Here is a 57,671-nt window from a genome sequence, read left to right on the forward strand (position 1 = left end):
AAGATAAAGATCAACTGGTATATACCGATGCAGGAGGACTACTTGCCGATCGTAAAAAAGAAATAGCCTACCAGTACGACAAAAACGGAAACCTAACCTACAAACACGACAGTAAAGGAGCTAAATACTTCTTTTGGGATGCCCACGGACGATTAAAAAAAGCCAGCTTTGGAAACAGAACATACACCCACTACGAGTATGACGCACTTGGCAGAAGAATCTCCAAAAAAAACTTGGAGAACAAGCCAAGATTCATTATATTTACGATGGAAATACTTCAGTATTCACGAACACCAAAAAAACAAAAAAAAGTTGGTGAGTAAATGTTCTTTTACAAGATATTACGTGAGTAATTCTTTAACGGTGAACCAAGTGAAACCCTAGGTTTCGAAGAAACCAAAAACCTCACCACATGGCTTTTTGAAGAAGGAACTTTCGTTCCGATGGCGAAGCTAACGGAGGATAATGCGTATAGTATTGTCTGCGACCATTTAGGAACGCCTATTTTATCTTTTGATGAAGATGGAAAGCAAGTTTGGGAACGGGATTTGGATATTTACGGACGTGTCCGTAAAGGAGATAATTCTTTTATTCCTTTTCTTTATCAAGGGCAGTACTACGACCAAGAAACTGGACTGCCTATAATCGTTTTAGGTATTATGATGCGAGTACGGGACTTTATGTAAGTCAAGATCCTATCGGTTTGGCAGGTGGGATGCCTAATTTGTATTCTTATGTATCAGACCTGAATTATTGGGTTGATCCGTTTGGGCTTTTTGAAATTTTCAGAGGAATGAAAAATGATAATGGTTTACCAAAAGTAGAGCCTTCAGCGAGAGGCTTAGGAGTTAGACCTAATGTTGATATACCTGTTGATTCAAACGGTATTGTTTCTCCTGGAACAGGAGGGATGTCAATGTCACCGTCATCAGATGATTTACCACTGCATAGAAAACCCCCGGCTTTTGGAGGAACAGGAAAAGATTCTATATGGAAAATAGATACAGAAGATCTCGGAGATGACTTGAAATATGTACCAGATAAGCCTGGTCATGGGACAATTCAACCTAAAAGAAAGATGACACTCGATAGTTACCAAAAAGCGTTAGCTAAACTAAAAGAAAAGTTTTCGTCAATATCGTTCAAATGTGATTAAGCATGGAAAAAAGATTTTTAAATATTGTACTTTATTCGGCAGAGCCGTTGAAAGATGCTAAGTGCTATTTGGAATATTTACATAAAAATAGTGTTGCAAGGGACGACGTATATTATGTTTTAGAAAATTTGCGGAATAACCTTAATGAAAAACAAGAGGATATTGTTTTGGAAATAATGGATATAGTGGTTGGCTGGTGTAGAAATGAAAAAGAGATTTGGTAAAGCAGTTCTTTTACAAGATATTACGTGAGTAATTCTTTATCGGTGAACTAAGCGAAACCCTAGGTTTCGAAGAAACCCAAAACCTCACCACTTGGCTTTTTGAAGAAGGAACTTTTGTTCCGATGGCGAAGCTAACGGAGGGTAATGCGTATAGTATTGTCTGCGACCATTTAGGAACACCTATTTTATTTTTTGAAGAGGATGGAAAGCAAGTTTGGGAACGGGAGTTGGATATTTACGGACGTGTCCGTAAGGGAGATAGCGAGTTTATTCCCTTTCTTTATCAAGGGCAGTACTACGACCAAGAAACTGGACTTGCCTATAACCGTTTTAGGTATTATGATGCGAGTACGGGGCTTTATGTAAGTCAGGATCCTATAGGTTTGGCAGGTGGGATGCCTAATATGTCAGTTATGTATCAGACCTGAATTATTGGGTTGATCCGTTTGGGTTAGAAATTTAGAGACTTATAGTGCCGTAGAACACTAAAACTTACTCATAGCTGTCTGTTTTTAGCCGATAAATGCTATTAATGTTAAACAAGCCATATTATCCAAAATAATTAGAAACACTTAATAATTTATTCTCTTATATTTGTTGATTGTCAAAAAATAATTATGAATAAACGAGCGATACTGCCAATATTGATAAGTTTACTGCTATTAATCTCAGGAACTTCTTTGGCTCAAAATTTAAAAGGATTTGTCTATGATAAAGCATCAGGGGAATCTGTAATGTTTGCAAATATTGTCATAAAAGAAAAAAACAGAGGAACTACCACAGACGAAAATGGGTTTTACTCATTCAGAGATCTCGAAGTAGGGGCATATACCATAGAATGTAGTTTTGTTGGGTATCAAACAGTATCGAAGAAGATTGATATAAAAAAGGGAACAAATACTTTAAATATTTTTTTAGAGGAAGATAACAATGTTCTTAGTCAAGTAGATGTTGTAGAAAAAACTGTTGACAGAAAAACTGAAACAACAGTTTCTACCATTAAAATAACTCCGATAGAAATAAAACGTATGCCTTCAATAGGAGGACAAGCCGATTTGGCTCAGTACCTTCAAGTACTCCCGGGAGTTGTGTTTACAGGAGACCAAGGAGGACAGTTGTATATCCGAGGTGGAACACCCGTTCAAAACTTGGTATTGCTAGATGGAATGACCATTTATGCTCCTTTCCATAGTATAGGATTTACCTCTGTTTTCGATACAGAAATCATTAAGTCTGCCGATGTATTTACAGCAGGTTTTGGAGCCGAATATGGAGGACGTTTATCCTCTGTAATGGATATCAAAACGAAGGACGGAAATAGAAAAAGACTGGCAGGTAAACTCTCCATGAATACCTTTGGTGCTCAATTAACACTTCAGGGACCACTAGGGTCAACAAAGAATGGACTTGCAGGAAGTTCATTTGTTTTGAGTGGTAAAAAATCGTATATCGATCAAACTTCCAAAAATTTATACAAATATGCCGTAAGAGATGGAGAGGACAACATTCCTTTTGCTTATACGGATATTTATGGGAAGTTATCTCTAGTAATGCCTAGTGGAACAAAAGCGAGCTTTTATGGTTTTAATTTTCAAGATGAAGTAAACTATTCTACGCAAACTAATTTTGACTGGGATGCTTTTGGAATTGGATCTAATCTGATAGCTGTAATTCCTAGTTCGTTGGTTGTTTTACAGTTAGATGTAGCTTATTCTTCATTTGATATGAATGAAGTAAATAGAGAATTGGTAAACGGACAATATGAAAACGGACCACCAAAAACCAGCCATATAGATGAGTTTAAGTTCAACTTTAATGTGAAAAAGAATATCTCAGAAGAAAAAACACTAAGAGTAGGAGTGAATGTGGCATTGGCAAACACAGATTTTTTCTTTACTCGTAAAAACCTTGCAAAATTTGAACTTACTGATAACAATACCTATGCAGGTGGATATTTAAAGTACAAATACGCAAGTGGAGTTTGGGTAGTAGAACCATCTGTAAGACTAAGTTATTATACAGAACTTTCAGAGGCTTTAATAGAGCCAAGAATGGCATTAAAGTATAATATCTCTGATGCTTTTAGATTGAAAGCTTCAGGAGGATTGTATTCTCAAAACCTATTGGCGGCAAACAATGGAAGACAGGTTGTAAACCTTTTTAACGGTTTTGCTTCTTCTCCAGTTGATGTTCCAAAACAATTTTTAGGAGAAAATGTAAATTCAAACTTGCAGAAAGCATGGCATGGAGTAGTGGGAGCAGAGTTTGATCTTAATGAGAATCTTACAATCGATTTAGAAGGATTTACAAAAGATTTTTACCAATTAGTAAATATCAATTTTGATAAAATTCCAGCCTCTGTTATAGGGCAAGACTTTCAAGCTTATCAATTTAAAGACTTTATTTATGAAAAAGGAAATGCGATAGGTGCAGACTTGAGTGTTAAATACTCAAAGCCAAGATATAATTTTGGATTAACTTATTCTATTTCAAAAGTTTTGTTTGAAAACGAAGAAATAAAATATCATCCACATTTTGATAGAAGACATAATTTGAATTTAACAGGTTCTTATTTCGTAGATAAAGAAAAGACCTTTTCTATAGATGGTAGATTCAATTATGGATCTGGATTTCCTTTTGCTCAAATTCTTGGAAACAATCCCAACGGAATTAACTTAGATCCTCCATTTACAGATTATGTAAAGGTTAATGGAGAAAAAATAAGTTATTATGACGCTCCAGATAGTGGAAGACTTCCTTCTTATTTACGTTTTGATTTATCGGCAACAAAAAAATTCCAATTAACGAAAAGACAAAAATTGGAAATAAATCTAACCGTTACTAATATCTTAAACAGAAATAATATCTTCTATTATGACAAAGTGAATAACAGAAGAATAGATCAATTACCTATTTTTCCATCTTTGGGTGTAAACTGGAGTTTTTAAAAACTGAATGGCTAGAAATACAAAGAAAACAAACATTAGAATTCAAAACAAAAAGGCAAGATTTGAGTTCGAAATCTTAGATACTTATACTTGTGGAATTATCCTCACAGGAACCGAAATTAAGTCACTAAGGCTGGGGAAAGCAAGTATTGGAGAATCCTATGCCTATGTACATAATTTGGAAGTATGGGTAAAAGAAATGTATATTGCCGAGTATTCGCACGGATCCTACAATAATCATGTTACGAAAAGGAATAGAAAGCTCCTTCTTACAAAAAAGGAAATAAGAAAAATAGAATCCAAATTACAAAATGTAGGATTTACACTAATTCCTTTAGAATTGTTTATTAATGAAAAAGGACTCGCAAAATTAAAATTGGCTGTAGCCAAAGGTAAAAAACTACACGACAAAAGAAATACCCTAAAAGATAGAGATATCAAAAGACAGCTCGACAGAGTATCAAAACGTTATTAGCACAAAAATGAAAAGAGATAAACTCGCCATAGAATACGGAACTTACGCAGGGATATTGATGGTACTTATTGTTTCAGGAATCGGTTTTTTTGGTTTCCAAGTAAGCCCATGGGTAACCACGCTTCTTTATTTATTACCCATTCCATTTATGATTATAGGAGGAAATACTTCTAGTTCAAAGTCAGAAAGATACTTCTACAGAGACGCATTTTCTTTTACCTTTAAAGTAGGAATATTTGCTTCTATTATTTTGTCACTTTATACCTATATAGATATGGAGTTTTTAGATGTAGAAAAATTAGACAAAATCATGAAATTGCAAGAAGACGTTGCAAGAGAAGTAGGAGCCAAAATGGGCGAAGCAAAAGAAGTAACTGAAAAAAATATTCAGACCAACAGAGAAAACATGAGCGTTTTTAGATTCACCATGCTTACGTTGATTACCTATATCATTGTAAACGGGATTTTAGCGCTTATCAGTGCAGCATTTGTAAAAAAGAAAGTATCATGAAATATGATGTGAGCCTTGTGATTCCAGCTTTTAATGAAGACGAATCATTACCAGAACTCCACCAGTGGATAAAAAAAGTTTGTAAAGAAGAAGACCTTGATAGCCAAATTGTCATTATTGACGATGGAAGCTCTGATGATACTTGGGAGGTCATTGAGAAACTCAAAGAACAAGATGAAGACCTTGTAGGAATTAAATTCCGTAGAAATTATGGGAAATCTGCTGCATTGCACACAGGTTTTCAATACGCCGAAGGTGAAGTAATTATTACCATGGATGCCGATCTACAAGATTCTCCAGAAGAAATCCCAGGCTTGATAAAAATGATCAAAAAAGAAGGTTTTGATCTTGTTTCTGGGTGGAAAAAGAAACGATATGATCCGCTCAGTAAAACAATTCCAACAAAACTTTTTAATGCAGCAACTCGAAAAGCATCAGGAATAGAGCTTAACGATTTTAATTGCGGACTAAAGGCTTATCGTTATGATGTTATAAAATCCATTGAAGTTTATGGAGAAATGCATCGTTATATCCCAGTTATTGCAAAATGGGCTGGTTTTAAAAATATAGGCGAAAAAGTTGTTCAACATCAAGAAAGAAAATACGGAGTTACAAAATTTGGTTTAGAACGCTTTGTGAATGGCTTTCTAGATTTAATGTCTATTACCTTTATTTCAAAATTTGGTAAAAGACCTATGCATTTTTTCGGGACTTTAGGAACGCTTATTTTTATGTTATCCTTTGCATTTATCATGTATGCAGGAATTGATAAATTATTCATAAATCCCGATGCAAAACTCTTAGCAACAAGAACAGAATTTATTGTTTCTTTAATACTTTTGGTGATAGGAGTGCAATTATTTTTGGCAGGGTTCTTGGCGGAAATGATAGCCAGAAATAAACCAGACAGAAATAATTACCAACTAGAAAAAGTACTTGATTAATCCATGATGAAACTAAAATTTATTCTATTTGTTCTTACCAGTAGCCTATTTGTTTTCCAGTCTGAAGCACAAAATGAGCTGAACGAAAACGGGAAAAAACAAGGTGCATGGGTTTTATATCATAGAAACGAAGTGATCAAAATGAAAGGAAACTTTGAAAACGGACTCGAAGTTGATACTTTTCAATACTTTGATAATAGAAAAAGAATGCACACTCAGCTCGTTTATACTACACCGGGGAAAGTAGCGTGGATGAAATCCTATAATATTTTTGGTCATCTACAAACTCAAGGTAAGTTAGTTGATAGAAAAAAAGAGGGTGAATGGATTTCTTATACCACAAAAGGAACAGATACACTCAGAATAGACTATTATGAGCAAAATATCTTATCGGATACCAGTTTTGTTTTCTTTAAAAATGGACAAATCGCTTCAAAAATTCCTTATAAAAATGGAATCAAACAAGGGAATTTTGTTGATTACTTTGACAAAGGAGAAATTCATCAAAAGGGAACTTATTTAGATGATGTAATGCATGGAGTATTTGAACTTTACTATCGTTCAGGGAAAATTAAAATGACAGGACAGTATGATAAAGGAACAAAAATAGGAGTTTGGAATTTTTATGATGTAAATGGAACGCTCAAAAAGACTGAAAACTATAGCTAGAAAATAATATGCGTATTCTGAAAATTGTTTTTCTTTTCCAATTGATATTCACTTTACCCTCTTATGGGCAAAATCAAAGGTATTGGATTCAGTTTGAAGATAAAGGTAATTATGGTTTTCAAGATATTCAATTATCTCAAAAATCCTTAGAGAGAAGAACTACTCAAAATATTACCCTAGATAGCACAGATATCCCTATTTTTCAGCCATATTTAGATTCCTTGGATCTTTTTAAAGTAAAAGTTCAATCTAAATCTAGATGGTTTAACGCCATTTCCGCCACACTTTCTCAAGAAAAAAAAGATAGCCTTCAGAATCACTTTTCTTTTATAAAGGGGATTCAAAAAGTGGAAACCCTACATACTTTAAACGAAGAAAAACCCCTAACAATAACACCAAATCCAGGAATGAGCTCAGGACATTATTATGGGCAGGGTTGGGGTCAAATCTGGCAAATTAGAGGAAATATTCTTCATGAGTTAGGTTATAGAGGTCAAGGAATACTTATTGCCGTGCTCGATGCAGGTTTTAGGCAAGTAGATGAACATTTTTTATTTCAAAACAATAGGGAGAAAGGTAAAATAATAGAAGGTTTAGATTTTGTGAGGCAACCTGATTTGGTTAATTATCAATATTCTACACACGGTCTTGCCGTACTTTCTACAATGGCATCTTCTATACCTGGAACTTATGTGGGTACTGCTCCAGATGCCGATTATGTCCTTATCAGGACAGAAAATGCACCTCAAGAAAGCTTAATAGAAGAAGACTTTTGGCTTATGGGAGCAGAGTTTGCAGATTCTATAGGTGCAGATATCATAAACTCTTCTTTGGGTTATACCCAATTTGATGATTCATTACAAAATCATAGTTATCAAGATCTTGATGGAGAAAGCACGCTGGTAACACGTGCGGCAAATAAAGCTTTTGAAAAAGGAATACTGGTTGTATCTAGTAATGGAAATTCGGGTAACGATCCCTGGAAGTATTTGGGGGCTCCTGCCGATGGTAAAAACGTATTGGCGATAGGAGCTGTATATCAAAATGGAAACCCAGCAGCTTTTTCATCATTTGGTCCTACAGTAAATGGTTTAGTAAAACCTAATGTTTCAGCAATGGGCGCATTGATTCCTGTTGCACAGTTAAATGATGAAATAAAACCAAGCTATGGAACTTCTTTCTCCGCACCAGTTATTAGTGGAATGTCAGCTTGTCTGTGGCAATTTTTTAAAGAAAATGAACTTGATATAGACCACCGAAAGCTCAAAAAAGAAATTGAAGAAAGTGCTCACTTATATTTAAGCCCTGATTCTCAATTAGGATACGGAATTCCTAATTTTAAAAAGATTGTGGAAAAATATCACCCGCTTGAAGAATATCAAGATTGGAATCTCTTTTTTACGCTTCACAATGAGGTGATTTATTTAGAGGGTGATTTCTCAGAACATGCCTTTTTTTCTATTGTAGATGCCACAGGGAGAACGCTTTTTATTCAAGGATCAGCCACAAAAGCATATAAACAAGAAATCCCTTTTTCAAAACAATTGCCCAAAGGGATCTATTTTCTTTCGGTTCAAGATAAAAATAGGTTAAAAACCTTTAAAATACTCAGATAATGTCAAACAAAATATGTGATTTATTCGGAATAAAACATCCAATTATTCAAGGAGGAATGATTTGGTGTTCTGGTTGGGAATTAGCCTCGGCAGTTAGTAATCAAGGCGGTTTAGGGATTTTAGGTGCAGGGTCTATGTATCCCGAAATTCTAAAAGAGCAAATCCAAAAGTGTAAAGCGGCAACCGATAAACCATTTGCAGTGAATCTCCCTTTATTATACCCAAATATCGAGGAACATATTCAAACTATTTTAGAAGAAAAAATACCAGTTGTATTTACCTCAGCAGGATCTCCAAAAAAATATACGAGCTATTTACAGTCTCACGGTATTAAGGTGGTTCATGTGGTTTCTAATGTGAAATTTGCGATAAAATGCGAAGAAGCAGGAGTAGACGCCGTAGTTGCTGAAGGATTTGAAGCAGGAGGGCACAATGGACGAGAAGAAACAACTACTTTATGCCTCATTCCACAAGTAAGAAAAGCGATTTCTATCCCTTTAATTGCGGCAGGTGGAATAGGAAGCGGTGAAGCTATTTTTGCTACAATGAGTTTAGGGGCAGATGGTGTTCAAATAGGATCAAGATTTGCAGCTTCTCAAGAATCTTCGGCACATGAGAATTTTAAAAATGCCATTGTAGATGCAAAAGAAGGAGATACGATGTTAATGCTGAAAGAGCTCACACCCGTTAGACTGCTAAAAAACCCATTTTTTGATCAAGTAGTTCAAGCTTATGAAAATGATAGTTCAATTGAAGAACTCAAGGAACTTTTAGGAAGAGGACGAGCAAAAAAAGGAATGTTTTTAGGAGATTTGATCGATGGAGAGTTGGAAATAGGACAGGTTTCGGCTTCAATTGACCGAGTAGAAACTGTTGCCGAAATTTTTGATGATTTAATAAAAAATTATACTTTAGTTAAAGAAAAATCAAAGCAATTCACCATTTAATTTAGTTGTTTATGAGCCAGAAGATTACTAGAATTTTCCAAATTGATCAGAAAATTCGCCAAGAAAATCCCAAATGTTTAGTAGCGGGAAAAGAAAATAATCAATGGAAGAAATATTCTGGGAAAGAATTTTCTGAAATTACGGATCATTTGGCTTATGGGCTAATCACTTTAGGATTAAAATCTAAAGATGTAATTAGTGTTATTTCTTCAAATAGACCAGAATGGATTTTTGCTGATTTTGCTGCGGTAAAAGCAACAATGGTAGATGCCGCAATCTATCCCAATATTACAACAGAAGATTATGAATATATTCTGAATGATTGTCAATCTAAGGTTGTTTTTGTTGAAAATCAAGAGATTTATGACAAAGTGAAACCCGGTTTAGAACATTTGAAACAGATTGTGGAAGTGTACTCATTTGATCATGTAGAGGGTGTAAAACACTGGACGGAGCTTTTGGAATTAGGGAAAGAAAACCCACAAAGTTCTTATATAAAGGCATGGCAAGTAGAAACTAAAGCCGATGATATATTCACCATAATTTATACTTCTGGAACTACAGGAAAACCTAAAGGTGTTTTGTTGGATCATACAAGTTTTTTGTTTCAAATAGAAGGAGTTAAAAAATATTTTCCCATTTATAAAGGAGAAAATAGTTTAAGTTTTTTACCACTAAGCCATATCTTTCAAAGGGTAGTAGATTATTATGTATTATATTCACTCTCTTCGGTTTATTTTGCAGAAGCGATGGATACAATAGGAGAAAACTTAAAAGAAGTAAAACCCGTTATATTCTCAACAGTTCCAAGACTTCTTGAAAAAGTTTATGATAAAATTGTATTAAAAGGTTCAGAGCTAACAGGAATAAAAAAAGCACTATTCTTTTGGGCCTTAAATTTAGGAAAAGCCTATGAGTTTGAAGGAAAATCAGCTTGGTATAAATGGCAGTTAAAGCTTGCTAATAAAATCATTTTTAGCAAGTGGAGAGCGGCTTTGGGGGATGAAGTTCGATATGTAATTGTAGGGGCTTCGGCACTCCAGCCGAGACTCGCTCGTGTTTTTTCTGCGGCTCAAATTCCAGTTTTTGAGGGTTACGGACTTTCTGAAACAGCACCGATTATCTCTTTTAATAGTACTCAAAGAGGGAATCAGTTCGGATACGTAGGGAAAGTAATAGAAGGTGGGGCAGTAAAAATAGCCGAAGATGGAGAGATTCTTTATAAAGGTCCTAATCTAATGAAAGGTTACCTCAATAGACCAGATGCTACAGAAGAAGCCATAAAAGATGGTTGGTTTCATACAGGAGATATCGGACAACTAGAGGATGATGGTTTCTTAAAAATTACTGACAGAAAAAAAGAAATGTTCAAAACTTCAGGAGGGAAATATATCGCTCCACAGGTTCTGGAAAATAAAATGAAGGAATCAAGATTTATAGAGCAACTCATGGTTATTGGCGATGGAGAAAAGTTTCCAGCAGCACTCATTCAGCCCAGTCAAGATTTTATTTATGGCTGGTGCGAAAGGAAAGAAATAGCAGAAAAAGATTGGGCAAAATTAATGGCAATGCCAAGAATCCAAGAAAGAATATGGAAAGAAGTGGATGTACTCAATGAGAACTTTGCCAATTATATGAGAATAAAGAAAGTTCTTTTGGTTTCAGATATTTGGAAAGTAGAAAATAAACTACTGACACCTACTCAAAAACTTAAAAGAAGGAATATTTATCAAAAATATCAAAGAGAAATAAAAGATATTTACGATATTTAGATTAGAAGTCTTATAGATTTGAAAAGGGTTTCAGTATTTTTGAAGAATATTGAAACCTTTTTTTTCGAAATAAACGAAACTGCTTGAATACAGAATTTCACATAGCCAAGGGGATTATAAAAGGAAAACTCACACAAAATTCGAGTTCTAAACCTATCATATCGGCATCTATAACCACTATTTCCGTTGGAATTATTGTATTGATTATTGCAATTGCAACAGGTAAAGGTTTTAAAGAAAAGATTGAAGAAAAGATGTCTTTTTTTACGGCAGATATTAGAGTTTCGTTTAACAATAATAGCGATATTCATCATTATAAACCCTTAGAAAAAGATGATGAACAAACGCAAAAATTTTCACAAATTGAAGGTGTTAGCAGTATCTATAAAGCTTCATATAAAGTAGGGGTTCTCAAAAATGGGAAAGAAGTACACCAAGTGTTTTTTAAGGGAGTTGATTCTGAATTTCCTTGGAAACGTTTTGAAAAATTTATTGTGAGTGGGAGCGTGCCCAAAACAGGTACTAAAGAGGTGTTGGTTTCTCAGAAAGTGATTGATCTTTTAGGTTATAAATTAGGTAATGATCTAATTATAACTTTCTTTGATGATGATAAACAAAGAATAAAATCACGTAAACTAAAGATTGTTGGGATATATAAGTCTGGCTTTTCTGAATTTGATAAGCAATATATTCTCGGTGATTTGGCTATGATTCAAAAATTAAACCGTTGGAAGAAAGGGGAATTTAGTTTTTGGGAAATTTACATAAAAGATAAATCAAGGCTTGAGGAAATGAGAGAGATCGTGAATGCTCAGAGTCAGTTTTATCATAAAATTTCTACTTATAGGGAGATTTATCCCAATATTTTCCACTGGACAGATAGTTTTGATTATAATATTTATATCCTAATTATCATTATTGGAGCTGTGACCTCCATTAATATGGTTTCCACAGTGTTGATTATCCTTTTGGAGCGTTCGCAAATGATCGGTGTACTTAAAACACTTGGGATGGAAAATGGAAAAATAAGAAAGTTATTTAGTTATTATCTTTTGTATTTAGTAGGAAAAGGAATTTTTTGGGGTAATTTGATTGCCATAAGTTTTTGTCTTATTCAATCGTATTTTAAAATAATACCTTTACCTTCAGAAGGATATCATATAGATCATGTACCAATTCAATTGAATTTTTCGGATATTATTTCGGTAAATATATTGGTGCTGAGCATTGTTTTTATAGTGATGTTTTTACCTTTGTTATACATACGTCGTTTACAACCCTCAAGAATATTGCGTTTTAAGTAATGTTTTTTTAAAAAATGAAACCATGAGAAATTTTGATTTTTACAATCCCACAAAAATCCTATTTGGAAAAGGGGAAATAGCAAAAATATCACAAGAAATCCCAAAAGATTCTAAAGTTTTATTGCTTTATGGAGGTGGAAGTATTAAGAAAAACGGTGTTTATAAACAAGTTATCGAGGCATTAGAATCTTACGATTATATTGAGTTTTCTGGAATTTCAGCAAATCCAGAATACTCGATACTTATGGACGCATTGGAAGTTATAAAAAAAGAACAAATTACTTACTTGTTAGCAGTAGGTGGAGGATCAGTAATTGACGGAACGAAATTTTTATCTTCAGCAAGTCTCTATGACGGAGAGGAACCATGGGATATTCTGAGTAAAAAAATTAGAACTGAAATAGGAATGCCGTTTGGATGCGTGCAAACACTTCCTGCAACGGGTAGCGAAATGAATTCTGGAGCGGTAATAAGTAGAAGCGAGACAAAGGAGAAACTTGGGATGGGTGGTCCTGGTTTATTTCCGAAGTTTTCTGTTTTGGATCCAGAGGTAATTCATTCAATTCCAAAAAGACAAATTGCAAACGGTATTGTAGATGCCTTTACTCATGTTTTGGAGCAATATATGACTTTTCCGATAGGAGCAGGGCTTCAAGATCGATTTGCAGAAAGTATTCTTTGTAATTTAATAGAATTAGCTCCTGCAATGTACTCAGGGGATTTTAGCTATCAGCAAGCAGCAGATTATATGTGGAGTTGTACAATGGCTCTCAATGGACTGATTCAAAAAGGTGTGCCAACAGACTGGGCTATTCATGCTATGGGACACGAATTAACTGTTTTATACGGTATCGATCATGCCAGAACCTTGGCAATTATTATGGAGCCTCATTATCGATATAATTTTGATGCTAAAAAAGAAAAATTAGCTCAATATGCTAGAAGAGTTTGGGGTATTTTGGAAGGAGATTCTCATGATCAAGCTCATTTGGCAATTGAAAAGACTAAAGGGTTTTTCAAAAGTTTGGATGTTCAATTGAAACTTTCAGATTATAGCGAAGATTATCACCAAGCACCGGAATCTATTGCAAATACTTTTGAGGAAAGAGGATGGTTAGGGATTGGAGAGCACGGGACGCTTAACCCGAAAGACGTATTTAAAATTGTACAAAATGCCCTTAAGTAATTGTTAAGGAAGACACAAATCATCCAAGACTATGTGTAGGATGGTATTTTATTGATTTAGGGCTACTTGTCATTCATTTGCTGAATTGCAATATTTATATCTGTAAGCCTCGATTTATCTTCCGCTTTTGCTATTAAAGATATAAAATGACAATTACCCATTTCATCTTTGATAATTATCTCATCCTTAACAAAATCTTTATCTTTCATGAAATTGAAAATGCAACTAAAAAGCTTATGTCTAAATTCATTTGGTTTCAAATAACTGTTCTTTTCAGAAATAGATAAATCATTACTGATATCACAGTAATAATACAGCACTGTATTATTTTCTATCATAAAATATCTTATTATCCTAGCAATACCAATTAAATCCTTTAAGCTTAAAACTTTATTGGATGGCTCAACTAAAACAAGGGATAGACTAATAAGAGGGATGGAGAATTCTTGAAGCTTGAATTTTTCAAAGTTTATTAAAAACTTACTACCAACACTACTAGTAAAAGGTACTACAGTATTATCATCAAGCATAAATAAACGCTTTTATTTAGAAAAATAAAGCTCCTTTTTTAAAATAAGCTCCTTTTTTGTTTTCTCTTTATTTTCTTTCAGAGATTTTATAAAGAATAGAAGCTTTTTTGAGGGTTTATTGATATGTAAAGTCTTGTTGTTCATTATACAAACTTATTATATATATCACAATATAAAAAATATTTTTTAAATTTTTGAGAAAACAGCTCTCTAATTTCAATCTTCAATCCTTCGTATATCTCTAACAGATATAAGTAACTAAGATTATTTTTCCTGACTCAAGTTTTCGTATACTGTGCTGATTTTTATTTATTTTTATGCCTAATTCAAGTTGAGTTAACCTACTCTTCTCCTTATAACTTTCATTTTTAATCCAAGTTTTGTTTGACTTATTTATTATAATAAGATTATAATAAGATTAAAGAGGTGGAAGAGGACGAAATAAGAAAAATGGAAACAATAATGAGAGGAAATCTAATCTTCTAACTCAGGATTTACAACAACGGCGATACCTAAAAAAACATTCACCTAGCGCCACTCCCCCGAAGTTACACATTATTCTCATTGAGAACAGGTGGTTTATTCTTTAGGTCTTTTTGTCTCCAAAGATTCGCATAAAATTTCTCGGCATTAGCCCTGTAAACATCAGAACTATTAAAGATAACGATACCTATGGCAATGATATAAAAACCACGATTGAGTATTAATGAGTTCGAAAAAACATCCCCTTTGTAATGAGTAATTGCCATCAAAATAAAATAAGATGGAACGATAAAAGAGTAAGTATTTTTTGAGTAATTCATGGTTTGAGCTACCATTCTTAAATAAATGATAAAGAACAAAACAATTCCAATAACTCCAAAATAGAGGGTTTGTCTCATGTATCCTGCATCAGTAAACTTGTAGAAAAACCCCGATTTATCGTAATACAAACCATCTCCAAAAATCATGGTTTTATCGGCTATGTCAAAGTAGTGATCTTTTACAAGCTGATCTGAAGATGCTGTTGAAAATTCTCCAGTATCTAAGTAGCTGTAAATAAATTCAAATGCCCAAGGAAGTACCTTGTCATTTATGGAGCTAAAAACGGCGGGAGCAAATGCGCTTAATGCAAAATAGGCGGCAAATAATCCCACTATCGAAATTGCCAATCTTTGAATCGTATAGATAAATAACTTTCTTGACATGGTTTTGTATGTGATTAACATTAAACCAAATGCAATTCCGATACTTCCCGTTCTTCCTGATACGAATACGGAAAAAGCGATAATTGCCAATTTTAAAACGTCAGACAGTTTTGTGTTCTTTTCCAATACTTTATAGGCAAATATGAAAATAGACATTGCTTGAAATAGGGCAAAATCGTAGTTTTTTACAAGAGAAAAACCAAGACCTCGATACCAGTCAAAAGTACCTGTCATTTTTGCTTTTGCTCCAATTAAAGGTAATAACGTACTGCGAATATCATAGGAAATAAAATTCATAAACACAAGAACTCCTTGAATGGTCATGGCTGAGTAAATCAAATTCAGAAGATGGTCTAGTGTATATCCTCTTTTTTGTAAAATCCTGGATAATAATGCGCTAATAACAATAATTTCAAATAAATGCGTCATGATCTGTTCCAGAGGTCCAGTTTGTCTGAAAATACCAATGGTATCATGCATCTCAAGAACAATAATGGTGTAAATGATCAGTATGACATATAAGCCCATTTGTCCTATCAGTAATCTTGGAATAGAGAAAACATTTAAATAGAGTGCTTCCAGAACTACAAGTATCAATACAAATTTGGCAACATTATAGGGTAAACCTGTAAATGGCGGAGCATAGATATATAGAAAAATAAGTAAAAGATAATAAACTGTTTGAAGAGTTCTTTTCTTAACTTTTAACTGAATACGCATTGAGTATTGTTTATATTAGTAGCAAAAATAAGTTTTTCTGAGCATCAAAACACTTAATTTCGCTAAATATGACTTTTAAATGCAAAAAATTTTCGGTTCAAGATGAGAATTCAGGCCTCAAAGTAGGAACAGATGGAATGCTTCTAGGTGCTTGGGCAGATGTGCATAATTTTAACAATGTGCTTGATGTAGGAACTGGTTCTGGACTTATTTCATTGATGTTGGCTCAGCGATTTGATAAGCCTATGATTGATGCAATTGACATTTTTGAAGGTGCTGTTATTGATGCCCAATATAATTTTGAACAATCAGAATGGAAATCGAGATTGAATGTTTTACAAAAGAATTTTACCAATTATCATTTAGGAAAATACGATTGTATCGTATCCAATCCTCCTTTCTTTAATAAATCTACAAAGTCTATTACGGAATCTAAAATGATTGCAAAGCATACTGAAATGCTTTCCGCAGAGATTATTATTGAATATGCTTCTTCGTTTGAAAATATAAAATCGATTCAGTTTGTTTTACCATTTAGTACAGAGGAAGAAATTATCAATTTTGCGAAATCATTTGGATGGGATTTAGCAAGAATCTGTCAAATAAAACCTTTCAAGAGCGAAAAAGCGAATCGTTTATTGATTGATTTTCGACGTTTAAAACAACCAAGTGAAAAAAAACAATTCGCCATTCGTGAAGATAAATTATCCAAAGAATACACAGAGGAGTATATCGACTTATTGAAAGACTTTTTGATTATTTTTTAACTTCATCCAAATACTTAGCGGTTAAGGTTTCTGATTGTATAAAGTCTTCGTTTTTCCCCATAAAGACGATCTCTCCACCTTTGTTTCCTCCCATAGGGCCTAAATCGATATTCCAGTCTGCTAACTTAATTATATCTGGATGATGTTCGATGACCAATATACTATGTCCTTTTTCAATTAATGCATCAAATGCTTTGATAAGGTTTTGGATATCTTTAAAATGTAAACCTGTACTCGGTTCATCAAAAATGAAGAGATGATTGTTTCTTTTTTGTGTTAAATTTAAAAAAGAAGCCAACTTTACTCTTTGGGCTTCACCACCAGAAAGGGTAGACGAAGATTGACCCAGTTTGATATAGGAAAGACCTACATCTAACAAAGGTTTGATCTTTTTTGAGATTTTAGTTTCCCCGTGTTTGTCAAAGAAATCGAATGCTTCTTCTACAGTTGCATTCAAAATGTCGAAAATATTTTTACCCTGAAATTTGATATCCAATATTTCTTCCTGGTATCTATTCCCTTTACAAACTTCACATTCCATTTTGGCATCAGCCAAAAATTGCATTTCTATAGTTATTTGCCCTTCTCCTTGGCAAGTCTCACATCTTCCTCCTGCCGTGTTAAAAGAAAAATGTTTAGGTTTGTATCCCCTTGTTTTAGCGAGTTTTTGTTTTGCCAACAAGTTTCTGATATCATCAAAAATTTTGAGATAAGTTAAGGCATTAGACCTAGAAGATTTTCCAATGGGATTTTGATCAATAAATTCGACTCCATGCAGTAAGTCTTTATTTAGGGTTATTTGTGAAAATGTTTTTGGTTTATTTTGATAAATTTCAAATTCATTTTGAATAGCAGGATAAAGAATTTGCTGAATCAAGGTGCTTTTTCCAGACCCACTCATTCCTGAAACAACTGTGAAAGCTCCAAGTGGAATCTTAATATCTACATTTTTTAAATTATTGGCGTAAGCTCCTTTTAATTCAATGAAGTTTTGAAAGGGTGGAGGAGTAGTGTTTCTTTCTATTAAGATACTTTTATTGAGAAACTGTGCTGTATAACTTTCTTGTGTCTTAAGAATTTCTTGATAGGTTCCTGCAAAAACGATATTTCCACCACCAACTCCAGCTTCTTTCCCGATATCGATAATGTAATCTGCTTCTTGCATAATTTCTTCATCATGCTCAACAACCACAACGGTGTTACCTAGGTCTCTAAGTTCCTTGAGTACGTTTATTAGATTTTTAGTATCGTGAGAATGAAGTCCAATACTGGGTTCATCCAGTAAATAGGTTGAGTTTACGAGTGAAGAACTAAGGGAATTTGCTAAACGTATTCTTTGACTTTCACCACCACTAAGTGTATTACTAGCTCTTTGAAGATTGAGATAGGGAAGTCCTACTTTTAGTAAGGTTTCTAGGCGATTATTTACTTCCAATAGAATCCTGCTTCCTATTTCAATTTCGTTTTCTTCTAGTTTTATTTTGTTAAAAAATTCATAGAGCTGATCCAAAGGAGTTGTTAGCAACTCGGCAATGTCTTTTCCATGAAATTTCACATAGAGTGCTTCGGGTTTTAGTTTTTTACCTTTACAATGTTCACAGGCTGTTTTTCCTCTAAAACGAGCGATTAAAATTCTATTCTGAATTTTGTATGCTTTCGCTTCCAGTTTATCAAAGTACCCTTGTATTCCTGAGTATCGTTTTGAGCTACCTGCCCATATTTTGGATTGTTCTTGTGTTGAGAGTTCTATATAGGGTTTGTGAATGGAAATTTGCTCGGATCTACAAAATTCATAAAGTGCAGTTTTCCAGTCTTCAGCACCTTTAAAATCTGAGAAAGCAATAGCACCTTCATAAATAGATATATTTGGGTTAGGAATAATTAAGTCTTTATCCAGCCCGATTGTTTTTCCATAGCCTTGGCATTTTGGACAGGAGCCTATAGGGCTATTGGAACTAAATAAATCATTAGTAGGTTCTATAAAAGTCATCCCATCCAATTCGAACCTATTATTGAAATTCTTTTTCTCTTTAGAAACTAAATCAATTAAGAATAACTCTCCTTCTCCTTCAAAAAAAGCCAATTCTATAGATTCCGATAGTCGATTTAGTGCATCATCATTTTCTTTATTGAGCTTAAATCGGTCAATTACGAGTATGGAATCTATCTCATACTTCCAATCATCCAAAGAGACTAATTCATCTTTTTCATAAATTCTTGAATATCCTTGATTGGTTAAGATATTTTGGTATTTTTCCGTTTGTTTTTTAATGGGAATGGGAGCTCCAAGTATCCATTTTGATCCGTTTTCTTGTTTTAAAAGAAAATTTATGACATCAATTGCATGGTGTTTTTTTACTTCTTTTCCGCTGATGGGGGAAATGGTTTTTCCTAATCGAGCATAGAGCAAACGTAAATAGTCATAAATTTCTGTTGAAGAACCAACAGTTGATCTCGAATTTGTGGAGATTACTTTCTGTTCAATGGCAATACTAGGAGTGAGTCCTTTTATTTCCTTTACATCGGGCTTATCTATCTTACCCATAAATTGACGTGCGTAAGAAGAAAGACTTTCTACGTATCTTCTTTGCCCTTCTGCATACAGTGTGTCAAATGCTAAACTCGATTTTCCAGAACCAGAAAGTCCGGTAATAACTGTAAGTTTATTTTTTGGAATTTTTATATCGATGTTTTTAAGATTGTGCTGATTTGCACCGTAAATTTCTATATGCGTATGTTTTGCCATCTAATTTTTTATCAAAAAACCCCATTGTCTTATTTGAAGAATGGGGTTTCTGTTATTAAGATATAATCCTCAATTAATAGATTGAAGGGAATTGATTTGGTTTTACTTCACTCATCATATCGTAAATGGCATCAAAAACATCATCTACGTTTGGTTTAGAAAAATAATCTCCGTCTGTCCCATAAGCAGGTCTATGCTCTTTGGATGCTAATGTTTTAGGTTCACTATCCAGATGGAAATAGGCATTTTGTTCTTCAAGTACTTTTTGCATCATATAAGCAGTAGCTCCACCAGGAACATCTTCATCAATAAAGATTACACGGTTTGTTTTCTTGATAGATTCAACGATATCATGGTCAATATCAAAAGGTAAAAGAGATTGTACATCAATTACTTCACAAGATATTCCTGATTTTTCCAATTCTTTCACGGCTTCCATAATAACTCTTAGTGTAGATCCATAAGAAACTATTGTAATGTCTTCCCCATGATGAATGGTTTCCACTTTACCTATCTGTGTTGTAAAAGATCCCAAGTTTTCTGGCATTTGTTCTTTTAAACGGTATCCATTTAAGCATTCTACAATAAGTGCTGGATCGTCCATTTGTAGTAAGGTATTGTAAAACCCTGCAGCTTTAGTCATATTTCTTGGTACCAAAATATGCATTCCTCTCAACGCATGAATAATCATTCCCATTGGAGAACCAGAGTGCCAAACTCCCTCAAGACGATGACCACGTGTTCGAACGATAAGTGGTGCTTTTTGTCCATTCATCGTACGATATCTCACAGTTGCTAAATCATCAGACATGATTTGTAAGGCGTAAAGAAGATAATCTAGATATTGAATTTCTGCAATGGGTCTAAGTCCTCTCATGGCTAAACCTATTCCTTGTCCTAGGATGGTTGCTTCACGTATTCCTGTATCAGACACACGGTTTTCACCATGTTTTTCTTGAAGTCCTTCAAGACCTTGGTTTACATCGCCAATATAACCTGAATCTTCTCCAAAAATCATCACACGAGGATCCTTAGCTAATAAGGTGTCAAAGTTGTCTCTTAGAATTACACGAGCATCTACTTTTTTAGATTCTTCTGAGTATTCTGGAGCAATTTCAGGTACGGTATCAAAACTATTTTCACCCTCTGAAACTAGGTGAGATGAATAGCGATAAAAATTATTTTCAGATTCTAAGGCTAACCATTGTTTTAAAGCTCTAACAGCTTCGTTGTCTTCACCACGTACAGTTCTAAGTGTAGATTTTACGGCACTAAAGATGGCTTTTCGGATAGGTTCCGTATCTTTTTCCAAAGTATTAGCAGTAGGTTCAATAAATACTTTGTTTGGCGAAGCTTCTGCTACTTTTTTAATTAGTGCTACAGCTTCATTTCTTTCTTCTTTTAGTTCATTTAAGAAGTTTGTCCAAGCCTCTCTTTTAGCTTCTTTTACTTCTTGTTGTGCTTCTTTTTCAAGAGCATCAAGTGTTTCGGCATCACCAAAATTGTGCTCTAGAATAAAAGAACGCATTTTTGCAACACAATCAAATTCTGTTTCCCATTCTAAGCGTTCTTTAGATTTGTAACGTTCATGAGATCCCGAAGTTGAATGACCTTGTGGTTGGGTTACTTCATTTACATGAATAAGCACAGGTACATGTTCTTCTCTAGCAATTTGTTCAGCTTTTTCAAAAGCTTCAACGAGTTCTAGGTAATTCCACCCACGTGCTGTAATTATTTCATAACCTTTATCGTTTTCATCTCTTTGAAAACCAGCTAATATTTTAGAAATTGATTCTTTTGTAGTTTGATGTTTGGCGTGTACAGAAATACCATATTCATCATCCCAAACAGACATAATCATGGGTACCTGTAAAACACCTGCCGCATTAATTGTTTCAAAGAATAATCCTTCTGAAGTAGAGGCGTTTCCAATTGTTCCGAAAGCAATTTCATTCCCTCCGTTGGTAAACATTCCTTCTTGATCAGCATCTGGAGTAGCTCGGTAGTATTTTGAAGCTTGAGCAAGACCTAATAATCTAGGCATTTGCCCTGCTGTTGGACTAATATCTGAAGAAGAGTTTTTTTGACTCATCAGACTTTTAAAGCTTCCATCTTCGTTTAATGAACGTGTTCCATAGTGTCCGTTCATCATTCTTCCTCCTGATGCAGGCTCTTTTTCTACGTCTGTATGCGCATATAGTTGGGCAAAAAACTCTTGAACGGTTAATTGTCCAATAGCCATCATAAAAGTTTGATCACGATAATAACCAGATCGAAAATCACCGTTTTTAAAGACTTTTGCCATGGCAAGTTGTGCCAATTCTTTTCCATCTCCAAAAATTCCGAACTTAGCTTTTCCTGTAAGAACTTCTTTTCGACCGAGTAAAGAGGTTTCTCTACTTTTGACAATTAATTTATAGTCATCAAGTATCGTTTTGGTAATCTTTTCTCTAGCCATTTCTGCTTGATCTATATTCATCTGAATTCCTTATTTTGATAAGCAAAAATATAAAAAAAATGGATAAAAATTGGTAATATTTATTTCCAAAAATGTCGTGAGGAAAGGAATTTATTCTATCGTTCTATTTTAAGGAGGAGATTCATTAAACAATTTTGAAAAGATAACTTGAAATTTTATCTTAAAACAGTGTCTTCTATAAAAATTCCATCTTTCATATAAAGCTGTCTGTCTGAAATTTTTGAGAGTTGTTCATTATGGGTTACAACGACAAATGACTGTTTGTTTTCTTCTTTGAATTCCATAAATAATTCATGTAAATCTTGAGCATTCTGTGAATCTAAATTTCCTGAAGGCTCATCTGCCAAAATTATTTGAGGTTGATTAACCAAAGCTCTGGCAACAGCAATTCTTTGTTGTTCTCCACCACTTAGTTCACTTGGTTTTTTATGCCTTTTAGATTCTAACTTCAGTCGTTTAAGTAAGTCTATTGCCTTTTGTGTTGAAACTGTTCTGGTATCTCCTTTTATCCAGGCTGGCATGGCAATATTTTCTAAAGCAGAAAACTCGGGTAAAAGGTTGTGAAACTGAAAAATGAAACCAATATTTTGGTTCCGAAATTTGGCTAAATCATTCTTTTTGAGATTTTTAATATTCATTTTGTTAAACCATATTTCTCCAGCATCAAATTTATCAAGAGTGCCAAGGACTTGTAGTAAAGTTGTTTTACCAGCTCCAGAAGCTCCCATAATGCTTAAAACTTCCCCTTGATTAATGGTGAGATTCACGCCCCGTAAAACCGAGGTGTTCTGGTATGATTTGTAAATATCTTTTAATGTAATCATAGTGATTTTTTCCGTTTCGAATTTACTATAATAAATTCGGTTGATGCGATTTTAGTTCTTCAAAAAATGACCAAAAATCAGGATATGATTTATTGACCACCTTTTTGTTTGTTATTATTATGTCAGGATACAAAAATTGAATAGGAGCAAAGGATAATGCAATTCTATGATCTTTATGCGTTTGTATTTCTGTCTTTTTATTTATTTGAATAGGTTCACCGTGGTAAGCCCAACAAAAACTATCATTAATAATTTTAATTTGGAGTTTTTTTAATTCCTCAGGCATTTTGTTATATCTATCACATTCTTTAACAACGAGAGATTCTAAGCCTGAAATTTCACATGGAATTTGTTTGATAATACAAGTTATGAGTAATGTTTGAGCAATATCTGGACATTCTGTACAGTCTATTTTGAAATAACTAACAGCTTTTGATTTTTTTAGTAAAATCTTTTGATTTCTTTGAAAAACTGTTGTGACCCCTAGTTGATTGAATATTCGTGGAAGTACAGCGTCTCCTTGTGAAGATTCTGAGGTGAAGTAGCTCAACTCTAATTCATTTATTATCCCACAAGCAACCATGGAATACCAATAGCTGGCAGAGCTCCAATCTGATTCTATTTTTGGAAAATCTTTTACCTTTAAAGTATCTGATACTGGGTATATTGAGATTTGATTATTTTTATAACTGCAATTAAGACCAGTGTTTTTTAAACAATCCAAGGTCATTTTTATATAGGATGTTGAACCTTGTTTGGGATGAAGTTGAAAGTTTAATTCTGTTTCAAGAAAAGGAGCGATGAGTAGGAGAGCAGTGATAAATTGACTGGAGGCTAATTTTTCAAGTGAAATACTTGTAGGAGATAATTTTGAGGAACTAATTTTTAGTGGTGCGAAGCCTTCTTTATTTAGGTAGCTTATTTCTGCACCCCATTTTCTGAGAATATCGACTAAAGGTGCTATTGGGCGTTCTTTAATCCTTTCAGATCCTGTGAGAATTATTTCTTCATTTTGTAAACAAGCCAAAGCCGTAAGAAATCGAAAAGCTGTACCTGTGTGACCCACATTCCAGTGATTTCCATGCTGTCCGTTCAAAATACTTTTGAGCACTTGAACATCATCAGCTGATGATAATTGAAGTTCATCAACATTATTCCCCAATAAGTGATGAAGGATCAAGTATCTGTTACACAAACTTTTTGACGGTTCTACCGTAATTTGCATAATAATTTCTTTAGATAATTAATAGTATCTAGAATTCGAGTTTGATCAATAGGAATATCAATGGTGCAAGATCCTATTGATTTGATTAGAACAAAATTACATTTATTATTGTGATTTTTCTTATCTTGTTGGATGAATGGTATTAATTCAGAGTTAATTAAGTTAATGTGCTTGTATGAATGGTATTTTTGAAGTAAAAATTCTAGATCAATCATTTCATTTTTATAAAATTGGGCACTAAGAAAGCACTCAGCGTATAAGCCCAAGATTACGGCTTCTCCGTGCAGAATATCAATCTGTTTTTTGTGTGCTAAAGTTTCAATGGCATGAGCAAAAGTATGTCCGAAATTTAAGGACTTACGTATTCCACTTTCTTTTTTATCTTGTTGAACAATATGAGATTTTATTTCGATGGATTTTCTAAGAATCTCTTCCCAACTCAGTCGTTCATTAATCGTATCATCAAAATATTTTGCATCAGCAATTAATCCATGTTTATAAATTTCGGCATAACCATTTAGTATATTTCGTTTATCCAGTGTTTTAAGATAGCGTTCATCTATAATAACAGCTTTTGGATCCGAAAATGCACCTAATTGATTTTTATATCCTTGAAAATTAATACCAACTTTAGACCCTACTGACGCATCTACTTGAGATAAAACGGTTGTAGGAATATTAATAAAATCAATTCCTCTTTTATAGGTAGAAGCAACAAACCCTCCTAAATCTGTAACGACTCCTCCGCCTAAATTTACCAATAACGCCTTACGATCAATTTTTAGTTGAGTCATTTTTTCCCATAGAAGTGTACAAGTTTCAAGTGTTTTATGTTTTTCTCCACCTTCCATTTCTAATAATTCGTAATTATTTAACGAAGAAAAGGAGAGAAATTTAGATAAACAATGTATCTTTGCCCTCTTATCTACTAGGATGAGGATTTTTGAATATTCTTTGGGATATATTTGGCTAAAGGCTTGATAGGCATTATCGATTGATATGCCAGTATAAATAGGGTATCCGTTTTCTAAAAATTCCATCTTTACAAAGATAAAGCATTTCCCTTGGGAATTTATTTTTATTAGCAGAAAAAAGATTAATTAACAAACTTATGAACAAAAAATGTTTTTTGGGCATAATTTTTGTGTTATTTTTCTATTAAAAAAGAGATCCATGAGACAACTGAAAATTAGTAAGCAATTGACCAATCGAGATAGTCTCTCGATTAATAAATACCTTCATGAAGTAGCAAAAACTGAACTCCTTACGCCAGATGAGGAAGTGGAGTACGCTACTCGAATTCAAAAGAACCCAAATGATACCGAAGCTTTGGAGAAATTGGTAAACGCCAATTTACGTTTCGTAGTTTCTGTTGCTAAGCAGTATCAATCTACAGGGATTCCTTTAGAAGATTTGATTAGTGATGGGAATATTGGTTTAATTAAAGCTGCTCAAAAATTTGATCCTACAAAAGGTTTTAAATTTATCTCTTACGCTGTTTGGTGGATTCGTCAGTCAATCATGGCTTCTTTGGGGGAAACTTCAAGAATGATTCGTATTCCTGCCAATAAAATTGCTCAGATTAAGCAAATAAACGAATTCCGTTTAGAACTAAGTCATAAATTGGAAAGAGAACCTTCTCCATTAGAAATTGCTCAAGAATATGATGTTGCAATTGAATTGGTAATCGAATCTCAAAAAATCTCTAGAGGTCCTGTTTCAATGGATGCACCCGTTCAGGAAGATGAGAAATCAAAAATTGGAGATTTAATGGAAGATTCAGATATGGATCGTCCAGATGATGGATTAGAAATAGAATCTTTAAATTCAGATATTCTTGATGTAGTGGAGAAACTTCCGCTAAAAGAACGAATTGTTATTACAGAATATTTTGGATTGTTCGGTTCTTCTCAAAAATCTTATGTAGAAATTGCCGAAAGATTGGATATCTCAAAAGAACGTGTAAGACAAATAAAACTTAAAGCCATTAAAAGGCTACAGAGAATTTCAAGAAATTCTCCATTGAAATACCATTTAGGTTAAACACATAAAGATATATTTATATTTGTTGTGAAAGCAGAGAAGTCATCTATTTTTAGATGGCTTTTTTGTTTTCAATATTTTTTTTTGCATTTCGGAATTTCTTATCGAGAATAGAAATGCCTTGTAAAAAATACGTACATTTGAATGAAAAGATAATAAAAATGACCACTTTAAAAATAGGAGATCAAGCGCCTCAATTTCAGGGGATCGATCAAAATGAAAAACATATTTCATTAAAAGATTTTGAGGGTAAGAAACTTATTTTGTTTTTCTATCCTAAAGACAATACACCAGGATGCACCGCTGAAGCTTGTAATTTGAGAGATCATTTTTCTGAATTAAAAGATCAAGGTTTCGAAATGCTAGGAGTGAGCCCAGATTCAGCTGTAAAACATCAAAAATTTATTGCTAAACATGAATTCCCATTTGATTTATTAGCAGATGAAGAAAAAGTGGTTTTAAATCAATTTGAAGTTTGGGGACCAAAGAAATTTATGGGTAGAGAATTTGATGGAGTTCATAGAACCACTTTTGTTATTGATGAGAATGGAGTTATTGAACATATCATTCAAAAAGTGAAAACAAAGGCACACGCCGAACAAATTTTAGATTTATATAAGTAGTGACACTAGTTGTCATTATTGAGCATTACTTTTGTAAACAAATCAACGAAAAAAAAGAAAGATGAGCGATAATAAAGAAAAAGAAGCAAAACTGAAAGCACTTAAACTTACCATGGAAAAACTAGATAAAACCTATGGTAAGGGTACAATTATGAAATTGGGTGATAGCCCAGTTGTAGATGTCGAGCCTATTTCTACAGGTTCAATAGGTTTGGATGTTGCTTTAGGAATTGGTGGATTTCCAAAAGGAAGAATCATCGAAATATATGGACCTGAATCTTCTGGTAAAACTACTTTGGCAATTCATGCCATTGCAGAAGCTCAAAAAACTGGTGGAATAGCAGCTTTTATTGATGCAGAACACGCTTTTGATAAGTTTTATGCAGAAAATCTTGGTGTAGATACAGATAATCTATTAATCTCCCAACCAGATCACGGAGAGCAAGCACTAGAAATTGCAGATAATTTGATTCGTTCGGGTGCAATAGATATTATTGTAATAGATTCGGTTGCAGCATTGACTCCAAAATCTGAAATAGAGGGAGATATGGGAGATTCAAAAATGGGTCTACAAGCACGATTGATGTCTCAAGCACTAAGAAAATTAACAGGTTCTATCAATAAAACAGGGTGTACTTGTATCTTTATTAATCAATTGAGAGATAAGATTGGAGTAATGTTTGGATCTCCAGAAACTACCACAGGAGGTAACGCTTTGAAATTTTATTCTTCTGTAAGAATAGACATTAGAAGAAGTACGCAAATAAAAAGCGGTGATCAAGTTCTTGGGAACAAAACGAGAGTAAAAGTTGTGAAGAATAAAGTAGCACCACCTTTCCGTTCGGTAGAATTTGATATTATGTATGGAAAAGGAATCTCAAAAGTAGGTGAATTAGTAGATCTTGGAACAGATTACGAAGTACTAAAGAAGAGTGGTTCTTGGTATAGCTATGGAGATATCAAGCTAGGGCAAGGACGTGATAGTGTTAAGCAGTTGTTTGAAGATAATTTAGAATTGGCTGCTGAAGTAGAAGAGAAAATCCGAATTGCAATTTCAGGAGAATAACACTATAAAGGTATTATATTATTAGGCATGAATCCCCACTAAAAGTGGGGATTTTTTTGTCTTTTAGTTGCCCGATAACCCTATTGAGAATTTTTCAAAAATAGAATTTGTTCTTTTAGAAATATCCCTAAATCATAACCACGGTAATGAATTTGTTGAGGAATAAAACTTTCTTTTGTCATACCAGGAATAGTGTTTATTTCTATCATTTTGGGTTTATTATCCTCAATGATAAAATCTATTCGGCAAATTCCTTGAAGTTCAAATTTTTGATAAATATCTTTTGCTAAGGCAAACACTTTTTGCGTCAATTCATTGGAAATCCGAGCGGGAGTAATTTCATCTGAAGCACCATGATATTTAGATTCGAAATCAAAAAAGTCGTTATGAGCAACTACTTCAGTAATTGCAAGTTCTTGAATCCCTAATTCATTTCTATAAACACCACAAGTAACCTCAGTGCCTTTCATTTCTTTTTCAATCAAGCATTTTGAATCAAACTCAAAGGCGTGATTAATGGCCTTTTCTAAATCTTTTTGTTCATGAACTTTACTTACTCCAAAGCTAGAGCCCGATCTGCAGGCTTTTACAAAAACTGGAAAGTCAAAAGAGAGATCGCAAGTCGGTTTTTTCTCAAAATCAGATTTTTGAACTACGATAGACTCTGCAATGGGAATTCCGTATGACTTTGCTAATTGAATACTCATGGCTTTATCAAAGGTAACTTGTGCCATCATAGGGCTACAACTCGAGTGAGGAATATTGAGCATTTCAAAATAAGCCGCTAATAACCCATCTTCAGCTGGAGTTCCATGAATGATAAGATAGACAAAATCAAATGAAATTTTTTGATTTTGGATGACAACCGAAAAATCATTTTTATCAATAGGAAATTCTTTGTTTTGAAATTCACAAAACCAGTTGTTATCTTCTATTTTAATAGAATATACTTCTTCAAAAACGCCCAATAAGGATTCCATTACTGTTTGAGCACTTTTATAGGACACAATTTTCTCAGAGCTGAAACCGCCGCTGATTACCGCAATTTTCATTTTAGTTGTTTTTTGCTTTTTTGTTTGAAAAGTCTCTTTTTATTTCTCTTAATTTCACTTTAGCAAAGTTTCTTAATTCCTCAAAAAAAGTTGTAAACTCCTCTTCAAAATCTTGATAATTCTCATCTAAATCAATAATCGCTAAATTCATTTTCGAACGATTTTTTGTACGGTGATTCATTTGATGTAAAATTTTGGCAATTCCTTCTTTATGAGCATAACTCAATAGCCAATTATCTTTGATCATAAAAGGCATCATTCTTTGAGTTTGAATAGGTAATATATCAAAATATTCATCTAGTGAATGATAAAATTCATCAACAAATAAGTCCAGTTCTTTAGCGTGATAGTTTTTCCAGTTTTTTGCCAAAAAATGATCATAGATAATATCTACAATTACGGGACTGTAATGTCGATAGTTTTTGAACAGCCTTTTTTTGCTTTTTCTAAATATGGGATGCGCATCAGTAAAAGTATCAATGGCTCTGTGTAAAACAATTCCCATGCGTATTTTTTCGGGGAAATACTGGAAATTATTGCTTGGTAAGCTATCCGCAATGAAGTTCCCTATTGCTATTTCTTTATCTTCATCAGAAAGGTAAATATGAGCTAGAAAATTCATTCTTTATCTTTTGCTTGTAAGGCATCTAAACGTTGCTGATGATCAAAGTTTTCGTCTTTTGCAAATTTCTGAATTGTCTCCATAGGTAGTTTTGCAAAATCTAAAAGAACCAAAGCATCTAAGCAATTTGAAAAATTTGGATCTACATTAAACCCTAGCACACGTGCATTTTGACCTATATACTTTTTTATCAACACGGGAATTCTATTATGTTGTTGGTCCAACTCATCAATGAGGTTATCTAGGTCATTTAAATTATGCTCCCCAGATTCTAAAATAGTTTTTACCATTTTCTTCTTTTTAAGAACAAAAGGATTTCGAGGCTTAACTAAATTACTAAGGTCTTGATCCATATAATGTTCCTTCAAGAAGCCTACAATAAGTTCTTTAGAAATTCTGGAATATGAATTACTAATAGAAACAGCCCCAAAAAGGTAACGATTGTTTTCAAAACGAATTAAAAGCTGAAGAATTCCTTGCCACAAAAACATCAAAGTAATAGGATGTTTCTGATATTCTTGGCGAATAAAGGATCTACCGAGTTCCATAGATTGATCGAGATAGCGGTTCATTTCAGATTTGTATCTAAACAATTCATAAGTATAAAACCCTGGTTTTCCGTATTTGCTCATAATTTCGTCACCGAAACCAACACGATAGGACCCTACTATCATTTCTTTCTCTTTATCCCAGATAAAAAGATGCTTATAATAGTAGTCATAATTATCTAAATCATAAGGTTTTCCAGATCCTTCTCCTACTGCCCGAAAGGTGATTTCACGAAGTCTTCCTATTTCTTTTATAATATTTGGATATTCTTTTGCTCCAATAAGATACAACTGGAAGTTTTTCCGTTCGATCAAGAGATTTTCTTCTGAAATTTTAGAAATTTCGGCAAGAACTAAGGACTTTGGTGTTTCTACCGCAATAGATTCCATTGCGGTATTATTATTACTAACAAAAAGTGATTTTAAACTCCACTTAGAAGTATCACATTTAAGCGCTTTTAGTTTTGTTCTTAGTTGCTTCTGAAAAGTGCGTTTTTTTAGATAAGAAATTTGATCAGCAGAACTGATTTTTTTAGAAATTCTAATGACTATAGAAAGTTCCTTTTTCTCGAAATCATCTTTTGTTAATGAAAATAAAAAACTATTAAAAACTCTTTGCCTAATTCTACTGTTGGAATCCAATAAAATGGCATGAATGTCATTAGGATATTGTTTTAAGAAATCAATAAATCGATCTTTAAGTTCAAAATCTAAAGGGTCTTCAATTTTATTAAGAGGTGTTTTCGTTTTTTTGAAAGGCAATGCACATATTAGTCCACCTTGTGCCAAGTGAGCTTTTGCTTTTTCATTTATTGCTGGTGAGTTTGCTAAAGGATCAATTCCTTTTTCTTTTTTTTCTAATGGAATGATATGAGATTCTAGAAAATCTAAACAAGCTAATTTTTTAGGAGCGATAATTTTAACATCTTTACGAACTCCCAAAGCTAATTTGAGAATTAGAAGGTAAGAAAAATAATCTTTTGCATAATGAGAATACAAAATTTTAGCACCATCTTTAGAGATACGTTTAAGCTCTTTTTCTGTAAATTTTATGTTAATAGGACTCTTCTCAAAAAAAGAATTTAACACATAAGTAGTTTTATGGGTTTCAGTTGGGTTCTTTTGAGCGTCGTATTTTTTTGAAATAATAGCCAATTCATCCAAAATCTTTTGATTGATTCTAGGATTAAAAGGGTTTCCATCAGATTTTTGTACGTTTTCTGAGTCTATCATATTTAATGACTGGTTAAGAAAACTAAGTTAGAAAAAAATATGCTTTTAGAGCTGTATTTTTGATGAATGTTTGGTTCTTTTCGCTTAATGATAAATTAATATTCAATTTAACTACATAAATCTCAAAAAAAGCATGGATATTGCCGCACTCGAAAAAGCAATCCCTCACTTAAAAAAGGTAAATTTGTGCTGCCAAAAGAAAAAACAATTTCTTAAAAATCTTTTGTAACTACTTTTTGATACTTTAGATTCAAGAAATGAACAATTAATAAAAAGACCTATGCCTCCATTTGGAAGAAAAAAAGAAAAGGACGAAAAGAAAATAAAACTGAGTAAGAAAAATTGGAAAAATGGTTTGAGAATCTATCGTTATCTCATTCCATATAGATTTACGTTTTCCATTGGGTTGGTTTTTTTATTTTTATCAAGTTTAGCCTCTCTAATATTTCCTAAATATTTAGGAAAACTTGTTCAACAAGCCACAGAGAAAAGTACGGATTTTGAAAACATCAATAATATCGCTTTGATTTTATTAGGATTATTTGCTTTGCAAGCAGTTTTTTCTTATTTCAGGGTCGTATTATTTATTAATGTTACTGAAAAATCATTAGCAGATTTAAGGAAAGATTTTTTTAATCATGTGGTGAAACTCCCCATGCATTTTTTTAATACCAATAGAGTGGGAGAGCTTTCTAGTCGATTATCATCTGACATAGCTTTATTAAGAGAAACTTTAACGACCACATCTGCCGAAATTTTAAGACAAGTTATCGTATTACTTATTGGAACAGCGATGTTGTTTATGGCATCAGCTAGGTTGGCCTTATTCATGTTGGCTATTTTACCAATTATTGTATTGCTGGCGGTGTTTTTTGGGAAAAAATTGAGAAAATACTCAAAAATGGTTCAAGGAAAAATAGCCGATTCGCAAACTATTGTAGATGAGGTTTTTCAAGCTATTCAAAATGTAAAAGCGTTTAGCAATGAACTTTTTGAGGTGAAACGATTTAGTATTCAAGTAAATGAAATCAAGGATTTATCCATAAAAGGAGGGAAACTTAGAGCTGCTTTTATTTCTTTTGTAGTTTTTGGAGTTTTTGGATCCATTGTAGCCGTTGTATGGTATGGAGTTCACATGATTCAATCTGGTTCTCTTACAATTGGTGGCTTAACAGAGTTTCTTTTTCTTACGGTATTTATTGCTGCAAGTTTAGGGAGTTTGGGTGATCTTTATACGCAATTCCAAAAAGCAGTAGGAGCCTCTGATAAACTTATGGAAATTTTAGATGAAACTCAAGAGAATTTAGAGGATGAGAATGGGCAAATAAAAAAGCTAAATGGGGCAATTTCTTTAAAGAATTTAAAATTTGCATATCCATCCAGACCAGAAATGGACGTTTTGAAAGGAATTGATTTAGAAATAAAACCAGGAGAACAAATTGCAATTGTTGGAGGGTCTGGAGCTGGAAAATCAACCTTAGCTGCAATCTTGTATCAATTTTATCAGCTCAATGCAGGAGAACTTTTATTTGATGGAGTCAACGCTAAAGAGTTACAACTTGCCAATATCAGAAATCAAATGGCAATAGTTCCTCAAGAATTAGTCCTTTTTGGAGGAACAATAAAGGAAAATATTGCCTACGGAAAACCAGAAGCAAGTATGGAGGAAATAGAAGAAGCTGCCAAAAAGGCATTTGCTCATGAATTTATTGACTCTTTCCCAGAAGGATATGAAACTATTGTTGGTGATAGAGGAGTTCAGTTATCTGGAGGGCAGAGGCAAAGAGTCGCAATTGCACGTGCAATTCTTAAAAATCCTAAGATTTTGATTCTTGATGAAGCAACATCTGCACTGGATTCTGAATCAGAAGAATATGTACAGAAAGCACTCGAGGTTTTGATGAAAGAAAGAACGTCAATTGTCATTGCGCATAGATTATCAACTGTCAGAAAGGCGGATAAAATAGTAGTAATGAAAGACGGTAAAGTTATTGAAGAAGGAAACCATGAAGCATTAATGGAAATCCAAGAAGGCTTCTACAGAAATATGAAAACACTACAATTATAGCACATGTTAAGAGTAATACTCATCATTTTATTCATCTATTTACTCATTAAGTTTCTTGCACCTTATATCAAGAAGTTTTTATTGAAGAGAGTAGAGAAAACTTTCGAAAAGAAAATCAACGAAGAATTTAAGAAAAGAGATCCTAATTATGAACCTCCCAGAAATGATAAAAGAAGAGAAGGAGAGGTTAAGGTAGAAAAGCTTTATAAGAAGAATACCAAAACAAAGCCGAGTACCGATAAATTGGGAGATTATGTAGATTTTGAAGAGGTTCAAGACTAGTGATATTATTAGCGAATTTTTAGTAAAAAAAGATTATTAGGTCTTTTTTTGCTAAAATTTGAGAAAAATAACTGCTTTATGATAATTATCATTGCTGAAAGTAAATTCAAAATATTAAATTAGAAAAATTTTTTATTTGATTATGGATTGGGAAAACAACCAAGAATTGAAAGATATTCTAGAAAAACTACATCATAAATACAGTTCTACAGGGCAAGACTTACAATCATATTTAGAAGGATTGTATCATACAAAAGCCTTTAATTATTGGGATTATATTCATTTAGATACTTTGTTGTCACTTCAAAATCCAGTTACTGGAATTACTGATGAGCCTATTTTTATAATGTATCATCAGATTACGGAGCTTTATTTTAAACTCATTTTACATGAGCTTAATCAAGTGAAAGATGCACAAGAACTTACCAAGAAGTTGTTATTAGGGAAATTGGAACGTGTAACACGATATTTTCATGTATTGGCAGATTCATTTGATGTGATGTCTCATGGAATGGAAAGAGAACAATTCTTAACATTTAGAAAATCTCTACAACCCGCCAGTGGATTTCAGTCTAGGCAGTATAGAGAGATAGAATTTATCAGTACGCCATTAGAAAACCTAGTACATAAAGACAAACGATACACAGACTTAACCCACCAAGAACAACTTGAAAATGTGTATTGGAGACAAGGAGGAATTCAAAAAGATACCGGGAAACCTGCACATACAAATGTGGAATTCGAAAAGAAGTATTGGAAACATTTTACAGCATTTACTTCTGATATAAAAGGGTTTACTATTTGGGATCAGTATATGAAATTGCCCAAAGAAGATAGGGAAGATGAGCAAGTAATTCATGCAATGAAGAGCTATGATAGTCTTGTAAATGTGAATTGGCCATTACGTCATTATAGAACAGCAATGGTCTATTTAGCTCAAAGAAATAAAGTCATAGAAGCCACAGGAGGATCAAACTGGCAAGAATATTTACCACCGAAATTCCAAAAAAGAATATTTTTTCCGGAACTTTGGACAAAACAAGAAAAAGAAGATTGGGGAAGAGCATGGGTGGAAAACACATTAGGAAGTTTGTAAATAATCATTTCGTATCGTTACAAAAAGTCTTTGCAATAACAGCAATAACAACAGTTTTTTTTAGTTGTGGTGAAACAGAAGAGTATCACCCACCGAAAATAGCAGAAGAAGAAACCAAAATAGTAGTAGATTCAAGTCAGTTTTTCTTTGATGTCAATTTGAAGAATTATTGTATAGACGAATCTGAAATAGCCTATGGGGAGACATTAGGGCAGATTCTTGATGGTCAAGGTGTTTCGTCAAGAACTATTTTTAACCTCGCTAATGCATCCAAAGATATTTTGGATGTGAGAGACATGAAAGTAGGGAAAAAATTTATGATTCTGAGTAAAAAAGATACCGTAAATATTCCTGAAATTTTTGTTTATCAAGCAAATGCTGTAGATCATTATTTATATCATTTTGGAGATTCTATTTATGTAGAACATAAACAAAAACCAGTAGTGACCAAGCGAATGTTTGCCTCAGGAGAAATTCAAGGCTCGTTATCGCAAACGATGGAAAGAATAGGACTGTCACAAAAACTCGTTGTATTGTTGGCTGATGGAATATACCCTTGGAAAATTAATTTTTTCGGTATTCAACCAGGTGATAAATTCAAAGTTATTTATGATGCAAAATATGTAGATGGTCAATTTATTGGAATTGGAGATCTGTATGCTTCAAACTTTTATCATCGTAATAGAAATTTTTATGCCTTTGAGTATAATGATTCATATTATGATGAAAAAGCTGGGAATTTAAGAGCATTTTTCTTGCAAGCTCCTGTTCAATATACCAGAATTTCGTCTAGGTATCAAAGAAGAAGAAAACATCCAGTAACGGGAAGAATAAAAGCACACAAAGGAACAGATTTCGCAGCACCCAAAAATACCCCTATTTTTTCCACAGCCGATGGAGTGGTTACTCATGCAAAATACAAGAGAAACAATGGGAATTATGTAAAAGTAAAACATAACAGGACTTACACAACTCAATATTTACACATGAACAAAATTAAAAAAGGGATTAGACCAGGGGTTCATGTAAAACAAGGAGAAGTGATAGGTTATGTAGGGAAAACAGGATTAGCAACTGGTTATCATGTTTGCTATCGTTTTTGGTATAAGGGTAAGCAAGTGGATCCTTTTAAATTAAAGTTTCCACCCTCAAAACCTTTAGACGAAAAATATGTTCCAGCCTATAATATTGTTAAAGACTCCCTTCAAGACATATTAGATAAATACAGTTTTGTACAAGGAAAAGTAGTACTATAGCTCAAAAAATAAAAAAAAAGCAATCATTTTGATTGCTTTTTTTTGCTATATAAAAACGTATAGAATACAAGTTCCCGAAAATCCCTTTATCTTTACCCTTGTAAATAAAAAAACGCATGGAGTTAGCACTAAAAAGACCTCTTGTTTTTTTCGATTTAGAAACAACAGGAACCAATATTGTAAAAGACAGAATTGTTGAAATCTGCATTATCCGAGTAGGAATCAATGGAGAAGAAAAAGTACAAACTTGGCGGGTAAATCCCACGGTGAAAATTCCAAAAGAAGCATCAGATATTCATGGGATTACAGATGAAATGATTGCTGAAGCTCCCACATTTGAAGATATTGCTTCAGATGTTCTCAACTGGATTAAGGAAGCTGATTTGGCAGGGTATAACTCAAATCGATTTGATATTCCATTACTTGCAGAAGAATTTGCCAGAGTGGATATCGATGTAGATTGGGAATCTAAAAGAATGGTAGATGTTCAATCTATTTTCTTTAAAAAAGAACCCAGAAATCTATCAGCGGCATATCGTTTTTACTGTGACAAAGAACTTGTGGGAGCCCACGGTGCAGAAGCTGATACCAGAGCTACCTATGAAATTCTAAAAGCACAGATAGATCATTATGATGACATCAAAAATGATGTAGATTTTCTCTATAACTTCACAAAAGGACATAGAAGAAACGCTGATTTTGCAGGTATGTTGGTCTACGACAAAGAAAAAAATATTTGTTTTAATTTTGGAAAATATAAAAACCAACCAGCCGACAAAATATTTGAAAAAGATCAGGGATATTATTCTTGGATTCAAAGGTCAGATTTTCCTATCCATACAAAGAAAATACTCACAAGAGTCTATATGGCAACTAAATTGAAACAATAAATGGAATATAACCAGTTAAATACCCTTGAGCAATATCGAATAATTGTAGACGAATGCCAAGAATTGTATTCAAGGAAATTAGAAGATTATGGAAGTGTTTGGAGAGTTCTTAGAGTTCCAAGTCTTACAGATCAATTATATATAAAGGCTAAACGAATTAGAACTCTAGAGGAGTCTGAAAGTCAAATGATCGCTGAGGGAATTGAAGGAGAGCTTATTGCAATTGTGAATTATTCTGTAATGGCTTTAATTCAATTAGAAAAAGGCGTTGCAGATCATATTGATATCGATACAGAAAAAGCCGTAGAACTTTACAAAGAACAAAGACAGAGAATAGAAGAGCTTATGATGGCAAAAAACCATGATTATGGTGAAGCTTGGCGTCAAATGCGTATGAGTTCTCTCACAGATATGATTTTACAAAAACTATTACGCATCAAGCAAATAGAAGATAACTCAGGAAAAACTTTGGTTTCCGAAGGAATGGACGCTAATTTCCATGACATGTTTAACTATGCAGTTTTTGCACTTATTAGATACAAAGAAAACGAATAAATGAAAGCACTTATTTCCCTTTCCAGACTTTTAGTAGGTAGTATTTTTATTATTTCTGGGCTGATAAAAGCCAATGATTCAATTGGATTTGCTCATAAATTGGATGAATATTTTTCTGAAGCAGTATTCAATTTGCCATTTTTGCAAGAATACTCATTGATATTAGCAATTATAGTTTGTGTAGCAGAAATTGTTTTAGGTCTCATGCTGATTTTAGCAATAAAACCAAAAGCGACTTCGGCATTGCTTCTATTTTTTCTGATATTTTTTGGTTTTCTTACATTCTATAGTGCTTATTATAATAAGGTGACAGATTGTGGTTGTTTTGGAGATGCCATAAAATTTACACCTTGGCAGTCTTTTGCAAAAGATATGATACTTTTGGTTTTGTTTATCCCATTTTTGATAAATACCAAACACGAATCATTAAAAAATCAATCTCTTACTAACAAAATAGCCATAGGTTCTTTTGTATTTATAGCTCTCTTGAGTTTTGTACAATTTGAATGGAACTTCCCAATTTTGTTTGCACTAATTATTCTTGGTTTAGGAATATTTTTACAAATCATTGTAAAAAAAGAATGGGCATCATGTCTTCCGGCAGTTTTAGCGACTGTAGTTTCTTTGTTGTTTGTAAAATATACCATTGAAAATTTACCCATAAAAGATTATCGTCCGTATAAAATAGAAGCCAGTATTCCCGCAGGAATGACCGTGCCAGACGATGCACCCCAAGGAATCACACATGTCTTTATAGAGAATGTGAAAACAGGTGATGTCAAAGGTGTTGAAATGGCAAATATCCCATGGGATGACAAGAACTGGAAATATCGCGGTGATTTAGAACCTAAAGAAATAGAAAAAGGATATGAGCCACCAATCCATGATTTCTCCATTACCAATAACGATGGTGAAGACATCACAGAATCTGTATTGCTTTGGGACAAAGCACTATTAGTAGTGAGTTATTCCTATGAGAAATCCGATTTTGATGGATGGAAAAAGACAAAAGAAGCAATAAGAAAGGCGCAAAAGAATGACATTGGTGTGATTGTTCTAACTTCATCTAATTTTGATGAAATACGAAAAGGACTCGCAAAAGAAGACCTTTTTGTACAGTTTGGAACCACCGATGAGACCACTTTAAAAACAATTGTGAGGTCTAATCCTGGGTTTATATATATGGAAGAAGGAGTTATCAAAGGAAAGTGGCATTTTAACAACTTTAACAACAAATCAATAGTCAAAAAATGACGATAGAACGTATTTAGATTGTTTTTTTCTAAATAAACAAGGTGATTTTCAAAAAATACTCTATTTTTGTAGCGTAAAAACTATAACAAAGAAACTTTTTATAATATGAAAACTTTAAAGCTTTTAGTAGCAAGTTTGTGTTTAAGCACATTTGCTATGGCTCAAGAAGTGATTAAGCCAGAGGATAGCAATGATTCTAAGTTAGACATGGATATGCCTATCAGAACATTTTGGAATGACTGGAGCTTATCTGCAAGACTAGAGCATTATGTAATATTTGGAGACGTAGTTGGAATGGCTGATGTTTATCAAAATGAAAGCGACTTAATTGATGTAGATGAATATTATCAAAATTTATCAAAGGTCAATAGAGCTGTTGATCTTGGATTTGGAGTAAGAGCAGGAAAGGCTGTGAGTCGATACTTTGATATTGGTTTAGAGTTGGCTTATGGAAGTATTTCAGGTGTGAAACAAATTGCAACAAATCAACCTTATACTATTGCTCATAGTGAAATGGATGTTTTTAGATTTGGTGCTGATATAAGATGGAATTTCTCAAAATATATTTTTGGTAAAGAAAAGCCTAAAACGCTTATTTATCTAGATGCAAATGTAAGCGGATTTTCTTCTAATGGAACTTTGACTAAGGCATACCACAAATCAATACTTGAAAATGAGTATCCTAATAGTAAGCCAGAAACCAAAGAATTCTCTTATCTTCTTCCAATGTATGGACTTGGACTAGGAGCAGAATTCCTACTTTCAGAAAAATTATCACTTGACGTAGGTTCTAGATTTTTTATTACACACAACGATAAGATTGATGGACTTCATGAAGATGAAGGATTTGATAATAAAGATAAACAATCACCAGCAAACCCACATCACAAAAGTGGAGGTGATGCAATATGGAATAGCTATGTAGGATTAGCTTATGATTTCTCTAAGAATGTGGTTAATTCTCAATCAAACAAATGGCACAAAGGTACTTTGCTAGAAGATATGGGTAATGATACTACAGAAATCGTTATAGACGAAGATGCAAGTAGAGTGGATACTGTTTATATCAAAGAGACAATTATTGAAAAGCCTGTGGAAATTGTTAAGGTTAAAACAATTATTGACTACAACCACGTGAACTTTGATCCAGTATATTTCGATCTAGATAAACACAGTATAAGAGAAGATCAGTTTGCATCTATTGAAGCGGTAGCGAATTTCTTGAAGAAACATCCAGAAGCTGTTGTTGAATTAGAAGGAAATACAGATGCTTCTGCTTCTGAAGATTATAACTTGAAATTATCAGAGAAACGTGTACAATCTGTTAGAGAAGTTTTATTAGAGAGATATGGAATTTCTGCTGATAGAATTAAGATGAAGTATAATGGTGAAGAAAAACCAAAATATGAACTTCCTTCTTTAAACAGACGTGTAGATTTCAATATGGAATCCACTAAGAAGTCAACTAAATAATTCAAATAGAGCGTAATTATTTAGAAATTTTCACAAAGCCGTTCCAATTGGAACGGCTTTTTTTTGCATAAAATTTTAGTAGATAGGTCATTCTATAAACACCATTTCAAGTTTAAATTACCTCTCTTTATATTATGTAATATATGAATAATGAATAAAGTGAATGTGTAGGCTTGAATTAACACCGTAAGCAGTATAATTCCGATGTTTTGAGGTTTATACCATTTACGGAGTTAATTTACCCATAAATTTTAGCTTCTTTTTCGGGTGTGTTTACTTGGTGTAACATCCCCCTTTCGGCTTAAATAGTGAGTAAATTAACTCCGAAAATGGTATTATTTGGTGATCCATTTTTGGTATTTTACTTGAATTAATTCTTTAAAGTATTCATTTAGCTGAAAGAGCTTTTTCTCAGTATCTGTGCTAAAGTATTCTATTGGTAATCCATTTATTATATGAATATACTTAGTCTTTTTATCAAGATTAATAAATATTTGTTGGCTACCAATATCCGTAATCGCAAGTCCTTCGCAAGTATATTCTTGTTTTAACGAATTGAAATTAGAAGAAAGTAAACCTTCCACCAATTCTAACTTTTTACCATTAAGCTGTTCCTTTTCGACGAATGAATCCGAATTGTTACTGGTGAGTTTACTATGCTGAAAGGCACTAAGCTCCAATGTATAGTTATAATCATAATCTAAAACAAATTCAGCACTTAATAATCTGTGCGAAAAACCATCACTACAAGAAAAAGCAAATAAATATTGATCGTCTAATAATATAGTATTTTGTTCTTTGTCGAATTTTCTGATTTGTTTCATCTATGTAGGCTTTATTTTTTGTTTATAAGGCTAGAATGAATCTCAGGAACTATCTCTTTTAAGAGATAACACCATCCAATCCTTTCTTAAAAAAATCTGGTATTCTCGTAAACGATTGATATTTTTAACAATAAAGCCTTTCCGTGTAAACGAAAAGGCTTTTTTGTTAAAATAGAACGGGCTATTTGCGTAATAAATATATAGGAATGGAAATTGTACTAGTAAAAAGTAATAACAAGATCCATAGCACTCTATTTTCTCTTTTGTGGTTCAGTACGTCCATAAAGCATCCAAACCAAGGGACAAGCAGTAATAAGCTTCCAAAAGCTACAAGAATTACCATATATTCTTTGAGTAAGCTGGCACCAAGAATAATTGATAGAATGGCTAGAAAATAGATTAGTAAATAACGTTTTTTTGTGGTTGGGCTCATTTTAGAAATCGTAGTATCTTGGGAATAAATTGGTTTTTAATCCAAAACTTAGCATTGTAGTTGTAGATCCTTTAAAATTTGCGAGTTCTACTTCTGGAGAAAAATCTCTTAACCAAATTCCTGCTTCGAGGGTGAGGTTATAGGTTGGATTGACAACATAACCAATAGTTCCGTTAATATTAGTAATACTTGCTTTGTTTCCAAACAAAAAGGTATTTCCAAAATCGCCGTAAGGTCTGTTTTTGTATACGTTAGGTTCATAGATATCCGAACCATTGTTATTACCATCGGCATCATAACCTTTTTGCGCAAGCTGAATTTGACCTCTAAAACGCCATCTTTTGTATTGATATGAAGCTTGTGTTAGGAATTCAATAAAGTTGGCTCCAAGCGGGTGAGCCATTTCTTGCTCATAGTGTCCGTAATTTGTTAAACCACTGTGGTGTGAGTAAGTAAAAGGACGTGCAAGGTTGAGCTCTGCTCTAAAGTTTAAATTTTCTATATGAAATAGGTCAAAAGACTTCATTCCTGCTTGGAAAGCAAATTTATTTTTCCACGATCCATTGCCAGAAAATAAATCACTAAAACTCAATTCATCAAATAGGAATTGCCCATAGAGTTGTGTTCTTTCGCTTGCCTTGAAACTTCCCGTTAATCCTAGAAGTGCATTACCTCCTCCAGAACCTATTGAGTGTTCTATAGATCTATAGAAAATAATAGGGTTTAAGTAAGCTATTTCAAACCCTCTACTTTCTGTTCCATCAGGATTTACTTGCCCATTCCATACAATTGATTCAAAGAGTCCGATATTAAAGCGTTTTCCTAGGTTGATAGAAAAATAGTGCATTGCCATATATTTTCTACCATGAAGTTTATCTTGAGGGTTGCTTGGGTCATAAGACACATCTATCATTTTAGAGAAAATGTTCTGATACATTACTTTTCCGAACTGTGTTTGAATCTTTAGATAAGGGTAGTTAGCAGCATTATCCGATAATATCATAGATCGATGACCTTCTCCAATAAAATTCTTTCCTGTTCCAAACTCAAAAGAGAAAAAACTTTTTGTTTTATAGTGGATATACCCTGAAGCATTAGAAAAATCATGAGCTCCATTTGTTGTTAAATGATTGGGTCTTCCCATTCCTGGGACCACCAAGGCTCTTTCATTAACAGATTCATTTTTTACCCAGCTTGGGAGTTTCATTAAGTTTTCTCTCAGATCAGTATAAAAATGAAAACGATCTCCAAGTTGCCCAATTATTTGGATTCCTCTCGTATTGGTAAAAGCAGATCCTCCAGTTTCTGAGATCAAATCAAAATCCATAATCGGATTAATTCTGACATCATAAATATGATCGTTTTTTTCTCCCGCATATCGAATCAAATCTCTGTGCATAAGAATATTCATAAATCTAGAGTTATCTTCATCATAACCATAATATCCCTTTACAGCTTCTGGGCTGATATGATCTTTTAGGTCAATTGCTCTAAAAGGGCGGATGGCAGTATGAAAAGTATTTTCGTAAGAGTAAAGATTTTTTTCGTAAAGATCTAAAAGATATTGAGGATTGTAGTTTATTCTTCTATCTTCGAGTTCTTGCTTGTCTTTTTCATTTTGTGCAAACAAAGCCGTTGAAAGCATTGAGAATACAAGGAAATAATTGAATTTTTTAAGCATTAAGAAGTTTTTTTGTCGTCGGCTAATCGTCTCATTTGTCTATTGAATCGATTAACTTTCAGTTGGTTATTATTGCCGAAATTTACACCTTTTTTTACTAAAATATTTGGAATGTGTAATAAGGCTAAAGCTAAAAGTATCATCACAACCAAAAGAATCCAGTTGTCTAAATGGTGTTGTAGAAATAGGATAATGATAAAATAAGCCATTGAGTAAATTAAATACAAAATGGTGGCTTGAAAGTGGGATAATCCCAATTCTAAAAGTTTATGATGCGTATGCCACTTATCAGCAGAAAAAGGCGATCTTCCATCTAAGATTCTTAAAGTAAATACCCTAAGTGTATCAATAAATGGAATAATTAAAACAGCTATAGAAATGGCAGGTGGCTCTACGACTTCAAGTAGCCCTTTATCTGGTAGGTGAATTTCATTAAATCTTACCGCCAAAACACTCAAAACGAATCCTACAATAAGAGATCCAGTATCTCCCATGTATATCTTATTCTTTTTCCCAAAAACATTGTAAATAAAGAAAGAAAATAAAGAACCTGCAAGTGCTAAGCCTACCAAAGCCATTTCATAATCATCATTTAAATAGAAAAGCAAAGCAAATAATAGAGAGGAAACGACACCTGTACCAGAGCAGAGTCCATCGATTCCGTCGATAAGGTTTAAAGAGTTTGTTAAGACTGTAATCCCAAAGATGGATAAAGGTAAACTAATCCAATAATTGATTTCGTGCAAACCAAAAAGACCATGTAGCGTATTGAATCTTACATCGGCAAAAACCACAAGAATGGTGGCTGTTACCAGTTGTCCTATTAATTTTGATTTTGGAGAAATGTAGAGAATGTCATCTTTGAGTCCCACAAAAAGGATGATGACCATGGCTACAACAATATATCGCAGTTGAATAAACTCCATATTATAGGATGCAATAACAACAGCGATAATAAACCCAAGAAAAATAGCCATTCCACCAAGGGTAGGAACAACACGAGTATTGAGTTTTCTTTTTCCATCAGGAACATCGTATAGGTTCTTGAGCTTTGCAACACGTATAATGGGAGGGATGGTGTAATAAGAAACAACTGCCGCCAAAATGAATGCCAGTACAAATGGGAAATAATGATATATTAAGTACGGTTCTAACATAGTTTAAAAGTCATATATAACGAAAGTACAATTCTAAATGCGTTTTTACAACCTTTTTTATAGAAAAATTATTTTCGGCGAATTTCCTTGAATTTATTGACATTTGCTCAGCCAATTCTTTATTTTCTACAATTTTTTCGATGGCTGTTGCTAATTCTGTGATTGACTGTACAGGAACGATACTTCCATTGTAATTTTCAATGACACATTCACGGCAACCATTAGTGTCTGTGGTTACCAAAGGTCGCCCTATGGCAGAAGCATCTATTAGAGATTTCGGAAGTCCTTCTCGGTAAGAGGGCAAAACAGTGATATAGCTTTTTTGTAATAAGGTTTTGATGTCCTTTTGGAATCCAACCCATTCAAAATAGTTGGGAATATTCCAGCTTTCTATTTCCTCTTTTGAGATCGCTGAGGGATTTCCATCATCTAGCTTTCCAGCTAAAATAAATTTTATTTTTCCTTCCCATTTTTCCTGAAGTATATTAGCCGCTTTTTTAAATTCTTTTATTCCTTTATCAAAGAGCATTCGGGCAGGTAGAACCAATAATTTTGGATTGGTTGTGGGTAGTGGCGTATATGAAAAATCATCTAAATTTACCCCCGAACCTTTGATGATGGTAGTCTCCACATTATGTAGAAGTCCATAAGATTTCATTTGTTCAAGATCATCGGGGTTTTGAAAAATAACATGCGTTTGTTTTTTGTTTCCCCAACCAAAACTGAGTAATTTAAGGAGCATTTTGGCTACTTTGCTCTGTCTTCCCGAAGTAAAAAGATATCCCATACCACTCACGGCATTTATTTGTGGAACGTTTCTGAGTCTTGCACAAACAGCACCATAAACTACGGCTTTTGGTGTAATATGATGAGAAATATCGGGTTTTACTTTTTTGAAAAGCTTATAAAATGCCCATAAGGTATTTAGCTCAGTAAACGGATCTGTACTGGCTCTTTCTATTGGTAATTCATGGAAAATAATCCCATGAGATTCAATTTCAGCTTTTCTACCTGTATTAATGGTTCCAATATGGACTTCAATTCCTTGGGAAATAGCTTCTTTGGCTATCGGAAGTCTGTGAGAAAGGAAAAACCAATCGGAGTTTACGAGTATTAATAGTTTTTTCATTTTTTATAATGATGAGTATGCCATACTTCTAAAACAAAAAGCAAATAAAGAATTTTGGTTCTTCGTTCTTCTGAAAGTTTTAATTTTCTATGGTAAATTTTTAAAAATGTATCTTTTTTTATGAAATTGAGGAAATAAGCATCCTCTTTGAGTAAATAGCTGTCAATTTTATTTTTTAGAACCCCATTTACCCAATCCTTTAAAGGAATTTCGAAACCTCTTTTGGGTTGGTTAATGAGTTCTTCTGGTAAGTATTTTTTTGCAAGTTCTCTTAAAATATGCTTTGTTGTTTTTCCATTCACTTTGTAGTGATCAGGAAGGGTAGGAGCTATTTCTAAAAGTTCTTTCCCCAAAAAAGGGCTTCTTCCTTCAAGAGAATGAGCCATGGTGGCAATATCCATTTTGACCAAAAGATCTCCAAACAGAGGACCAATAAAATCAAGTTCCATGATTTTGTCTAAGCCAGAAACTTTTTCTTTGGCTATTTTTTGAAAATCATCTTCTAGGTTCTGGTTTAAAGGTTTTTTAATGAAAACATCCTCAATTCCTGGAAACAAATCATAAGTAGAAGCTAGATACACATCTTTTTGATTTTGAGAAATGAGGTTCAAAAGACGATAAAAGTAATTGTACAAGCTTTTCTTATTATGAGAAACAGGCAAAAGGGTTTTCAGTCCTTTGGTTAAAGATTTAATGGGTTTTGGAGTATTAAAGAAGTCATATTTCGCAAAAGGAACAAAACGACGATACCCTCCAAAAAGTTCGTCGGCTCCATCTCCATTGAGCACTACAGTTACGTGTTTTTTTGCTTCTCGTGAAACATAATAACTAGGAATTGCTGAAGAGTCAAAGAAAGGTAAGCCGTATTGAAGAATGATTTTTTCGATATCTTTTTCAAGATCATCAAAGGAAATACGGATAGTAGTATGGTCTGTTCCATATTTTTGGGCGACTAACTCTGCTAAAGAGCTTTCGTCAAAAGTGCCATCAAATGCTACTGTAAAAGTTCTTAAAGTAGGACTAAATTCTGAAGCAATGGCGGTGATTAATCCACTGTCTATTCCACCGCTCAAAAAAGCGGCAACTTCCAAATCTGATGAATCAACTCGTCTTTTTATCGCTTGGCGAAGTTTTTCATCTACTTGGTTTAGCGCTTCTTCAAAACTGAGTGTTTTTTCCGATATTAAATAATAGGGATGAATATCCCACCAAGTGCTTTTTTGGTAGGTTTTGGACTGGATATCATATTCCAAAACCTGTCCACCTTCTAAGCATTCTACTCCTTGGTAGGGTGACGCATTTCTATAGAAAAATCCTAGTTCCAAGAAATTATTGATTGCTTCTTGATCTATTTCAAATCCTACAGCAGCCTGAAGGGCATTGAGTTCACTAGAATAGGCAAATCCTTTTTCTGTTTGCGTATAAAATATTGGTTTTTTTCCTGCTCGATCTCTAATGAGGTACAGCTTTTTAGCTTCCTCATCATAAAGTGCGATGGCAAACATACCGTCAAATTCTTCCAGCATTTTGAGTCCCATTTTTTGATACATCAAAAGAATGGTTTCTGTGTCAGAATGTGTTTGACCTTGTAGATTATATTTTTCTCTTAACTCTAGGTGGTTGTAAATTTCTCCGTTCCATATCAAATGCATTTTTCCCAATGAAAAAGGTTGTTTTCCACCTGCAAGATCTACGATAGAAAGTCTAAAATGATACAAAAAGACTTCAGAGTTTTCCATGTATTCTTGGGCATCTGGTCCACGATGTAGCATTTGTTTTTTAACCTCGTTTTTGTCGATATTATTGAGGTGTACGGTTCCAAAGATTCCACACATAGTCTATTTTCCTTTAAATTTATGAAACATTGAAAGAGCAAAATTTAGAATGGGAAATCCGAACCAAAAGAGTCGGTAATACATTCTTTGCGCTTGAGAACGATCTTGCCAAAAAGTACGGTCTTGATATCCCGCTTTTTTGATATCTTTCCAAGTGATGTTTTTTTCTTTGTAGTATTCTTTTATGGTATCGAAAGCTTGTTTTCGATCTTCGTTTTTAGCTAAGTATCCACAATTTATAGAAAGACTAAAGAAATTATGATTAATCAAAAAATCTTTTTCGAAAGCTCTAAATTGATTTCTTTGAAATTGATTAATATCATCTGAAACCAATTGGGTAACCTTGAGATAATCTAACCCTTTCAGCTTAAAAGTTTGTGTAATGGCACCAGCTCTCACGATATAATGATAAGGTGCTTTTCTTAAAAAGGCAATTCTTTTTGACCTAAAAAACAACCTTGGAAAGGTGGCAATATCCTCAAAAAGAAGCCCTAATGGGAAATGGATATCATTGGTCTTAAATAGTTGCATTTCGAAAAGTTTGTTGCAAGCAAAACAGCTTAAACTTGTGTAGGCATCAGCAAATTCTTTGGTATCAATAACATCAGGATATGCAGTTCCTTGTTTAAGAATTGTTTTACTTTCTCCGCTTTCCCAGTCTGTACTTAGGTTACAAATGGCTATTTGGGCATCATTTTCGGTAGCTGTTTTCACTAGATCTTCGATCATCGTTTCATCTATCCAGTCATCTGAATCTATAAAAGCCAAATAATCTCCTGTAGCTTTTTCTATTCCTGTATTTCTGGCGGAAGAAAGTCCTCCATTTTCTTTATTGATACAGAGAAAACGATCATCTATTTTTAGAAATTGATTAATGATTTTTTGTGAATTGTCTGGACTTCCATCATTCACAATGATGATTTCTAGATTTTTATAGCTTTGGTTTTGAATAGAAATAAGACACTTTTCTATATATTTTTCAACATTATATACAGGTACTATTATACTGACCAGTTTCATATTTTATCTATCATTTTCGAATCAGAGCAAATATACAACGGCAAATGGATTATTAGGCATTGGGAGGCATAAAAAAAGGCAGGTTTCTACAACCTGCCTATAATTTTTAAGTCTTATACCTTTTTTGGTGTTCAATGACCAAGTTGGTATTAAAAAGAAGTTATGCTTTTCCTTTGCAAGATTTCTTTTCTCCTTTACAAGATTTTTTAGATTTGCAAGACTTTTTTGCTACATCAGCTTGTGCAGTAGTTTTACATGAAGTCTTTTTTCCTTTGCAAGCTTTTTTAGATGAACATTTTTTTGCTTCAGCAGTAGTCTTTTTTCCATGACAAGCTTTTTTATCTGCATGAGCATGTGCTTCTTTAGAAGCACAAGATTTCTTTTCTGCTTTTTTTGAACAACAAGACTTCTTTGATGCACATTTTTTCTTTTCTGAAACTTCTGTTTTTGCCTTGGTAGTTGTGCCTTCAACAGTTTGAGCATTTGCTGCTATTCCTAGACCTGCTGAAAGTGCAAGTGTTAATAAAATTTTCTTAAACATAGTTAGTTCGTTTTATAGTAATTATAACAAATTTACCCATTTGTGTTAGAATGTGTAGGTTGTTTATGATTTTTACTGTATTGGTTTTTGTTAAAATTGGTAATGATCAATAAAAAAGCCACCCGAAAATCGGATGGCATTATAGACTATTCGCTTACATAAAGTTATTTTACTCCATGCATCAATTTTTTTAGTAATGGGTTCAAGGCTATTACAATCAAACCAGCAAGTGCAGGTACAATAGTAAAGATAAGGAAGAACACACTCAATGAATATTCTTTGGTAATATGTTCAATTTGTCCCCCAGCTACTGCGGCTAGTTTGTTTCCAATGGCAATTGCCAGATACCACATTCCAAACATAAAGGCAATCATCCTTGGCGGTACCAGCTTAGATACATAAGAAAGACCTACTGGTGATAAACAAAGCTCACCCAATGTATGGAACAAATAAGCTAAGATTAGCCATATCATCGATACTTTCATTCCTGGTTCTAGTCCGTGAGATCCCCAAGCAAGTAATCCGAAACCTACAGCCATAATTATCAAACCTAAACCATATTTTACAGCGGCAGATGGATTGTATTTAGACTCCCACCATTTTGAGAATACATTAGCAAAAGCAATGATAAAGAAAGAGTTTAGGATAGAAAACCATGATACAGCAATTGTCGCTGATTCTTCTGCAAAATCTCTTTGAAGCATCCAGATGGCTACTGCCCAAACACCCAAGAAGGTTATGATTAGGATAATGTTTGAAGCAGGAATTTTTTTCCAAGTCTTTTTACCTAAAAGGAATAAGACATAAGAAATTAACAATAATGGAACTATTGTAAGAAGAGTATTTATAATTTTAAAAGTCATGGCTGCATTACCAGAGAGAGTTCTGTTTACCGAATCTCTTGCAAAAAGAACTAATGAAGATGCTCCTTGCTCAAAGGACAGCCAGAAGAAAACGGTAAAGAATGCGAAGATAATTACTGCAATCATTCGGTCTCTAACAATGGCAGTGTATCTTGTAAGTCTTGAGATTACTAAAAATAGAAAAGCTACTAGCCCAATAAGTGCCATCACATATTGTCCTTCCAAAGTTTCTGTAGAGGCAAACCCGAACAAGTCAATCTTTGCAATCTTAGATAAAGGGTCGTTTATGGCATAACCTAATCCAATAATAGATGAAAAAACAATGAGAATTTTATCCACTAAGGTAAAAGGATTTTGTCCCTTTTCTTCAGTTTCTTGATCCATTTTTTCAATTTCAAAATCCTCTGATTTTTCATTGATTCCTTGTTCTGGTTCTACTTCATAAACCTTTGAAGGTACATCGCCTATTTTTCCGAAAAGAGGTTTGGCAAGCCAGAATTGGAGTGTTCCAAGCAACATAAAAATACCTGCAAGTCCAAAACCATAAGACCAACCTATTTTTTCACCAAGGTATCCACAAAGCATCATTCCGAAGAAAGCACCTGCGTTTACACCCATATAGAAAATGGTATATGCTCCATCTTTTTTCTCAGGAACTTCTTTATACATTTCAGAAAGAATGGAGGTCATATTAGGTTTAAAGAAACCTGTTCCAATGACCAAAAGACCAAGACCAATATACACCCAAAGCGGTGTTTCTATAGCCATAGCAACGTGACCGAGGGTCATTATAATAGATCCAATAACTACAGCCCAACGATACCCTGTAAGTTTATCAGCAATAACTCCACCTACAATAGGGGTGAGGTAGAGCAACATGGCATAGGTTCCAAAAACAGCGGTTGCATGCTCAATAGGCATTCCGAAACCTGGATTGGAAGCATCTATGGCTGCCGTTAAAAATATTACTAAAAGGATTCTCATTCCGTAGAAAGAGAAACGTTCCCACATCTCTGTAAAAAATAATACAAAAAGTCCTGCAGGATGTCCTAAGACATTACTATCAAAAAAATTCGGCTTTGTAGTTGAATTCATAAATTATTTTTAAAAATTTTAACCTACGCAAGATAAGAAAAAGACCTTTAAATCGCAATGTTTTTGATAGATGAAATGGGTTCTCGATAAAAATTTTCTTTCGTTACTCTACAGAAAATTCACTCGAACTGACATACTCGATGAAAATTAGAATTTTATTGAGAATGCCCTTATAGTGATTTGTATAAATAAAAAAATAGAAAGTACCTAGGTACTTTCTATTTTTTAAAAACTCATTTTTGAGGTATTAAGCGTTTTTACACTTTTGTTCTGGGTCTGCACCACAGAAACTACAACTTTCACCTTCTTTGTTAAGGTGTGGATTCTGTGAAGCACAGGTTCCTGAAAATTTTCCATCTTTTTTTACCAATAACTTGATTCCTATTCCGGCAAATGCCATTCCTAAAAATAAGATAGTAATAAGTACAACAGCTCCTGACATAATGATTAATTTATCTAGACAAAATTACTTAAAATCTCCCACTTTTTTAAGTAACTTATCAAACACATATAATTGTATGATAAAGTATGACTCACCATCGGTTGCATAGAATCGTTCTCTGTCATCTACTTGGTAAAAACCTCTACCGTCATCAGTTTTTTTCAAATTACTTTTTTCAAAAGCGGTGATTGTTTTTTTTGTTCCATCCTTAGTGAGAATACTCAAGTCAAAGGCTTTTGGCATATTCATTATTTGGCTGGGTTGTACAGGATCCATTTCGTGAATATAACCTTCGCAGGCAATCTTTTTAAAACTCCCGATATACATTCCAAGTTTAGTAGTATTTCCTTCTTTCTTGTCTCCCAAAAGATTTTTAAGAATTGGCTTATCGTTTGAATTATCTATGATAAAACTGGCGTTTTTTTCTTTGTGATACTCCATTTTTATTTCTGCAATATCATTTCCAGGGAAATCCAATATTCTTTTTGATCTCCACATTTTTTCGTTTGTAAAAAATCTTCCGCTTAGGAAACCATCATGTCCTGGGATAAATACAGCCCAAGGTTCTTTTGCTCCTTCTATCATCATAAAAGTTCCCTTTTGATTTGGAGTATCTTTCCCAATATAAATGGATTTGAGTTTTTTGTTTTTGATATATACATCCACTTTTACGGCACTTGTAACCATTTGTTTTAAAACACCATCCATTTGATTTTTAGGAACAGGATGTTTTACTTGCATTTTATTCAATGTCTCCAAAAGGTTTCCAACAATATTTCTATTGGCAATATATTTTCCATTTAGTTTCCAGCTTTTTGTATCGATTTTTTCAAGCGTAGCCACATTGGGCGTTTTTGAGGTAATGACAATTTTATCTACTTGATCAATATTTGCAATGGAGAAATCATATCGATCGATTCTTGAAGTATCGCCATCTCTTTTAATGAGGTAGAATATTACAAAAGCTCCAATAAGAATAAGGAGAAGGATTAATAAGTTTTTTTTCATCTTTTCGGTTGGGTGTTTATCGAGTATATTTTCTTTTTCTAATCCAATGAGAGATTAACGCAAAAACAATGAGAATTATTGCTGGAATGAGCGTATTGAGCATTTGCCAATAATTGTATTCTGCTTTGATTCTTTGTTTGTCTAGTAAACGTATTTTTATATCTCTGTTTCTTAGTTTGATGATATTTTGATCTTGTGCCAAGTAATCAATACAATTGATTAAGAATTTCTTATTGGCATACATTCTGTTTTCATATCGATCATAGCCCAAAATACCAGGATTTCCTTTGTTTATTGGGTTTTTGATAATGTCTCCATCACCAATAATGATCATACGGTTGTCTTCTTTAGCTTTTTCAGCAATATCTATATCAAATTTAGGTTTAACCTTATTTTTATAATAGGATTCAAATTTTCCCTCTAAGAGAACAGCAAGTGGTTTTTGTCCTGCTCTAAAATCAATAGGTTTTGGTTGTTGAAAAGCTGTAGTAAGCTTCAATTGTGAAGGTGTTTGTTTTACTCCCGTATTTGCCGAGGTTTTTAAAAGAATTGTTTTTTTAATTCCTTTTGTAATAATGGTGTCCACAGAAGAAGCAAACTCCATTCTTATCGTTCCAAGATTATTTGTAATTGGGTGTGATTTTTCGGGAAAAATTATCGGAAAATAAACCCAAGGAAACAATTTAAATCTGGGTCTATTTTGATCCATAGAAGTTTGGATAGGAATTTTTGCAGCGCTAATATCTTTTATAATATCGGTATTTACTCTTGCTCCGTATTTAAAAAGCATATCATCAATATTGAGCTCCCGTTTTGGGTAAATAATGGTTTCTCCACTAAAGCTTAAACTGTCCATTTCGGCTTGTACAGGGTCTAGTGCCCAAAGAACTTTTCCGCCATTCATGATATATTGATCTAGCAAAAATTTGTCTAAATCTGTAAATCGCCCTTGTGGTTTTGCAATTACCAATACATCAAAGAGATTTAATAAATTATATTTCTTTTTGATTGCCTTTTCGGGCGCTTCATTTTCAAAATCAATTTTTCTGAAATCAATTTCTTTAACATCATAATTTTCTCTTAAATCTTTTTGAATATCTTTTAAGAAAATGCGATCCATTTCTTGATGTCCTCTCAGGAAACCTACCAAGGGTTTATGTCCAGATTGTGCTTTTTTGAAAGCATTCATCCATTCGTACTCCAAAGCATTTATTGAGTTCTGAAGATTTTCTAATGGAGAAGCTGTAGCATTCGACTTTAGAAGAGGAACGGCTATTTCTTTTCCATTATAAGTAAGCAATGCCCATGGGAAAAATATTTGCTCCTTCATGGCATCTTCCTCAGATATAAGCATAGTGGTGGGTATGATTCCCTTGGCACTTAATGATTTTATAATTGCATTTTTATCTTTAGCGTTTTTATCTTTAAGTGGGTCATAAAACTCAAAATTTACTAAACCATTAATCGCTCTAAACTCATGTAGCATGATTTGATTTTCACGCTTTAGTTTTAAAAGTTCTGCTGGTAAAGACTCATTATCAAGGTATATTTTAATAAAAGCTACTTGATCTAAGTTTTTGATGGCTTCCTTGGTCTCATCAGAAAGCGTATATCTTTGGTCTGATGTTAGATCAATTCTCAGGTTGAGCTTTGACATAATTGTCAAGAAAATTAAACCTGAAACAAGAAGAAGAGCAAACCTCGTGAGGTGCTGTTTTTTTAGGGTTCCTTTTACCATTTTCTACTTTGTATTTTAAGGATGGTAATACTCAACAATATCATACAGAAAACTACAAAGTAGCTCACATTATAAAAATCTATCAATCCTTGGCTTAGTGATGTATAGTGATAGTTAAACCCAATTTGAGCAATCCAATTTGCTGTCTGACTGTCAAAAAGTAAGGAAAATGCATCGAAACCTAAATAAAAGATATAGCAAAGAACAATAGAAAGAATAAAGCTTACAATTTGATTTTGGCTAAGAGAAGAACTCAAGATACCAATAGCAATATATGAGGAAGCTAAGAAAAGAAGTCCAATAAAAGATCCCATATTTTCTCCTAAATCAATGTTTCCAACAGGAAAACTCAATTGAAAAATAGTGTAGAGAAAAATAAGAGTAGGCAACATTGCCAAGAAAACAATAAAAAGGGACGAAAAGAATTTTGATAAAACAATCTGAACCTCTGTAACAGGTTTGGTAATCAAAAGCTCGAAGGTTCCGTTTTTTATTTCCTCAGAAAAAGAACGCATGGTAATGGCAGGAATTAAAAATAAAAACACCCATGGAGCCAAGAGAAATAAGTTTTCTAAACTGGCAAAACCATTGTTGAGGATATTGAATTCTCCAGGGAAAATCCAAAGAAAAAGAGAATTGAGCACCAAGAACACCAAGATAACCAAATAGGCAATCAAGGAGCTAAAGAACACTTGGATTTCTTTTTTAAATAATGGAAACATAGTTTCGTTTTAGTTACAAATTTCAGTGGACCATGCTTCTGCTTTAGCAAAGAACATAGTTTTTACTTGAGGCCAAATTTCGCCAAATAAAGCGGAATTTCTATAAGCATTGAGCGCTTCTTCGTTTTCCCATTGGCTAATGGTGAAAAATACCCCAGGATGATGAAGGTCTTCAGTCATTTTTACCCCATGACATCCAGGGTTTTGTTGTATCAAACTATTTTTCTTCAAAAATATTTGACGAAACGCTTCTCTGTGCTCAGTTTTAATACTCAGCTTTACTATTCTAGTAATCATAAAAATTGATTTGAACGGAATCTCCATATTTTAATCCCAAAATAAGTGCCGCACCCCCTATAAGGTTTGCGTCATGGCGTGATATTGCAATTTCCAAGTAATCTGATGAGTTGAAAATAGCAATAACATCTCCTTCCTGTTTTGGATTTTGGCTGTAGGAGTGATTTATTTCAGCCAATTCTGTTGTAAGTTTTCTTCCTTGTAATCTATTAGATCTTGCCGCCCCTTTTTTAAAGGAGGTGATTGAAAAAGATCGCCCGCTTCGGCAGGATTCAAAATAGGGTTTTTTGATATTGAGAATCACATTTCCCATACGATCGATGTAAATTACATTTGCAATAAGTTGTCTTCCTTTGTTTGTAAAACTTGCAGTTAGTGGTTTTTTGTGAACCAATTCTCCACCTAAATGCCCAATAACTTCAAAAGTTCCACCTTTTGAAAGGTGGGTTGCTGCAGTTACAAAAATATCTTTTGCGGGGAACACTACATGATGAAAATCCATGATTCTATCAATAGAAAGTGTAGTGAGAAATTCAAATTTTTCTGTCTCCATCATCATGGAGAAAATACCGTTATTGGGACCTACAAAATAATGTCCTAAGTATTTGAAGGCAATATGATTAACTTTTTCTGTTTTCTCTGAGTCAATATCCACTAAATGCACGCTGCCTTTAGGAAAATGATGAAAAGCATTTGAAAGGATATAGGCTGCTTCATGAATTTGAAAAGGATTGATTTCATGTGAGATATCAATTATTTGAGCGTTAGGATTTTGCTGTATTATTTTAGCTTTCAGAACAGCCAAGAAATGATCTTTGGTTCCATAATCAGTCGTTAGCGTAATGACACTATTTTTATTCAAATCCTAAGGGTTTTATAAACGAAATTTCTCTACAATTTAGTAATTTGCAAACGATTTCCTTCAAAAGGAATTTTTTGGAAAAAACAAGAACGAAATTACAAAAAAAAAAATTAGCAGTTGATAGAAAAGAAAATCTTGCTTGAAGATATTGAACCCATTGTGATTTATGGAGCCAATAATGCAAAAATTGATTTCATTAAAACCTATTTCCCAAAATTGAAAATATTCTCAAGAGGAAATGTGATTACCTGTCAAGGAGAAGATAGTGTTATTGAGGTTTTTGAAGGGAAAATTCATAGAATGATCAAACACTATAAAAGATATAATTCTCTTACAGAAAATCAGATAGAGCGTTTGATAACAGATGATGGCGACGATATCCTTGTGGCAGACGATATGGTTTTGGTACATTCGAGAGGTAAGAAGATAAAAGCTCGAACCGCTAACCAAAGAAGGATGGTGGAAGCGAGTAAGAAAAATGATCTTATTTTTGCGATAGGACCTGCAGGAACAGGGAAAACCTATACGGCTGTTGCTATTGCTGTCAATGCTTTAAAACACAAAACGGTTCGGAAAATAATTCTTACACGACCCGCTGTTGAGGCTGGAGAAAATCTTGGATTTCTACCAGGAGATATGAAAGAAAAACTCGATCCTTATATGCAACCGCTTTATGACGCTTTGCATGATATGTTTTCTGGAGAAGCCTTAGAAAGGTATATTAATGATCGAGTGATAGAAATTGCTCCACTAGCTTTTATGCGAGGAAGAACCCTTGATAACGCCTTTGTTATCTTAGATGAGGCACAGAACTCAACACCCCAGCAAATGAAAATGTTTTTGACAAGAATGGGGAAAAATGCCAAATTCATTGTTACGGGGGATATTTCTCAAATAGATTTACCAAAAAGACAAAAATCAGGTCTAAAAGCCTCAATGGATATTTTGAATGATATCCCAGGAATTTCACAAATATTCCTAAATGAAAATGATGTTGTAAGACATCCTTTAGTTAAGAAAATTATAAAAGCCTACAACAATAAAGAAGATGAAAGCACTCACTAGCCATACTTTCGAGTTCAAGAATCAAACGAATTTTTACCGTGGTAAAGTTCGTGATGTCTATAGCCTAGATAATGATCAAGTGATCATGATTGCATCAGATAGATTATCGGCATTTGATGTAGTAATGCCCAAGGGAATTCCTTTTAAAGGACAAATTCTTAATCAAATTGCCAGTAAATTCTTAAAAATGACAGAAGAGGTCTGTCCTAATTGGTTAATGGATAATCCTGATCCTAATATCAGTGTAGGTACAGCTTGTACCGTTTTTAAGGTAGAAATGGTCATCAGAGGATATTTAGCAGGACATGCCTGGAGAGAATACAAAGCAGGGAAGAGGATTCTTTGTGGGGTAGCGCTTCCAGAAGGTTTGAAAGAAAATGATCGATTACCAAATCCAATTATTACACCTTCAACTAAAGCAGATAACGGTGAACATGATATGGATATTTCTAGAGAAGAAATTCTTTCTCAAGGGATTGTGTCTGAAGAGGATTATTTGATTCTAGAAGATTATACCCGTAGATTGTTCCAAAAAGGAACAGAATACGCACAGTCAAGAGGGCTTATTTTGGTAGATACAAAATATGAATTTGGGAAAGATAAAGAAGGAACAATTCGTCTGATAGATGAAATTCATACCCCAGATTCTTCAAGATATTTTTATGCCG

Annotated in this window: 52 protein-coding genes and 3 pseudogenes (1 of these 55 running past the window's edge); 31 read left to right on the forward strand and 24 right to left on the reverse strand. The window is 33.5% G+C overall.

Going from position 1 to position 57,671, the window contains the following annotated elements; all coding sequences use genetic code 11:
* The 16 genes and pseudogenes from N4A45_11860 to N4A45_11935 form a co-directional block, all read left to right on the forward strand.
* The coding region (locus tag N4A45_11860) for an RHS repeat protein (protein ID MCT4665918.1) at positions 1–323 on the forward strand (323 nt) is incomplete at its 5' end.
* A gap of 120 nt (positions 324–443) precedes the next feature.
* Positions 444–530 (forward strand): annotated as a pseudogene (locus tag N4A45_11865) (type IV secretion protein Rhs).
* Between the two features lie 78 nt (positions 531–608).
* Positions 609–736: pseudogene (locus N4A45_11870) on the forward strand (RHS repeat-associated core domain-containing protein).
* Positions 716–1,156 (forward strand): hypothetical protein, encoded by a 441-nt coding sequence (locus N4A45_11875; protein MCT4665919.1) that lies wholly within the window; start codon positions 716–718, stop codon positions 1,154–1,156. Before N4A45_11870 ends, N4A45_11875 begins: the two are co-directional and overlap by 21 nt.
* A gap of 2 nt (positions 1,157–1,158) precedes the next feature.
* Positions 1,159–1,380: a hypothetical protein gene (locus N4A45_11880; protein MCT4665920.1), complete on the forward strand. Its 222-nt coding sequence runs from the start codon at positions 1,159–1,161 to the stop codon at positions 1,378–1,380.
* Between the two features lie 287 nt (positions 1,381–1,667).
* Positions 1,668–1,775 (forward strand): annotated as a pseudogene (locus tag N4A45_11885) (type IV secretion protein Rhs).
* Between the two features lie 222 nt (positions 1,776–1,997).
* The gene (locus N4A45_11890) at positions 1,998–4,328 is read left to right on the forward strand and encodes a TonB-dependent receptor (protein MCT4665921.1); all 2,331 of its coding nucleotides are present in this window, start codon (positions 1,998–2,000) and stop codon (positions 4,326–4,328) included.
* 7 nt (positions 4,329–4,335) lie between these two features.
* Positions 4,336–4,803, forward strand: coding sequence for an SsrA-binding protein SmpB (smpB, locus tag N4A45_11895; protein MCT4665922.1), 468 nt, complete (start codon positions 4,336–4,338; stop codon positions 4,801–4,803).
* 7 nt (positions 4,804–4,810) lie between these two features.
* Positions 4,811–5,314 carry a DUF4199 domain-containing protein gene (locus N4A45_11900; protein ID MCT4665923.1) on the forward strand — a complete coding sequence of 168 codons (504 nt, stop codon included), beginning with the start codon at positions 4,811–4,813 and terminating at the stop codon, positions 5,312–5,314.
* Positions 5,311–6,258: a glycosyltransferase family 2 protein gene (locus N4A45_11905; protein ID MCT4665924.1), complete on the forward strand. Its 948-nt coding sequence runs from the start codon at positions 5,311–5,313 to the stop codon at positions 6,256–6,258. Before N4A45_11900 ends, N4A45_11905 begins: the two co-directional genes overlap by 4 nt.
* 3 nt (positions 6,259–6,261) lie before the next feature.
* Positions 6,262–6,927 (forward strand): hypothetical protein, encoded by a 666-nt coding sequence (locus tag N4A45_11910; protein ID MCT4665925.1) that lies wholly within the window; start codon positions 6,262–6,264, stop codon positions 6,925–6,927.
* An 8-nt stretch (positions 6,928–6,935) separates the two neighbouring features.
* Entirely contained in the window at positions 6,936–8,543 is a 1,608-nt protein-coding gene (locus N4A45_11915) for a S8 family peptidase (protein MCT4665926.1), read from the forward strand.
* Entirely contained in the window at positions 8,543–9,490 is a 948-nt protein-coding gene (locus tag N4A45_11920; protein MCT4665927.1) for a nitronate monooxygenase, read from the forward strand. Before N4A45_11915 ends, N4A45_11920 begins: the two co-directional genes overlap by 1 nt.
* Positions 9,491–9,501: 11 nt before the next feature.
* Positions 9,502–11,262 carry a long-chain fatty acid--CoA ligase gene (locus tag N4A45_11925; protein ID MCT4665928.1) on the forward strand — a complete coding sequence of 587 codons (1,761 nt, stop codon included), beginning with the start codon at positions 9,502–9,504 and terminating at the stop codon, positions 11,260–11,262.
* An 83-nt stretch (positions 11,263–11,345) separates the two neighbouring features.
* Positions 11,346–12,566: an FtsX-like permease family protein gene (locus tag N4A45_11930; GenBank protein MCT4665929.1), complete on the forward strand. Its 1,221-nt coding sequence runs from the start codon at positions 11,346–11,348 to the stop codon at positions 12,564–12,566.
* Between the two features lie 22 nt (positions 12,567–12,588).
* Positions 12,589–13,752 (forward strand): iron-containing alcohol dehydrogenase, encoded by a 1,164-nt coding sequence (locus N4A45_11935; GenBank protein ID MCT4665930.1) that lies wholly within the window; start codon positions 12,589–12,591, stop codon positions 13,750–13,752.
* A gap of 62 nt (positions 13,753–13,814) precedes the next feature.
* On the opposite strand, the gene N4A45_11940 is transcribed toward N4A45_11935, so the two are convergent.
* Both N4A45_11940 and N4A45_11945 read right to left on the reverse strand, forming a co-directional pair.
* The gene (locus N4A45_11940) at positions 13,815–14,282 is read right to left on the reverse strand and encodes a hypothetical protein (protein MCT4665931.1); all 468 of its coding nucleotides are present in this window, start codon (positions 14,280–14,282) and stop codon (positions 13,815–13,817) included.
* Positions 14,283–14,830: 548 nt separating this feature from the next.
* On the reverse strand, positions 14,831–16,189 hold the full coding sequence (locus tag N4A45_11945; GenBank protein ID MCT4665932.1) for a hypothetical protein: 1,359 nt from the start codon (positions 16,187–16,189) through the stop codon (positions 14,831–14,833).
* Between the two features lie 68 nt (positions 16,190–16,257).
* Here N4A45_11945 and N4A45_11950 point away from each other — a divergent pair, with 68 nt between their 5' ends.
* Entirely contained in the window at positions 16,258–16,956 is a 699-nt protein-coding gene (locus tag N4A45_11950; protein ID MCT4665933.1) for a methyltransferase, read from the forward strand.
* Here the strand turns inward: N4A45_11950 and uvrA are convergent.
* From uvrA to aroB, 5 genes are all read right to left on the reverse strand, one after another.
* The gene (gene uvrA / locus N4A45_11955; protein ID MCT4665934.1) at positions 16,946–19,702 is read right to left on the reverse strand and encodes an excinuclease ABC subunit UvrA; all 2,757 of its coding nucleotides are present in this window, start codon (positions 19,700–19,702) and stop codon (positions 16,946–16,948) included. The two genes, N4A45_11950 and uvrA, sit on opposite strands and share 11 nt — an antisense overlap.
* A 73-nt stretch (positions 19,703–19,775) precedes the next feature.
* Positions 19,776–22,181 carry a thiamine pyrophosphate-dependent enzyme gene (locus N4A45_11960; GenBank protein ID MCT4665935.1) on the reverse strand — a complete coding sequence of 802 codons (2,406 nt, stop codon included), beginning with the start codon at positions 22,179–22,181 and terminating at the stop codon, positions 19,776–19,778.
* A 155-nt stretch (positions 22,182–22,336) separates the two neighbouring features.
* Positions 22,337–23,005 carry an ABC transporter ATP-binding protein gene (locus N4A45_11965; GenBank protein MCT4665936.1) on the reverse strand — a complete coding sequence of 223 codons (669 nt, stop codon included), beginning with the start codon at positions 23,003–23,005 and terminating at the stop codon, positions 22,337–22,339.
* Positions 23,006–23,030: 25 nt separating this feature from the next.
* Positions 23,031–24,230: a 3-phosphoshikimate 1-carboxyvinyltransferase gene (locus tag N4A45_11970; protein MCT4665937.1), complete on the reverse strand. Its 1,200-nt coding sequence runs from the start codon at positions 24,228–24,230 to the stop codon at positions 23,031–23,033.
* Complete coding sequence (aroB, locus tag N4A45_11975) at positions 24,215–25,270, reverse strand: 3-dehydroquinate synthase (GenBank protein MCT4665938.1); 1,056 nt, start codon at positions 25,268–25,270, stop codon at positions 24,215–24,217. The genes N4A45_11970 and aroB overlap by 16 nt, the downstream gene beginning before the upstream one ends.
* 133 nt (positions 25,271–25,403) lie before the next feature.
* Between aroB and N4A45_11980 the strand changes: the two genes are divergently transcribed.
* The 3 genes from N4A45_11980 to recA all read left to right on the forward strand — a co-directional run bounded on the left by N4A45_11980 (position 25,404) and on the right by recA (position 27,962).
* Positions 25,404–26,273 carry an RNA polymerase sigma factor RpoD/SigA gene (locus N4A45_11980; GenBank protein MCT4665939.1) on the forward strand — a complete coding sequence of 290 codons (870 nt, stop codon included), beginning with the start codon at positions 25,404–25,406 and terminating at the stop codon, positions 26,271–26,273.
* 161 nt (positions 26,274–26,434) lie between these two features.
* Positions 26,435–26,896: a thioredoxin-dependent thiol peroxidase gene (bcp, locus tag N4A45_11985; GenBank protein MCT4665940.1), complete on the forward strand. Its 462-nt coding sequence runs from the start codon at positions 26,435–26,437 to the stop codon at positions 26,894–26,896.
* A gap of 61 nt (positions 26,897–26,957) precedes the next feature.
* Positions 26,958–27,962, forward strand: a complete 1,005-nt coding sequence (gene recA / locus N4A45_11990; protein ID MCT4665941.1) for a recombinase RecA — start codon at positions 26,958–26,960, stop codon at positions 27,960–27,962.
* A gap of 80 nt (positions 27,963–28,042) precedes the next feature.
* On the opposite strand, the gene N4A45_11995 is transcribed toward recA, so the two are convergent.
* The 3 genes from N4A45_11995 to N4A45_12005 are packed head-to-tail and all read right to left on the reverse strand — an operon-like array spanning position 28,043 to position 31,417.
* Positions 28,043–29,014 (reverse strand): ATP-grasp domain-containing protein, encoded by a 972-nt coding sequence (locus N4A45_11995; GenBank protein ID MCT4665942.1) that lies wholly within the window; start codon positions 29,012–29,014, stop codon positions 28,043–28,045.
* Between the two features lies 1 nt (position 29,015).
* Positions 29,016–29,636, reverse strand: a complete 621-nt coding sequence (locus N4A45_12000; protein ID MCT4665943.1) for an acyl carrier protein phosphodiesterase — start codon at positions 29,634–29,636, stop codon at positions 29,016–29,018.
* Complete coding sequence (locus N4A45_12005) at positions 29,633–31,417, reverse strand: GNAT family N-acetyltransferase (GenBank protein ID MCT4665944.1); 1,785 nt, start codon at positions 31,415–31,417, stop codon at positions 29,633–29,635. Before N4A45_12005 ends, N4A45_12000 begins: the two co-directional genes overlap by 4 nt.
* A gap of 280 nt (positions 31,418–31,697) precedes the next feature.
* Between N4A45_12005 and N4A45_12010 the strand changes: the two genes are divergently transcribed.
* From N4A45_12010 to N4A45_12045, 8 genes are all read left to right on the forward strand, one after another.
* Positions 31,698–33,485: an ABC transporter transmembrane domain-containing protein gene (locus tag N4A45_12010; GenBank protein ID MCT4665945.1), complete on the forward strand. Its 1,788-nt coding sequence runs from the start codon at positions 31,698–31,700 to the stop codon at positions 33,483–33,485.
* Between the two features lie 3 nt (positions 33,486–33,488).
* Entirely contained in the window at positions 33,489–33,767 is a 279-nt protein-coding gene (locus N4A45_12015; GenBank protein MCT4665946.1) for a DUF4834 family protein, read from the forward strand.
* 142 nt (positions 33,768–33,909) lie between these two features.
* Positions 33,910–34,863 (forward strand): tryptophan 2,3-dioxygenase family protein, encoded by a 954-nt coding sequence (locus tag N4A45_12020; protein MCT4665947.1) that lies wholly within the window; start codon positions 33,910–33,912, stop codon positions 34,861–34,863.
* Positions 34,797–36,119 carry a peptidoglycan DD-metalloendopeptidase family protein gene (locus N4A45_12025; protein ID MCT4665948.1) on the forward strand — a complete coding sequence of 441 codons (1,323 nt, stop codon included), beginning with the start codon at positions 34,797–34,799 and terminating at the stop codon, positions 36,117–36,119. Before N4A45_12020 ends, N4A45_12025 begins: the two co-directional genes overlap by 67 nt.
* A gap of 116 nt (positions 36,120–36,235) precedes the next feature.
* Positions 36,236–37,009, forward strand: a complete 774-nt coding sequence (locus N4A45_12030) for a 3'-5' exonuclease (protein ID MCT4665949.1) — start codon at positions 36,236–36,238, stop codon at positions 37,007–37,009.
* Positions 37,010–37,564, forward strand: coding sequence for a DUF1599 domain-containing protein (locus N4A45_12035; protein ID MCT4665950.1), 555 nt, complete (start codon positions 37,010–37,012; stop codon positions 37,562–37,564).
* The gene (locus N4A45_12040; protein ID MCT4665951.1) at positions 37,565–38,818 is read left to right on the forward strand and encodes a DoxX family protein; all 1,254 of its coding nucleotides are present in this window, start codon (positions 37,565–37,567) and stop codon (positions 38,816–38,818) included.
* 105 nt (positions 38,819–38,923) lie between these two features.
* Positions 38,924–40,291, forward strand: a complete 1,368-nt coding sequence (locus N4A45_12045; GenBank protein MCT4665952.1) for an OmpA family protein — start codon at positions 38,924–38,926, stop codon at positions 40,289–40,291.
* A 335-nt stretch (positions 40,292–40,626) separates the two neighbouring features.
* On the opposite strand, the gene N4A45_12050 is transcribed toward N4A45_12045, so the two are convergent.
* The gene (locus tag N4A45_12050; protein ID MCT4665953.1) at positions 40,627–41,115 is read right to left on the reverse strand and encodes a hypothetical protein; all 489 of its coding nucleotides are present in this window, start codon (positions 41,113–41,115) and stop codon (positions 40,627–40,629) included.
* Positions 41,116–41,321: 206 nt separating this feature from the next.
* Between N4A45_12050 and N4A45_12055 the strand changes: the two genes are divergently transcribed.
* Entirely contained in the window at positions 41,322–41,513 is a 192-nt protein-coding gene (locus N4A45_12055) for a hypothetical protein (protein ID MCT4665954.1), read from the forward strand.
* Between the two features lie 36 nt (positions 41,514–41,549).
* Here N4A45_12055 and N4A45_12060 read toward each other — a convergent pair whose 3' ends face one another.
* From N4A45_12060 to N4A45_12120, 13 genes are all read right to left on the reverse strand, one after another.
* Complete coding sequence (locus N4A45_12060; GenBank protein ID MCT4665955.1) at positions 41,550–43,229, reverse strand: capsule assembly Wzi family protein; 1,680 nt, start codon at positions 43,227–43,229, stop codon at positions 41,550–41,552.
* Positions 43,229–44,386, reverse strand: a complete 1,158-nt coding sequence (locus tag N4A45_12065) for an undecaprenyl/decaprenyl-phosphate alpha-N-acetylglucosaminyl 1-phosphate transferase (protein ID MCT4665956.1) — start codon at positions 44,384–44,386, stop codon at positions 43,229–43,231. The genes N4A45_12060 and N4A45_12065 overlap by 1 nt, the downstream gene beginning before the upstream one ends.
* A 10-nt stretch (positions 44,387–44,396) precedes the next feature.
* Positions 44,397–45,515: a glycosyltransferase family 4 protein gene (locus N4A45_12070; protein MCT4665957.1), complete on the reverse strand. Its 1,119-nt coding sequence runs from the start codon at positions 45,513–45,515 to the stop codon at positions 44,397–44,399.
* Positions 45,512–47,350 carry an asparagine synthase (glutamine-hydrolyzing) gene (asnB, locus tag N4A45_12075; GenBank protein MCT4665958.1) on the reverse strand — a complete coding sequence of 613 codons (1,839 nt, stop codon included), beginning with the start codon at positions 47,348–47,350 and terminating at the stop codon, positions 45,512–45,514. Before asnB ends, N4A45_12070 begins: the two co-directional genes overlap by 4 nt.
* Before the next feature lie 3 nt (positions 47,351–47,353).
* Positions 47,354–48,370: a glycosyltransferase gene (locus N4A45_12080; GenBank protein ID MCT4665959.1), complete on the reverse strand. Its 1,017-nt coding sequence runs from the start codon at positions 48,368–48,370 to the stop codon at positions 47,354–47,356.
* Positions 48,371–48,530: 160 nt separating this feature from the next.
* Positions 48,531–48,911: a hypothetical protein gene (locus tag N4A45_12085; protein ID MCT4665960.1), complete on the reverse strand. Its 381-nt coding sequence runs from the start codon at positions 48,909–48,911 to the stop codon at positions 48,531–48,533.
* A 164-nt stretch (positions 48,912–49,075) separates the two neighbouring features.
* Entirely contained in the window at positions 49,076–50,869 is a 1,794-nt protein-coding gene (locus tag N4A45_12090) for a peptide MFS transporter (protein MCT4665961.1), read from the reverse strand.
* Positions 50,870–51,116: 247 nt separating this feature from the next.
* The gene (locus N4A45_12095) at positions 51,117–51,311 is read right to left on the reverse strand and encodes a membrane or secreted protein (protein MCT4665962.1); all 195 of its coding nucleotides are present in this window, start codon (positions 51,309–51,311) and stop codon (positions 51,117–51,119) included.
* A 24-nt stretch (positions 51,312–51,335) separates the two neighbouring features.
* The gene (locus N4A45_12100) at positions 51,336–52,319 is read right to left on the reverse strand and encodes a DUF4340 domain-containing protein (GenBank protein ID MCT4665963.1); all 984 of its coding nucleotides are present in this window, start codon (positions 52,317–52,319) and stop codon (positions 51,336–51,338) included.
* 16 nt (positions 52,320–52,335) lie between these two features.
* Positions 52,336–54,057: a gliding motility-associated ABC transporter substrate-binding protein GldG gene (gene gldG, locus N4A45_12105; GenBank protein MCT4665964.1), complete on the reverse strand. Its 1,722-nt coding sequence runs from the start codon at positions 54,055–54,057 to the stop codon at positions 52,336–52,338.
* The gene (gene gldF / locus N4A45_12110) at positions 54,051–54,779 is read right to left on the reverse strand and encodes a gliding motility-associated ABC transporter permease subunit GldF (GenBank protein ID MCT4665965.1); all 729 of its coding nucleotides are present in this window, start codon (positions 54,777–54,779) and stop codon (positions 54,051–54,053) included. Before gldF ends, gldG begins: the two co-directional genes overlap by 7 nt.
* 9 nt (positions 54,780–54,788) lie before the next feature.
* On the reverse strand, positions 54,789–55,076 hold the full coding sequence (locus tag N4A45_12115) for an antibiotic biosynthesis monooxygenase (protein ID MCT4665966.1): 288 nt from the start codon (positions 55,074–55,076) through the stop codon (positions 54,789–54,791).
* Positions 55,066–55,938 (reverse strand): SAM-dependent chlorinase/fluorinase, encoded by an 873-nt coding sequence (locus N4A45_12120; GenBank protein MCT4665967.1) that lies wholly within the window; start codon positions 55,936–55,938, stop codon positions 55,066–55,068. The genes N4A45_12115 and N4A45_12120 overlap by 11 nt, the downstream gene beginning before the upstream one ends.
* 117 nt (positions 55,939–56,055) lie before the next feature.
* On the opposite strand from N4A45_12120, the gene N4A45_12125 reads away from it, so the two are divergent.
* Positions 56,056–57,003, forward strand: coding sequence for a PhoH family protein (locus tag N4A45_12125; protein ID MCT4665968.1), 948 nt, complete (start codon positions 56,056–56,058; stop codon positions 57,001–57,003).
* On the forward strand, positions 56,987–57,671 hold the 5' portion of the coding sequence (locus tag N4A45_12130; protein MCT4665969.1) for a phosphoribosylaminoimidazolesuccinocarboxamide synthase. The gene runs 257 nt beyond the window's last position; only the first 685 of its 942 coding nucleotides appear in the window; the start codon lies at positions 56,987–56,989; its stop codon lies beyond the right edge, outside the window. Before N4A45_12125 ends, N4A45_12130 begins: the two co-directional genes overlap by 17 nt.

The organism is Flavobacteriales bacterium, assembly GCA_025210805.1.
In the GTDB taxonomy this organism is placed as follows: domain Bacteria; phylum Bacteroidota; class Bacteroidia; order Flavobacteriales; family CAJXXR01; genus JAOAQX01.

Bases quoted from the DNA above. Each gene is read 5' to 3' on its own strand.
- N4A45_12055 (MCT4665954.1), top strand. From the start codon at position 41,322: ATGGAAATTGTACTAGTAAAAAGTAATAACAAGATCCATAGCACTCTA.
- N4A45_12010 (MCT4665945.1), top strand. From the start codon at position 31,698: ATGCCTCCATTTGGAAGAAAAAAAGAAAAGGACGAAAAGAAAATAAAA.
- N4A45_12020 (MCT4665947.1), top strand. From the start codon at position 33,910: ATGGATTGGGAAAACAACCAAGAATTGAAAGATATTCTAGAAAAACTA.
- asnB (MCT4665958.1), bottom strand. From the start codon at position 47,350: ATGTGTGGAATCTTTGGAACCGTACACCTCAATAATATCGACAAAAAC.
- N4A45_12015 (MCT4665946.1), top strand. From the start codon at position 33,489: ATGTTAAGAGTAATACTCATCATTTTATTCATCTATTTACTCATTAAG.
- N4A45_11880 (MCT4665920.1), top strand. From the start codon at position 1,159: ATGGAAAAAAGATTTTTAAATATTGTACTTTATTCGGCAGAGCCGTTG.
- N4A45_12070 (MCT4665957.1), bottom strand. From the start codon at position 45,515: ATGAAAAAACTATTAATACTCGTAAACTCCGATTGGTTTTTCCTTTCT.
- N4A45_12030 (MCT4665949.1), top strand. From the start codon at position 36,236: ATGGAGTTAGCACTAAAAAGACCTCTTGTTTTTTTCGATTTAGAAACA.
- N4A45_12040 (MCT4665951.1), top strand. From the start codon at position 37,565: ATGAAAGCACTTATTTCCCTTTCCAGACTTTTAGTAGGTAGTATTTTT.
- N4A45_11945 (MCT4665932.1), bottom strand. From the start codon at position 16,189: ATGCGTATTCAGTTAAAAGTTAAGAAAAGAACTCTTCAAACAGTTTAT.
- N4A45_12045 (MCT4665952.1), top strand. From the start codon at position 38,924: ATGAAAACTTTAAAGCTTTTAGTAGCAAGTTTGTGTTTAAGCACATTT.
- N4A45_11950 (MCT4665933.1), top strand. From the start codon at position 16,258: ATGACTTTTAAATGCAAAAAATTTTCGGTTCAAGATGAGAATTCAGGC.
- uvrA (MCT4665934.1), bottom strand. From the start codon at position 19,702: ATGGCAAAACATACGCATATAGAAATTTACGGTGCAAATCAGCACAAT.
- N4A45_11890 (MCT4665921.1), top strand. From the start codon at position 1,998: ATGAATAAACGAGCGATACTGCCAATATTGATAAGTTTACTGCTATTA.
- recA (MCT4665941.1), top strand. From the start codon at position 26,958: ATGAGCGATAATAAAGAAAAAGAAGCAAAACTGAAAGCACTTAAACTT.
- smpB (MCT4665922.1), top strand. From the start codon at position 4,336: ATGGCTAGAAATACAAAGAAAACAAACATTAGAATTCAAAACAAAAAG.
- N4A45_12000 (MCT4665943.1), bottom strand. From the start codon at position 29,636: ATGAATTTTCTAGCTCATATTTACCTTTCTGATGAAGATAAAGAAATA.
- N4A45_11940 (MCT4665931.1), bottom strand. From the start codon at position 14,282: ATGCTTGATGATAATACTGTAGTACCTTTTACTAGTAGTGTTGGTAGT.
- N4A45_12065 (MCT4665956.1), bottom strand. From the start codon at position 44,386: ATGTTAGAACCGTACTTAATATATCATTATTTCCCATTTGTACTGGCA.
- bcp (MCT4665940.1), top strand. From the start codon at position 26,435: ATGACCACTTTAAAAATAGGAGATCAAGCGCCTCAATTTCAGGGGATC.
- aroB (MCT4665938.1), bottom strand. From the start codon at position 25,270: ATGGAATTTTTAGAAAACGGATACCCTATTTATACTGGCATATCAATC.
- N4A45_12085 (MCT4665960.1), bottom strand. From the start codon at position 48,911: ATGTTTAAGAAAATTTTATTAACACTTGCACTTTCAGCAGGTCTAGGA.
- N4A45_12100 (MCT4665963.1), bottom strand. From the start codon at position 52,319: ATGAAAAAAAACTTATTAATCCTTCTCCTTATTCTTATTGGAGCTTTT.
- gldF (MCT4665965.1), bottom strand. From the start codon at position 54,779: ATGTTTCCATTATTTAAAAAAGAAATCCAAGTGTTCTTTAGCTCCTTG.
- N4A45_11935 (MCT4665930.1), top strand. From the start codon at position 12,589: ATGAGAAATTTTGATTTTTACAATCCCACAAAAATCCTATTTGGAAAA.
- N4A45_11980 (MCT4665939.1), top strand. From the start codon at position 25,404: ATGAGACAACTGAAAATTAGTAAGCAATTGACCAATCGAGATAGTCTC.
- N4A45_11960 (MCT4665935.1), bottom strand. From the start codon at position 22,181: ATGAATATAGATCAAGCAGAAATGGCTAGAGAAAAGATTACCAAAACG.
- N4A45_12050 (MCT4665953.1), bottom strand. From the start codon at position 41,115: ATGAAACAAATCAGAAAATTCGACAAAGAACAAAATACTATATTATTA.
- N4A45_11995 (MCT4665942.1), bottom strand. From the start codon at position 29,014: ATGAAAATTGCGGTAATCAGCGGCGGTTTCAGCTCTGAGAAAATTGTG.
- N4A45_12060 (MCT4665955.1), bottom strand. From the start codon at position 43,229: ATGCTTAAAAAATTCAATTATTTCCTTGTATTCTCAATGCTTTCAACG.
- N4A45_11910 (MCT4665925.1), top strand. From the start codon at position 6,262: ATGATGAAACTAAAATTTATTCTATTTGTTCTTACCAGTAGCCTATTT.
- N4A45_12080 (MCT4665959.1), bottom strand. From the start codon at position 48,370: ATGAAACTGGTCAGTATAATAGTACCTGTATATAATGTTGAAAAATAT.
- N4A45_12035 (MCT4665950.1), top strand. From the start codon at position 37,010: ATGGAATATAACCAGTTAAATACCCTTGAGCAATATCGAATAATTGTA.
- N4A45_12090 (MCT4665961.1), bottom strand. From the start codon at position 50,869: ATGAATTCAACTACAAAGCCGAATTTTTTTGATAGTAATGTCTTAGGA.
- N4A45_11875 (MCT4665919.1), top strand. From the start codon at position 716: ATGCCTAATTTGTATTCTTATGTATCAGACCTGAATTATTGGGTTGAT.
- N4A45_12005 (MCT4665944.1), bottom strand. From the start codon at position 31,417: ATGATAGACTCAGAAAACGTACAAAAATCTGATGGAAACCCTTTTAAT.
- N4A45_11900 (MCT4665923.1), top strand. From the start codon at position 4,811: ATGAAAAGAGATAAACTCGCCATAGAATACGGAACTTACGCAGGGATA.
- N4A45_11905 (MCT4665924.1), top strand. From the start codon at position 5,311: ATGAAATATGATGTGAGCCTTGTGATTCCAGCTTTTAATGAAGACGAA.
- N4A45_12115 (MCT4665966.1), bottom strand. From the start codon at position 55,076: ATGATTACTAGAATAGTAAAGCTGAGTATTAAAACTGAGCACAGAGAA.
- N4A45_11965 (MCT4665936.1), bottom strand. From the start codon at position 23,005: ATGATTACATTAAAAGATATTTACAAATCATACCAGAACACCTCGGTT.
- N4A45_11915 (MCT4665926.1), top strand. From the start codon at position 6,936: ATGCGTATTCTGAAAATTGTTTTTCTTTTCCAATTGATATTCACTTTA.
- gldG (MCT4665964.1), bottom strand. From the start codon at position 54,057: ATGGTAAAAGGAACCCTAAAAAAACAGCACCTCACGAGGTTTGCTCTT.
- N4A45_11920 (MCT4665927.1), top strand. From the start codon at position 8,543: ATGTCAAACAAAATATGTGATTTATTCGGAATAAAACATCCAATTATT.
- N4A45_12095 (MCT4665962.1), bottom strand. From the start codon at position 51,311: ATGTCAGGAGCTGTTGTACTTATTACTATCTTATTTTTAGGAATGGCA.
- N4A45_11925 (MCT4665928.1), top strand. From the start codon at position 9,502: ATGAGCCAGAAGATTACTAGAATTTTCCAAATTGATCAGAAAATTCGC.
- N4A45_11970 (MCT4665937.1), bottom strand. From the start codon at position 24,230: ATGCAAATTACGGTAGAACCGTCAAAAAGTTTGTGTAACAGATACTTG.